Consider the following 57,671-nt stretch of genomic DNA (forward strand, 5'->3'; position numbering starts at 1 on the left):
GTTGCGGCCGAGACGGTAAGTGTCAACCGGACAGCAGTGGGACAGCCCCCGTTTTTCGTATCGTGGAAAACGGGGGCTGTCCCCGTTTCTCACCACCGCGGCAAGACGCGCGACCATGCCGGATCCACGTGCTTCCGCATCTCCGCTTCATCGTCGCGCTTGCGATACGCGCATCTGCGATAGCGCTCCTTACCGCGCGCCAGTTGATCCTGATCCAGCTCGATGCCGAGGCCGGGCTTGTCGCCCACCGCCACACATCCGTTGCGGATGGGAATGCGACCGCCCTGCACGACCTCGTCCGCTTCGTGCTGCCATGGGTAATGCGTGTCGCACGCATACGTCAGGCGCGGCGCGACGGCGGCGGCATGCGCCATGGCCATCAACGATACGCCGAGATGGCTGTTGGAGTGCATTGACAGGCCGAGACCAAACGTCTGGCACACCTGCGCCAGATGTTGGATCTGGCGGAGGCCGCCCCAGTAATGCGGATCGCAGAGCACGATTTGAACAGCGTCTCGCTCGATCGTGCCCGGCAGGTCGGCCAGCGATGTCACCGCGACATTGCTGGCGAGCGGGATCTGCACGCCGCGGGCGATGAGCCCACCGCGCACCGCCGCCATCCCGTCGAGGCCGCTCGTGGGATCCTCGAGATAGCCCTCGCCGCTCAGCTCGGCGGCGAGCGCGGCACCGATCTCGATAGAACGCCCCACCGACCAGGCGCAATTCGGGTCGATGCGCAGCGGCGCGGCGGAGCCGAGCGCACGGCGCAGCTCCCGTATGCTGTCGATCTCGGCCTCCGGCTCGAGGACGCCACCCTTGAGCTTCACAGATGTGAAGCCGTAACCGTGCATCATCTGTCGCGCCTGCCGGACGATGGCGTCGGGATCCAGGGCTTCCCCGTACTCATCCTCACGCACATCGTCGGCCTCGCCGCCGCCGCCGGCATGCTTGTAGAACAGATACGCCGAGAAGGGCACCTCACTCCGTACGCGCCCACCGAGCAGGTCACACACTGGACGGCCGATCGACTTGCCGATGAGATCGAGGCATGCGATTTCCACGGCCGAGTAGAGGCGAGTTGCCGCGTCCATGGGATTTTCGCCGGGGACGAGAAGGGTCTGCGAGCGATCTCCCTTGGCAGAAGAGGTGGGGTCGACGAGCGGCATCAGTGCGGCGGTCAGCCGGAACGGATCGGCACCCACGATGCGCGGCCGAAGGTCCGCGAACTGACGGGCGATGGTCTCGCCGCCGTGCGTCTCACTGATGCCGACGCCGCCTTCGTCACTCTCGATCTCGAGGATCGTCCGCAAGGCATACGGCGCATGCAAGCCGTACGAGCTGCGAAGCGGTGGATCGGCGATGGCAATCGAATGGATCCGGAAATCGACAATGCGCATATCACGAAAGAGCGGGAAAGAGCGCGGCCGCGATCATCGTCGCGATGAGCCCCGCGACGCCCATGACCGCCAGCTGACCGGAGAAGTTACGCAGTGTCTCGGTTGTCGTCATCCCGCTCATGCGAGAGACCACCCAGAACCCGCTGTCGTTCATCCACGAGAACGGCTTGGACCCAAAGCCAATGGCTGCCGCGAGATAGACGGGATGGAATCCGAGCGCCCCAGGCGAGGCCAGTGCCCCAACGATTCCCACAGCGGAAATCTGTGCAACCGTCGCCGAGCCCTGCGCCGTTCTGAGCAGCGCCGTGAGCAGGAACGCGAACGGCAGGATGCCGATCTCTGCCGTCGCTGTCAGCGAGCGGAGCGCCTCGCCGACGCCGGTCTGCTGCAAGATCCCGCCAAACGCACCGCCCGCCGACGTCACGAGGACGATCGAGCCGGCGCCCGCCAGGGCGGTCTGCAGCGTCCGCGCAGACTCTGCTCTGCCCTTGCCATGGCGCGCCAGCAGAATCAGGGCGATCACGGTGGCGAGCGCGAGCGCGACGTGCTTGTCTCCCACTTCGCGGAGAACGCGTTCGAGCAGGCCGCCGAGCGGCCCGCCGGTCTCGCCATCCACCAGGGTGGTGCCGCCGATGAGGACGATCGGCAGCGCGATAGGCAGAAGCGACGCCCAAAGGGAGGGCAGCTCGGCAATGTCGCGATTGGCTAACGTCTTCAGACTGTCCAGCGGCATCTCTGAGCTGTCCCGCAACGGTACCGGCCAGTGCCGATCCACCAGGTAGGCGTAGCTCCCGCCGGCCACGGTGGCCACCAGGCCCAACGCCATGCCGACGACCATCATCTGTCCCACGTCGACATCGAGCGCGCTGGCCACGAACAGGGGGCCCGGCGTCGGGGGAACGAGGGAGTGCGCAATGGTCGCGCCGCCCGCGATCGTCATGACGTAGAGCCCGTATCGCTCGCGAGTCCGTAAGGCCAGCGCCTTGCCGATCGGAATCATCAGGTAGAACACCGTATCGAAGAAGACCGGAATCGCAAGGAGAAATCCGGACGCCGAGAACGCCAGCGGGGCCCGTGCGTGGCCGACGAGCGCCATCAGCGAGCGCACGATGCGGTCGGCGCCGCCGCTGTCGAGCAATGCGCGGCCGATGACGGCGGCCAGGCCGATGAGGATGCCCGTACTGGCCGCCGTCGATCCGAACGCGCGGGCGACGCGCTCACCTGCCGGTTGCCGCGCCAGACTCGACGCCTCGTCTGCGGGCACGTTACGCGCCAGCGCCGCGCGCTCGATGGCTTCGGGTGGCGTCAGCAGGCCGACACATAGCGCAGCGGCGATGAGAGCGAGGAACGCTTCGAGCCGCAGCCACAGAATCGCGGTGACGACGATGAGCACGCCGACCAGCGCGAGCAGGAGCGGGTCGATCGTCACGCCGAGGCTCCCGGCTTCGCTTCCACCCACTTCACGCTGTGATCACCGACCACCGCGACAGTCGAGGGTGGTGAGTCGATCCGGAAGATCGACCATGGCCCCGGAATGAACGGATAGCGGTCGACGACCGTCTCGTCGACGTCGATGCCGAGCCCCGGCCGGTCCGGCACGCGCAAATAGCCAGCCTCTATGGCGAGCGGCTCCGAGAGGATCTCGTCAGCGGCGGGGAAGGGATACATGCCGGCTCGCAGGGCGCTCGTATAGCACGGATGCTCGAGCCACTCGACGACCTGCTCGGGCCAGCAGACGCCGAGATGCGCCGCCACCAGGACTTCGAGCATCGTTCCCCAACTGTGGAACGCGACGCGCCGTCCATGCGCGTTCGCTGCGCGCGACACCGCCTGGAAGGCGGGAAGGCCGCCCTGACAGCACACGTCCATCTGAATGATATCGGCGGCGCCGGTCTCGATGACGTCGAGCAGGCCTTCCGTGGCTTGCTCGTGCTCACCGGTGGCGATTGGAAGACCCGTGTGGTGCCTGAGCCATCGATAGGTGTCATGATCGTCCGGCGGCAATGGCTCTTCGAGCCAGGCGGGTCCGTGCGGCTCCATCTCGCGTGCGAGGCTGGCGACCATGTCGCGCGTGTAGCTGCGATCACCCATCCGCCACCATGAATGCGCGTCAATCATGAGGCCGAAGCTCGGACCAGTCGCCGCCCGCATTCGAGCCAGGGCTTCCAGGTCGCCATCGGGACCGAGTGCGGGGCGCATCTTGTAGGCGAGGAAACCTTGCGCCTGAATGGCGACTGCCTCCTCGGCGTACGCTTCTGGCGGCATGTACATCCCGGCGCTGCCATACAGCTTGATGGCGTGACGCTGGCGGCCGCCCGCGATCTCGGACAACGGGCATCCCTCGAAGCGGGCCGCGAGATCGAGGAGCGCAATCTCGACGGCGTGATACGTCTTTTGGATCTCTGGGCTGGCGGTGAACCGGAGCTCGCGCCATCTCCGCGGGTCGCGGCCGTCGAGAAACGGCGCGATGTGCTCACGGATGTGCGTGGCGGCTTCTTCGTGCGCTGGTCCGGGTGCGTATCCGTGAAGGCCGACCTCCGTGGCGATGCGGATGAGCATCGCGTCACGTTTTAGAATCGTCCGCTCACCGCCATGGAAGGGGAGCCGGAGGGGCTCCGGCAGCGGGCAGGACATGAGGAGCGCGTCAACCCGGGTGATTTTCATCGCGACGTCCGCAAAGGGTCACTGGTTCCTCTTCTCTGTCCTCGGCAGAAAGGGATCGGCCTAGAACGAAGAGAAGGGGACCGGGTAACTTTTACGGACGCCACGATACAGGGATAGCGTCTTCCTGACAATGCCTGGCAGGCTTAGCGGGAGAATGTCAAAGACATCTCCACGCGCCTCTCAGACCAGTCACCTTCCGCCGCCTCGGCGTTGGCGCCGGGGCACGGTATCATCAACCAAAGACAGCGGTTGGCCAGTCTTCCGTCCTTGCTGCCCCCAGTTTTTCTCCACCCTCCGTGAAGCGTCGAGTTCCGCCCATGCGGAGTAAAACAGAGGCGGCGCCGAAATGAAAGCACACGCGTACGACGGCGCTCGCCAGCCAGCGTCGCGCGTGCGCCGGTGCCGCCGGCAAGCGTGATCGCGGGGGCCGTGCCGCCCCGGTCGGCCGCGTGGAAACACCACGTGCGGCGCTCACGTGTGGGCGACCCGCCGAGCTCCGTGAGCTCGGCGGCCGCCTGGCCCCGCCCGTGGTGTTACCCCCTTCGCGGATCACGCGGCCTCCAACGGGGCGGCACGGCCCCCGCGATCACGCCTGCCGGCGCTGCCCCCCAGCGCGGCGCACGTGTCTTGCCGCCCCTCCAATTTGTCTCCATCCCTCCGGAAACACTGAGCGCCACTGCGCGGTGAGGTCGCCGAAGACCACCCGGAGGCGCCCGGTGTGATGTGGACACGTGAGGTGAGATTGCTCGGCGTGCGAGCGACGTGATGGGGCAGGCCACGCGTTGGTCGCGAAAGCGGCGTCGGATGTGGCGGTTGCAGTCGCGTCCCTTCGACGCGGCGGCGACCAAGCCTTCGACGATCGTGGGGGAAACGCGGAAATATCGGTACCTCGCGCCGCTGCGGAACGCGAGGTCGCGCGTGGTGTCGTTCGCATACTGCCGTGATGCGACCAGCCGGGTTTCCCGCATTGGGTGAAGCGCTCGATCAGCGACGCGCGCAGGACCGGCCCCAGTCTCGCGAGTTGCGCAAGGAGCTTCCGTCAACGACCGGCGAGTCGTCGAGGCGTGGGATGTGGCATGTCGCACCACGTCCACAACTGCGACGACATGTCACGCGCACGATGCGTGCGATGGTGCATCGAGGCAGCGGCGGCGGGGCGTGCTGCCGCGTGCCCGCGCCGCCCCGTTGGAGGCCGCGTGATCCGCATGAGGGGGTAAAACTACGCGCGGCGCCAGACCGCCGCCGAGCTCACGGAGCTCGGCAGGTCGTGACACAGGAGCGCCGCGCGTGGTTTTTCCACGCGGCCGACCGGGGCGCGCGGCACCCGTCAGCACGACACGCCGGCGGCTCCGCCCACCCGCGCGTAGCCGGTCCTGTTCACCGACTCCACACAGGCCCGCACTCAAATGTTTGGGAGGGCCGACAAAAACTGGGGGACGGCAAGCTGGCAGGCTCAGAGGCGACGGATGCGCGTCGCTCCGTGAACCAGTTGAGCCATCCGTCGCTCGATCTCGGCCTGGGAAAGGATCTTGCCCACTGCTTCGGCATCCAGGCCCCTTTGAACCTTCTGACGGACGTAGATGTGGTACTGAATATCTTCCAGTGACGCACTCTCGGGAAGGTGCTCGAGCAGGCTTCCTACTTCTTCCTTAGCGGTCTTCATGGAACGCTCCAGCGCTTCAATTCTATCTCATCTCGACTCCCCCTCTTCGCCAGGGAAAACGCCCATGTCTACCGACTCACGGCCTCGTTTCCGGGTGACGTCGAGTCGGTCCGGACCGTCGGATACGTAATCCCCAGCTGCTCGAGATACGTCTTGTACTTGGTGGGATCGAAGTAATGCTTGCGCATCTCCGGGCGATAGCGGTCCATGATCGCCTTGTTGAGGTGGACGGCCGGCTGATCTTCGGCACGAATCAGCGGCTCGTACTTTCGTGTCTTCGTCTGTACGTCCTCGAAGTACTCCCACGCCTGCTCCACCAGCTCGGGACGCAGCAACAGATCCAGCACAGTCATGGCTTGGACCTGCGCTCCCGTATTGACGCCCTTGTGGGCGATCGGCGTCGCCATCGCGATGGCATTCGCCCAGTTGTGGCCCGGGCCGGCCTTGAAGTTTGCGGGGAAGCGGAGCGACACGGTCGGCAACGTCCAGGAGATATCGCCGATATCATCGGATCCGCCGCCGCGCTTGTCGTCGTCTGGAATCTCTTCCTCGCCCTCGAGCTCCGACAGCTCGGTCTCGAGCCCATCCTCCGGCACACCGAGCTCACGCTGGCTCGCCTTGGCCAGCGTGACGTCCGCGTCGCTCCATTTCGGTAAGCCGACTGCCTTGATGTTGGCATACGTGGCCTCGGCCACAGGGCGGTTCATGTGCCGTGGCCACGCCGAGCCCAGAACCCGCGACGACCACGTCGTCCCGGTCATGAGCGCCGCACCTTCCGCCATCTTGTCGCCGACCTCCCACAGGTTCTTGATGCCGTCGAAACTCGTCTCGCGGAAGAAGTACCAGACCGAGGCCGTGCGCGGGACGACGTTGGGCTGGTCGCCGCCGTCGGTGATGACGTAGTGCGACCGCTGTTGCAGCCGGAGGTGCTCGCGGCGATAGTTCCATCCCGTGTTCATCAGCTCTACGGCGTCGAGCGCCGATCGGCCTCGCCACGGCGCGCCGGCACCGTGCGCCGTCTCCCCTTCGAAGGCGTACTCCACGGAGACGAGACCGTTGCCGCTGCTGTCGCCCCAATCCGTGGTCAAGTTGGTGCCCACGTGGTTGTAGAGCACGACGTCGACATCCTTGAACAGGCCAGCGCGGACGTAATACGCCTTCGTGCCGAGCTGCTCCTCGGCGATGCCGGGCCAGATCATCAGCGTGCCCGGGATGTTCTCGCGCTCCATGATCCGCTTCACGGCAATCGCGGCCACGATGTTGACCGGCGTGCCGGAATTGTGCCCTTCGCCATGGCCGGGCGCGCCGTCGATGAGGGGATCGCGATAGGCGACACCAGGCTTCTGTGACGCTTGCGGGATGCCGTCGACATCCGATCCCATGGCAAGCACGGGCTTTCCAGAGCCCCAACGTGCCACCCACGCCGAAGGAATCCCGGCAACCCCGGTCTCGATGGTAAAGCCATGCTCTTCGAGGATGCCCGTGAGGTACTTCTGGGTCTCGAACTCCTGGAAGCCGAGCTCCCCGAAGCTGAAGACCATGTCGACCATCTGTTGCCCGAGGTCGTACATGGCCTGCGAGCGGATATCGTCTGCCACAGCCTCCTTGAGCGTGGCCACGCGTGGATCGACGCTTGTCTTTGCTGAAGTCTCAGAGGGCGCCTGCTGTCCTGCCTGTGGGACGGCGCCTCCCACGCTCAGCGTGATTAGCCCAGCAAGCCACACGGTCCGGTGGCTCATCCTTACTCGACGCATCGAAGGTCCTCCCTCGTGACGTTTGCCGACATTCTTCTCGTACGGCGCGACATACATTGATGTATACCTTGGGCGCGCCGTTACCAGTCGAACTTGACCCCGAACCGTACGATACGCGGTCCGACGATGTTCGACGGGAACAAGTAACGCGTGCCGGAATTCCAGTTGATGTTCTGCTCCGTGTTGGTGTTGGTGATGTTGTACAAATCGATCAGTGCCGTCAAGCGTGCGCCCACCAGCGTGATTGCCTTTTCGACTCGCAGGTCGATCAAGTTGATCGAGTCCTGACGCTGGGTGTCGATGGGCTCGGCCAGAATGCGCTGGTTTCCGTAGTTCAGCGCCACCTCAAACGTACGACCGAAGGGCTGGCCGGATTGATAGCGGTAGCTGGGCGAAAAGCGCAGATCCCAGGGACCATCGTACGTGCCATTGAGCTTGAAGGCCCACGTCTGGAAATTGAACCGCCCCTCGTCCGTGTTGATCAAGTCGGTCGGCGTCGTCGGCAGGGTCTCCGACCGCAGTGTGTTCCCGAAGTAGCCATCGTCGAAGTCGTAGTTCCAGCGGTACGAGAAGGCGGCAATCATCGACCAACGGCCCGAGAGGCGGCGCGTCGCGCTCAGCTCCCACGTCCAGAACTCACTGATGCCGTCGACGTTCTCCGTGCGATCCACGGTTGGCAGCTCCAGGGCCGCCGCGCTGAGATCGAACGCCTGGAACGTACCCTCGTCGTCCGGCGTGCGGCTATCACCGTCGGGACCAGGGTCCTGAACGGTGACCGGCACATTGTAGGCCGAGAGCGGTCTGTTCACGTTGTTCTGCTGATATTGATTGCCAATGCGGCGGTACACCACACCGGTGCGCAGGCCGAAGTTGGCGGCAATCTCGCGCTCGAGCCAGGCGGCGACCTCACGTGTGTAGGTGTCGTCGAGATTCGGATCGAGGCTGGTCGATGCCTCACCGCCCGAGGACTGCAGAAGCGTGCCCTCTTCGCCTGGTTCCCAGAGGCCGCTGCCGTTCGGGTCGGCCCAGGCGTATCGACGGAACCAGTCGGGCGAGTTCGTGTTGACATCGCTCGCTAAACCAGTGCCCGGGTTCCACCAATACTGCCCGTAGTTCACCTTGACGAGCGTTTTCCCATCGCCGAAGAGGTCGAAATTGACGCCGACGCGCGGTGACCACAGGTTCCACGTGAGGACATCCTCGACGGCGGAGAAGTCCAGCGTCTCGGTGAAGAAGCGTCCCGGGAGCCGCTGCTGGGCAGGCAGGAAGCTGCGATAGCGTTCGTATCGCAGGCCGAGATTGAGCGTCATGCGATTGGTGGGCTGCCACGTGTCGTTCAGGTACGACGCATACGTCCAGAGCCCGTTGATCGACTCCGTCGGCGCGCCGAACAAATACACTTCCGTCGGCTCACCGTTGTTCAGCCGCTGCAGGACATCGCCGGGGAAGCCAGATGGGTCGGAGGCGCCTGGCTGGCCGCGGATGGCCTCCGAGGTCTCTCGGAATACTTCACCGCCCATCTTGAAGTTGTGCGACCCGACCCAGCCGTTCTTGAACAGGCTGAGCGCCCCGTGCACTTGGGGGCGCCGTCGGTTCAGCGCCCATTCTCGGTTGGCGCCATATATCAGGTTGTTGCCGGTGTCCTGGATCGAAGGGGCGTCGCTGTTCCGGTGGTTCGGCCAGTCGTAGGCGAACTGCCCGGCACGCAGCTCGAGGAAGCCGAGATCGTTCAGCACGGAGTTCCAGTCGACCTTCCACACGCCTCCCCAATACTTCTGATTCCACGTGGAGTCAGCGGTCGTATGGATCGCGGCGCTGGAGCCAATGAGATAGGTGTCGAGCCGGTTCGGTTGCTGTTTGCGGCCCCACTGCGTGTAGGCGACGATCTTATTGTTCGGGCTCAGCGTGTAGGTGGCCTTGCCCGTGACGTTGTGGAGCTTGGTGGTGAAGATGTCTGCGGGAAAGTTCGGGTACCGCACGTCGATCTGCTGATTGCGCACCGACGAGTACCACCACAGCTTGTCTTTCTGGATGTACCCACCTACGTCGGCATTCACATCGTAGTACCGATTCAAGCGGTTCGTGTCTTGGGCGTCGAGGCCGCCGCCGCCCTGGATACCCCGGGCAATCTGGCTGTCGTCGATGTTGGTGGCCTGCACACCCTCGGTCTGGTAGTCGACATAGACGCGTCCGTGATACGCGTTGCCGCCCGACTTCGAGACGAAGGCGCTGGCGACGCCGGGCCATCCCATCTCCGCGCTGTGCGAGCCGGTTCCTACCGAGACCTCCTCGAAGGAGCCGTAGTCGTAGTAGAAGCCGGCTGCACCGGTTCCTTCCGTCATGACCATGCCTTCGACCATGGGCCGATGCTGATCAGTCTTGGTGTCGTACGCCGCGTACGGTGTTTGCGTGCCTGCGGCGCTGCCGCCGACATCGACGCGCTGGAGCTGGACGGCAGGTGAGGCTCCCAGGATTGACCACAGGTCACGCGCGTTCGGCAGGGAGCTGAGCTTCTCGGCGTCGAAGTTGGTCACGATTCGCGACGCCCGCTGGTCGACGACCGGCGCCTCGCCGGTCACGGTCAGCGTCTCCTCGAGCGTCGAGATCTGCATCTGCACATCAATGGTGGCGTTGAACCCGACGCCCAGGCGCTGCCGCTCACGCACAAGCGTCGCGAAGCCTTGCAGCTGGTAGGTCAACGTATAGTCACCAGGCGGCAATTGAGGCAGTCGATACGCGCCGCCCTCGTTCGTCACCACGGTTCGCTCACCCTGCAGAACCGGGCTGGTAGCCGTGACCAGGGCACCGGGTAGCGCAGCGCTGCTTTCGTCGGTCACCCTTCCATCGATTGCCGCCGTGGTGGCGCCGGCCGACTGCGCCTCCACCTTTTCCGCCAGCACCGTGCACAGAACAACGAGACACACCCCTACTCGGACGTGAGTCAAGCAGATCATCCCTCCTCCTCAATCGGCGACGCCTTGCTGGGCGCGCCGCCGGCAAATTACGTGTGGAGGAGCAAGATCGGCTCCAGGTGTCACTCGACGGTGTGCACGAGAACTAAGGCTGTGACGCGATGCGAGTTACGCGCGAGAGAGACCATGAAGGGCTAACGTTGCGAGGATACATTTCTGTCTGAGCGGGATCCAGACGCGTGAATAACGTCGGTCCCGAGGCACGACATGACCGGGCAGTTGCGTCGATGCGCGTCAACTCGTTCCGGAACGGGCGGCTCATGACGGGCAGGGTCCAACTGTCTCAGCTTTGGCCAGGAAGTCAGCGTCTATCTCTACTCCCAACCCCGGACCGGTTGGGACCTTGACCGTCCCGTTGTGGATCTCGAAATGCGGTGAGTACCAGGACTCGGGTTTCCGTGGCGCTCGCCAGGGAAACTCCATGTAGGCGCCGATATTGGGAATCGCCGAGGCGAACTGGAGAATGTTGACGGCGGTTGCGCCCGTCTGCGTGTTGTGCGGCACGATCCGCATCTCGAACCGACGGGCCATCCGCGCCACGCGCGCCGCCCGAATGAAGCCGCCGTTGTAATTGAGATCGGGCTGGACAATGTCCATCACGCCATTTTCCATCATCCACTGAAACCGCCACAGGCTGGCATCCTGCTCGCCGGCGGCCACCTGCATTGTCAGAGCGTCGGCCACCTGCTTCGTCTCGCTCAGCTCTTCCCACGGGCACGGCTCTTCGAAGAATCCGACGCCGAGATCCTCCAGCATGTGACCGATCTCGATCGCCTTGGCGGCGTTGTACGAGCCATTCGCGTCGGTGTAGATGTCGATGTCGTCGCCAAGGCGCTTTCGGGCGAGCGCCATCATTGTCTCGGTGCGGTCTGGATAGGCATCGAGGTTGCGGCTCATCCGCCCACCGATCTTGAACTTGACTGCCTTTGCGCCCGTGTGCTCGACACCGCGAACGTATACGTCCACCTCTTCCTCTGCCGTGGTGTCCCGCCCCGAGCCGGAGAGATACACGGGAATCTCCTTGCGGATGACTCCGCCCATCAGCTCGCCGATCGGCTTGCTGGCCGTCTTTCCAAGGAGGTCGAACAGGCTCTGCTCCACATACGCCACCGGGCACCACAAGGCTTGGCCGGCCAGCTTGTAGTTTTGGATATAGACGCCATCGATCAGCGTCTCGAGATCGCGTGCATCCTTGCCGAGGAAGAACGGTGCCACCAGATTGAGCAGGATCGGCACGTAGTCCGCGACCTGCTTGGTCTTGCACACTCCCACCGCGCCATCGGTTGAGCGCGTCCGGACGAAGTAGTGGCTCCCGTTCTTGAGGAGCTCGATGGACTCGATCTTGACCGGTGCATCGACACGCCGGCGAAGATCGAAGAGTGGCGTTTCGTAATCTGGAACGACTCGCTCCTCGGCCTGAGGCAGCAACCACGCCGAGGAGGAACGGACGCCGAGAGCCGTTGCGGACACGCCCGCCGAGAGACCCGCCAGGAGGCTGCGCCGATTGATTCTCATCGGCACAGTTTACCGCCACAGACCGTCCCCGAGGATGTCGCAAGTTGTCTCAGCGTCGGCGCACCAGATCGATCCGCACGGATTTCGTGTCACGGCGAGCATAGTGCCGTGATAGCATGCACGCCGTTTCCCTACTTGGTCCAAAGGATTGCATGCCGCAGGCGTGGTGCGTCTCGGCCGAGCGTGTGAGATTGGTGCTGCGCAAGCGTTGGGGCTCTGGCGTCGCAGCGTCACTGGTCCTTCTGTCTTGGGCGGTCGGTAGTGGGTGTAGCGGCGCGGCGAAGGAAGGTCCTGAGCGGCGCACCATCCGCTTGACGACCGGCTGGCCCGGCGGGTTCTTCAATCCACTCGGCGCTGCGCTGGTGACCACGTACTCGAAGGCGATACCGGATCTGTCGTTCGCGGTGGTGCCGAGCGGCGGCGCGGACGTTCATGGCAAGCACCTCCCATTCCTCGACGCGGCCCACCAGGTGAGCCGGGGCGCGGTGGATGCCGCATTCGTCAGCGCGGCTTACCCGGTCGAGTCGGTGCGCCTGGCGACCCACGCCGGCGCCGACCTGTTGGAGGTCAGCGGTCCCGTGGTCGAGCGGCTCCGGGCGACCTACCCGTTCTTGCGCGCCGTTCTCATCCCGTCGGAGACATACCCCAGTCTTCGCCGCGCCGTGCACACCGTCGGCATCCATACGGTCCTGGCCTGCAACGTCGAGCTCGACGAAACGCTCGTCTATCGACTGACCAAGACCTTCTTCGCCGCCCTGCCAGAGCTCGCGACCCGTGTCCGGGCGTTGCGGCGGTTGGATCTCGCACGGGCGCCCGCCACGCCGATTCCTCTGCACGACGGCGCTGCACGCTACTACCGAGAGCGCGAGCTGTTCCGATGAAGCGCGACTGGCTGACCGCGTGGCGACAGCGGCTCATGGTGGGTGTGGCGATCGCCGTCGCGATCGCGCTCGTCACACTGGCCGTCGTCGGCTATCGCGCCACGCGCGAGTGGCAGCGTAGCTCAGCACGATTGGTCGAGCGGCGCGCGGAGGAGAGTGCCGAGCTGCTGGTCACCGCGCTGACGCGCGACATGCGGGGCGCACAGGCGCTCGTGCTCGCGAGCCGTGACTGGAACCCGCTGTCTGTCACTTCCCTGACTGACATCAGCGACCATGTCGCGGCTGCCTTTGCGCGGTACCCGTACCCGGAATCGTTCTTCGAATGGCACGAGGGGTCGGACCAGTCGATGGTCTTCTTCAATCGAGCCGATCGTCCTCCAGCGTGGATGCCCAAGGAGCTTCGCGCGGACCGGTACCCCGTGGTCCTCGTGACCGAGCCTGCCGTGGCGACGACGCTCGCCGACCGCATCCGGCAGGATGCAAAGGTCGGCCGCCGGTACTCTGTCTTCGACGTCACCCTCGCGCGGGAACGGTACCAGGTCGTCGCTCGACTGCAGTACGACGAGCCGTTTCGGGAGCGGCTCGAGAGCATCTTCGGCTATACGGTCAACCTTCGTTGGGTGCGGCGCTCGTATTTCTCCGAGATTACCGCCGAGGTCGCCCGCATCGGCAATCGTGGGGTCGACCTCGACCTGGCGGTGCTCGACGAGCACGGCAGCCTCATCGCCGGCTCGGCGAACGCCGTGCCCGCCACACGACGCTCTTTCCCCCTGCTGTTCTTCGATCCGACGACCTCGGCCGTGGATCCGCCTGCCGACCTCGCGGTGCGTACGTGGCAGGTGCGCGTGAGTTCCGCAAACGACCCCACGCTGGTATGGGCCACACGCAGCGCCAACTGGACGCTCGGGGTGATGACGGCTGCGGCGACGGGCCTCGGTGTCAGTCTAATCTTTGGATTCTACGCCGCGCGCGCGAGCGTGATGCTGGCTGAGGTCCGCTCCGATTTCGTCTCCAGTGTCACCCACGAGCTGAAGACACCGCTGGCGACGATTCGGGCCGTTGGCCACACGCTCATCCGTGGACGGGTCACGGGGCCGGACGCCCTCCGCGAGTACGCGCAGCTCCTCGTCCAGGAGGCAAAGCGTCTGACGCGTCTGGTGGACAACATCTTGGCGTACGCGAGGGTCACCGACGTGACCGACGTGTACTCGTTCGAGCATCAGGCGCCGGCCGAGCTGGTCGACGATGTGTTGCAGGAGTTTCGCCACCAACTGGTCGACGGCGACTTCGAGCTCGACGTCGACGTGCCGACCGACCTCCCATTGGTGCATGCGGATCGGACGGCCATGCGCTTGGTTCTGGACAACCTTGTCGACAACGCCATCCGCTACTCGAGCGAGCAGCGCTGGATTCGCCTGGCCGTCTGGTGCGATGGCTCGCACGTGATCATCGAGGTACGCGACCGTGGCATCGGCATCCCTCGCGACGAGCTGTCGAGCGTCCATCGAAAATTCGTCAGAGGCCAATTGTCCCGCTCTGGCGGCAGTGGGCTCGGCCTCGCCATCGTCAATCGCGTGGTTGCCGACCATGGTGGGCGGTTCGTCCTCGAGAGCGAAGCCGGCACCGGGACGGCGGCTCGCTTCAGTCTTCCTGCTGTTCGGGGGTGAAGACAGGACACGGGGCATGCAGAAACGCATTCTCATCGTGGAAGACGACCGAGCGCTGGCGAGGGTGATGAAAGACAACCTCGCCTTCGAGGGGTTCCAGGTGGAGGCTGTGGCCGACGGTCATGCGGCCGTTGGCAGCGTGCGATCGTTTGCTCCGGATCTCGTCTTGCTGGATCTCATGTTGCCAGGCTGCAGCGGCTTCGACCTGTGCGGCGTGCTGCGAGAAGGGGGGAGGGTCCCGATTATCATCGTGACGGCGCGCGGGCAACGCGTCGACAAGCTGAAGGGGCTCAATCTCGGCGCCGATGACTACGTGACGAAGCCCTTCGACGTGGACGAGCTACTGGCGCGGATCCGCGCGGTCTTGCGCCGGACGCGCACCGTCGTTGGTCGGCTGGCATTGGGGGACGTTCACGTCGATTTCAAAGCGCTCAGAGCCACCAATGCAGGCGCCGAAATCCACCTCACGCACCGAGAGTTCGAGGTGCTCCGCTACCTCGCTGAGCGCGAAGAGCGCGTGGTGTACCGGGACGAGCTGCTCCGTGAAATCTGGGGCTACCTCGACCCGCCCACGACGACACGCTCGGTCGATCATGCGATCGCCAGACTCCGCAAGAAGATCGAGATCGATCCAGCGCATCCCCGGTTCGTGAGGACGGTCCACGGCGGAGGCTACTGCCTGACGGTGACGGGCGAGGCGTCTGGTCCAAGCTTGATGGGCTGAACCAGCGCCCCGTTGGTGGCAACGTCCCAGGCCGCGAACCGCACCCACTTCTTCCCGGACGCGTCGAAGGGGACCTCGAAGCGGTGCTTGCCGAACGGCGGTAGATGCGTCGTGGAGATGATCTGCCGATCGACGGTCTGCCCGTCCCCCCAGACCACTTCGACGAAATCGAGCGGGAACGTCCACTCGACCTCCGCCGTAATAGTGCGCCGGTCACCGCTTCCCTCGACGGCGTAGAACGGGATCAGCACTTCACCCGACGTCACGAAATACTCGCGGCGCTTCAAGGCGTCGATGATCGGACTCATGTCGTCGACCGTTGGTAGCTGATCGAGCTTCACGTAGTTGACCGGCGACATGCCATACGTATCGTCGTAGGGAGGTTTGCCACGCTCACCGATATCGGAGCGCGCCTCGGAAATGGCCAGCTGATACTTCGGCGGCGTGGGTAGATCGGCCACCCAGTTGTTCAGCTCGTCCCACAGACCCAAGCAGCGATACTCGCACAGCCGCTTCTCGGAGGCATCGACGCCCATACCCCAGCGATAACCCATGCCGCGGTAGTTCTCATGCGTGAAATGGGCATCCCGCTTGATGGCGTCTGGAAAGCCGGTCGACCCTTTCGAGCGCGGATGAGGCATGAAGATCAGCGCGTTCTCGCGCTCGGTCATCTCCATCATGTCCGCGGCATTCCCGAGGTTGTACACCTGGCCGTAGACGGGATGCTCTTCGACCAACGGCTGGTCTGCGGCTCGCTTCGGGAGCCAGAACACCGGCTTGGACAACAGCAGGTCGTGATGTCCACGCAGGTCGACGCCGGTATTCTCGCGGTGCGGCATGATCAGGAAGTTCTTGTCGGAGTGTCGCCGGGCGGCATCGTAGTAGGCGGCCAGGCCCTTCAGGGACTCCTCGCCTCGCCCACCGGGGCCGTCGATGATCCCATAGATGTCGATGCCGGCGGCCTTGGCGGCCTCGATGTCGTTGAGCCGGTTGTCCAGACCGCCCAACTCTCGCAACCGCCGCACCATCCCAACGTGATAATGCGTGCCCATCACCTTGTAGCCGGGGAGCGGCTTGAAGCGGTCCCCGTGCGTGAAGGCCAGCGCCGACTCCGTCGCCGCTGGAGCTGCCTCAGGGCTGACGTAGAAGAACACGGGCATCTGCTGCCACGTGCCCGGGCGTGCGCTGTACAGCGCGAAGTTGTGGTAGAACTCCGGGTCCTCTTCCTTCTCCGCCTGTCTCATCCCAAAGGAGAAGCTCGAATCGCTGTCTTTCCGGTACCAGCTATAGCCCAGGTTCTGCTCCGATTCGCGTGCCCAGTAGAAGCTGTGCGGCGGTGGGAACGCGGCAATGGAACCGCCCTCGAGCTCCGCGGCGATTAGACGATTGCTGCTCCACACCGTCGCCGGCGCCTCGTTGACGGTGCCGCCAAACCGATAATCCTGCTCTCGATTGGTGAGATCGCGCCACACCACGCGCGACGTCGGTTGAATCGGAAGACCCTTGAGCCCGCCGTCGTACTTGAACGCGGCGGAAGGATGATCGGTCTTGGCGATTACCACTTGGCGAATCAGGTTCGACCCCTTGAACACGTCATACTGCAACCGGCCGGCAAAGATCCCGAGCTCGACGCCAGGAAAGCTGATCTCGAGCCGCGCGCCGTTGGTCTTGACCTCGCAGCCATCCGCTCGATAGGCGGCCGCGGCGCGGGTGACCTCGTCGGGCTGGCGTGGCAGCCCGGGCTGGCCGTGAAGGCCTTCGTACGGGGGAACCGACGTCGAGTGGCCCGGGGGCCGTTCTCCACTTCCCTCGACGTAGAGTGGTGCGTCCCAGAAAGCCTCCCACTTGACACCATCGATCATCTCTTTGGTGAGCCCGCCACCGCGCGCGGCCAGGTTGACCCACTCGGTCCCCCGCTTGTCTTGATCGTCCCAGGCGTCGAGGATCTCCGGTGTGACCTCGACACCGAGCGCATCGAGCGAGTCCGGTCGCAGCTGTTGCGCTGTCACGCGCCGCACACCGGAGACCACGCGAAACTCCGGCGTCACATCGCGCGCCAAAGTCCTCCACTGGCCCCCTTCGGGACGAATCGCCAATTCGCGTATCGTCGGTGTGCCGCGCTCGATCGCGAAGCGTAGCCTCAGCTCGGCACCATTGTCCCCGTCCCACGTGACCACGAGCGCGTCTGCGGTGGCGCTCGCCGTGAGGCCAGGCGCGGCCGTGTACTCCGTCAGGCCGCACATCGAGGGCTCCGCGGATGCGGTCGACGCGGCGACCGCGAGCGCGACCGTGACGAGTTGAGTGCGTATCGGCATGTTCTCTCCAGCCACTGAGTGTCACTTCAAGTGAGCTTTGGGCTCAGAAGCTATAGCTCCCACCGATCCGTACGATGCGTGGCGCTATCATACCGGACACGTTCGATCCGCTGACGAAGCCAAAAGTGGGGCCGGACGCCCATGTCAGATCGACGGCAGCGCTCGAATTGAACACGTTGAACAGGTCGACGTTCAGGGTCAATCGCTGCCCGCGCGGAAGGCGGAGCTCCTTACTCCCGCGCAGATTGGTCAACGCAATCGTCGCACCGTTGCTCGATCCCCACGGCTCCAGTTGGACCGTCACGGTACTGAGCTGACTGAGACTGGGGCCGCCATCGGGATCCTCCTCGCGGAACTGGTAGGTGCGCGCCCCTCTCGTGCCATTCCTGGCCTGCATGAAGCCAGCAATCTGAATGCCGGCTGGCAACTGATAAGCGCCACTGAGATTCATCCCCCACTCCCACGTCTCATCCCGCGGGAAGTGGTCATCGTTGGGCGTTTGAAAGTGGCGCTCGATCCACCGGTGGTTCTTGAGGCCCCAGCCCGCCGCTTGGACCATCCATCCGCTCGACAGGCGTTTCGTGATCGACGCCTCGATGGTGTGGAACCGGTCGACCTCGCCGCTGTTGACCTGCATGTTTCGGACGAACTCCGCGCCCTGGAACGCGGGATCATAGTCGTAGATCGTCACCAGCCCACCATCATCTGCCGTCTCCACGATGCCGTCCGGCCCTGGATCACGACGGGTGAGCGAAATGTTGTAGGCCTCCCGCGGGCGCAGCATGTTGATGCCGCCGAAGTCGTACAGATTGACACGACGCCGGAAGACATAGCCGACGCGCACACCCAGATCACGTGCCACCTCCTTCTCGAGGCTCGCCGTTGCTTCTGTGGTGGTCGGTTGCTCGAGGTCGGGGTTGAGGATCCGATTGCTCGCACCCGCGATGGAGAGGAAATCCGGACCGTTCGGATCGAGGTTCACCTCACCCGGCGTGTAGTTGTCGTTGCCGTCCAGATCCCGCCACCGGTACCGCATTTGAACCAACGCATTCTGGTTGAAGTTCCCCACATCCGAGTCCCGGTACAAGTCGTTGTAGAGGCCGTACGTGCCCTTGACCACCGTGTTGTCCGCGATCTCCCACGACAATCCCACCCGCGGCAGCGCCCGCTGCCAGGTCACCACGTCGACCGTCGGGAAATCTCCCGCGGGGAAGAGCTCTGGAAACTGCGGGCTGGCCGGCTTCGACTGCGCCGGCACGAATGCGCTCTGTCGCTCGAAACGGAAGCCCAGGTTCGCGGTCAGCCGATCGGAGACACGCCACGTGTCCGTCAGATACCACGCGTACACGTTGACCCGGTTGCGCGGCTCGATCGGGTAGTTCCGAAACTCGATCTCAACGGGTCGATCGGGCACGTTCCAGACACGGTCATAAATGAGGTAGTAGTTGCCATGCGGGTGATTCAGGGATCCACTGCCGTGGGTATACCGGTACATTGTCCCGCCGGTCTTCAGCTCATGGCGCCCGCCAAAGGATCCCTCCGGGAAGAAGCTAAAGCTCCCATCGAGCTGCCAGTTGTCGCGCGGGCGCTGGTCAGAGGACTCGTGGCCGCCAGTGCGCACGCCGGTCTCGCGATCCAGGCGGCTCGGAAACTCGGCACCCCGGTAGATCGAGGGGCGCATTGCCGAGTAGTCCACGAAGTAGCCGCCGTAGCCGCCAACGACGTTCACCAGCATCTTGCGATTGAGCGTACTCTGGAGCTCGAGCTTCCTTACCGATAGCGAGTGGCTTTGGTCACGCGTGGCTTCGAGCGGCCGGAGGCGGCTTCCGTCCCTTTGGGGCTGCGCCTTCAGGCCCCGCTGGTACACGCCGATGAGACGGTTGTTCTGCGAGAGCTGCCAGGATACTTTGGCATTACCCTGCGTCAGCAGGTTGTTGTAGTCGGCGAGTGGCTCGTCGCCCGTGAGATAGGTGCCGTCCGGCCCCGGATCCGACACGAAGCCCGCGAGGCCGCTCTTCCGATGCTGCCGGCTGAACCCGCCATAGAACCACAGCTTGTCTCGGATGATGCGGCCACCCAGATCGCCGGCGACGTCGTAGTGGAACCTGAGCGGCTCCGTATCGCTCAGGCCCTGCGCCTGCAGCTCCGGGGTGAGGTTCTTGCTTTGCAGCCGCGGCCCTTGATACGACCCTTCGTATCGACCGTGGAACTCGTTGCCGCCGGACCGGAGCACCGCGACCATGTGAAGCCCCGGCGTGCCAACCTCTGCGCTCGTGCCGGATGTCGTGACCTGCACGTCTTCCAGGCCAAAGTAGTTGAGGTAGACTGCCGTGTTCGGGTCGGCGCCGGTGGTGATATTGATGCCCTCGACCTGAATCTTAGGCGTGGCAGCGACGCCCTAGGTGGACATATCCGGGCGCTCGGCCATTTGACTGCCGCCGACGTCGGGGGACTCCGCTCGAGACACGCCGGGCGCCATCTCGACCACTGCTTGCAGATCGCGGCCGCGCGGGATCGTTTCGAGCGCCTCCTCCGTGAAGTTCGCGCTCGACCCGGTGGACGACAGGTCCACGACCGGGCTCTGGCCGCTGACCATCACAGACTCCTGCAGCTGGCCCACGCCCATCGTGGCGTCGACGCGCGCCGTGAAGCCAATGGTGATGCGCAGCTCATCGCGGATGATGGTGTTGAAGCCCGTGAGCTCGAACGTGAGCCGGTAGATGCCGGCCGGGAGGTCCCCGAAGCGATAGCTACCGCTCTCGTCTGTGACCCCCACCGTCTGGCCCACCTGCAGCGCCGGGCTCGACAACGTCACCGTAACGCCGGGAAGGGTGGCGTCCGTGTCATCCTTGACGATGCCGTGGATCGTGCTTGATGCAACGCTCTGCGCAGACGAGGCCCGTGCGCCCCCGACGAGGCTCGCGACGAGCACCATGGTCAGCACGACCTTCCGAGTCGACCTGTCGCGCCTTCGACGCTGTGCACCCATGCGTGTTCTCCTGGCTGGCACGTCCTACCCGCCGTCGCTCGCGGGAATCGAGAACGACGTCGGTAGCCCGTGAACGGTCCGTTCGACTGGACAGTGGTGGACACAGTTATAGCGTCCGTCGTCGCTTCGGTTTGTCGCAATTTGTCTCGGGCGTGGAAGTGCCGACACAACATACTGCGACAAATGAATGGTGACGAGTCGTATATACATGCGTCGCGAGAGCACATCGACCGAGACGACATCATGCAAAAGGCAACCAAGCCGCTCGACGACGTGGCCCCGCCCACGCGTATCGACGAGGCCATCGGCACACTGTCACCCGGCGAGGCACGTTTCGAGTGGTGGCGGCAGTCAGTCGGGCTGTTTTGCGGGCCGATCGCCTTCCTGATCGTCTGGTTCCTGCCGCTCCATGCGCTGTCGGAGCCCGCGCATCGCCTCGCCGCAATCGTGGCGCTGGTCGTGGTCTGGTGGGTCACCGAGGCCATCCCGATTCCCGCGACGGCCCTCATCGGCGCCGCGCTGACCGTCGTGTTTGGGGTAACGACCGCGCGGGAAGCGTTCGCGCCCTTCGCCGATCCGATCATCTTCCTCTTCATTGGGAGCTTCATGATCGGCCGGGCGATCGCCGACCACGGCCTCGACCGGCGCCTGGCGTACTCGCTGCTGTCGATCAAAGCGGCGCAGGGCAGCCTCGCGCGGATCGCCGTGGCGGTGAGTGGTCTCGCGCTGCTGATGTCCGCCTGGATGAGCAACACGGCCACGACGGCGATGATGCTCCCGGTGGCGATGGGAGTCTTGCACGCCACCGGCCGTGCGCGGGGCCCCTCCGCGAAGAAGTCCTCCTACAGCTTTCTTCTCGCGATTGCCTATGCTGCGTCGGTCGGCGGCATCATGACGCCCGTCGGCACGCCACCGAACCTGATGACCATCGGGATGCTCGATCGGCTCGGTGGTGTCACCATCACGTTCTTCGGGTGGATGGTCCTCGCGGTGCCGATAGGCCTCGGCGTGGCGGGTGCGCTCTTCTTGATTACTGGGTACCGTCTCGCTGGCGGAGGGGAATTGAGGCCCGCCGCCACCTCCTTTCTCGACGAGCAGCGGCCGGCGGGCCCCTGGACGACAGGACAACGCAACGCCGCCATTGCCTTCGGCGTCGCCGTGATTCTGTGGGTGACGCCGGGGCTCATTGCCCTGGTGGGATCGCCGGACTCACCAACGTATGTGCTGCTTGGGGCCCGCCTCCAGGAATCGGTGGTGGCAATCGGCGCGGCAAGCCTTCTCTTCCTCTTGCCGACCGACTGGCGGAAGCGCCAGTTCACCCTGTCGTGGGAGTCTGCCTCGCGCATCGACTGGGGAACGATTCTCCTGTTCGGCGGAGGGCTGTCGCTCGGCCACCTGATGTTCACGACAGGCCTCGCGAAGCACATCGGAGCGTCGCTCGTTCAGGCGAGCGGAGCCGAGTCGCTCTGGGCGGTCACGGCGATGGCCATCGTGCTCGGCATGGTGATGACCGAAGTGGCCTCGAACACGGCCGCCACCAACATGGTGGTGCCGGTCGTCATCTCCATCTGTCAGGCGAGTGGGTTGAGCCCCGTACCGCCCGCCGTTGGGGCCTGCCTCGCGGCCAGCATGGCCTTCATGCTCCCGATCTCCACGCCGCCCAATGCCATCATGTACGGCTCCGGTCTGGTGCCCATTACCGCGATGATTCGCAATGGAATCCTCTTGGATGTCGTGGCAGCGATCGTCATCTTCATTGGCTTGCGTGTGCTCTGCCCCTTGCTCGGATTTGCGTGAAGGCGAGCTCGCCCAGTTCGCGCATGGGTCAGAGCGACCGGCAACGCATACAACGTGCAGATGTCAGGGACCGAACGACTGCCGTGTCACGTCGCGCCCACTATCACGTAAAGGGTTTATGGAGGGCGCGGCGCCCTATCCCCCAAAAGGGGGAACGCTGCTCCACCAGATCAGGGATGCGCATCGATGAGCACGGGCCTAGACTTCTTCCATGAGACCCGGACGGCGGCCTGAAGCAATCGATACGCGCTTCGTCCTTCGCATGTACGCCTGGATAACCATAGTGGGCGGACTGCTGGTCTACTCGTGGCCGGCAGCCCTGCTCCCATACGCCCAGTTTCCAGACGCGACGCCGGCCGCCCCGTGGGCGTTCACGCGGGTGGCGGCAGCGCTTGTCGTGGCAGCTGGGTCATGCGCAGTCGGGTTGGCTGGACTCGCCGAGCCCCTCGGACGCCACCGATGGCTGTACGCGTTCGCGCTCGCGCATCTGGTGTTTGGGGGGCTATTCATCGTGCAGTGGGTCGCGATCTTCGACGTCATTCTGCCACCACTTGTGGGATGGGCCGCCTTACTGGTTGGCGCCGTCCTACTGTACGTGGCAATCACTGGCCCCTCGACGGCTCCGATACGTCGATCGTTTGCCTTGATCGGCCACGGCGATGCGGATGCGCCCAGAAGCATGATGGTGGACGTCAAATCCGGGGCAATGGATGCGCTCCGCTCGCAGTATGAGGAGCACATTCAGCAGGCTGCGCGCCAGGAGGAACGGACGCGACTTGCACGCGATCTCCACGACGCAGTGAAGCAGCAACTGTTTGTCATCCAGACAGCTGCCGCCACAATCGAGGCCCGCTTTGATACCGACGCGTCTGGTGCAAAAGGGGCGCTGGGGCAGGTGCGCAGGGCGGCACGCGAAGCTCTGACCGAAATGGACGCGATGATCGAGCAACTCCAAGCAGCACCTGTGGAGACCACTGGGCTCGTTGAAGCGTTGAAGCGGCAATGTGAAGCGCTCAAGTTTCGAACCGGAGCCGACGTGAACCTCGTGATTGGCGAGTTGCCGCCCAACAACGTGCTGCCTCCAGGCACCCAGCAGAGCCTGTTCCGCGGCACGCAGGAAGCACTGGCGAATGTCGGTCGCCACGCGCGCGCCAAACACGTTACCGTATCGCTCGGGACGAAACATCGTCACCTCGAGCTCACAATCAACGATGATGGCGTCGGCTTCGATCCGATGAGGGCACCAAAGGGCATGGGGTTGGACAACATGACCGCCCGCGCGGGAGTGCTGAATGGTTCGCTCATGCTGAACAGCGCTCCGGGCCGAGGAACCAATGTACGGTTCTCGATACCGTTCCTCTTGGGCTCCCCGCGGGAATACGGCATGAAGGCGTTCGCCTGGGCTGCTGTCGTGTCTGTCGGAATCTGGTACTTCACCCCGCGGGGCTTGAGCGAACAACCGTGGGCGCTCGGTGTCGTCGTGATTGCGATTATCGCCACGGCGCGATATCTCATCGCGTACGCCAGGGCGCGCAGGAGCGCCGGGGCAATTGCGTCATGGTGACGACGATCGCCCTCGTCGACGATCATCGTGTCGTGACGCGAAGCCTGAAAGCGTACCTGGAGTCCTTTCCCGACCTGCGGGTCGTCGGCATCGCTTCGAGCGGCGAGGAATTACTTGAGAACCTGGAACGCTGGAGCCCTCAGATTGTGTTGCAGGACTTGCTGATGCCGGGCGGTCTTGATGGTATAGAAACCACGCGGCGAATCGTGCAGCGCGCGCCCGGCGTTCGGATCATTGCACTGACGGCGTCGTTCGACGAAGCACGAATGATGGGCGTGCTGCGCGCCGGCGCCGCGGGATACATACGAAAGGATGCCGAGCCGGAAATGCTGCTCGCTGCGGTACGCACAGTAGCGCAGGGAAGGACGTTCATAGATCCGTCGGCCGGACGTCGCCTCGCAAGAGTCGACGCTGCGGATGATTTGACAGCGCGCGAGAGCGAGGTCCTGCGGCAGATCGCGCTCGGCCACTCGAACAAGGACATCGCCGCAGTCCTCGGGATTAGCGAAGAGACCGTCAAGACACATGTAGGTCACGTGCTTTCAAAGCTTCAAGTTGAGAACCGGGGACAGGCCACCGTCCAGGCACTCAAGCGCGGGCTGGTTGCCCTGGAGGACCTTACGTAGCCTCCGACGACTGGACAACTCACAGGCCGAACAACGCCCGCTCACACATCGTCGCGACCCGCCGTCGCGCTTGACCAAGCTCGGTCGTCTCCAACCCGACCGCAACGCAACCCAACTCTTCTGTCCGCAAAATCCGGATCACGGCCCAGATGATCGCTGCTACGAATATGGCGACCTCGCGTAGCCCCGCCATTTCGTGTCTCGAGGTATAGATCGCCGCCGAATCCAGTACCGCTGGGCGACGGCCCCGTGACACATCGTCGCAAAGCGCCGCTCCCTGCGATCGAACTACACTTGGCGACTTGAACGAATGATCGAGGGCGATGGTCAGACAATCAACGCTTGGCCGTGAAGTAGTAGTGGTTATCGCCCTCGTCCACGTCGTTGCCGACCAATCCGAGACCGTGTGCCACGATCTCCCGTTCGTACGCTTCGTGTCCAAGTGAATAGGACGGAAGACCGGTCATGCCGTCGGCCCATGTACCGGCTTCCCTCGGCGCGGTGAAGAGAAAGCGCCCATGGGGATTCAGCGCACGGGCCACCTTACCGATCAGGCTACGTTGAGTATCAACAGGTAGCAGAAACATCAGCCCCCAGGCGACTGCCGCGTCGAAGCTGCGGCTGAAGAAGAGTGAGTCCTCTACAGGGCTGCATTCCAGGGGAAACGCGCGGAAATCGCTCGCGGAACTTCGCGATCAGCGTTGCCGACGCGTCGACTCCGTAAATCGTAAATCCTTCCTGGAGCAGCGCCTCCGAAATAGGAACCCCACTCCCACATCCGAGGTCGAGGATGGAGGCACCGGCCCGCAGCGCTTTGGCCCATTTCCGCACAACCGTCGGCCCGATAGAGTGCCTCCGGGCCCGGATATAGGCTTCGGCAATGCTCTCGTAGCCGTTCGACCCGTCCGTCATCGTTCTCCTCCGAGGAACTCGCTCGCCGGTCTCTTGTGAGTTCAACAGCGCGTCGTTGCTTCCCACGACGACCTGCACGGGTATCGACAAACCCGCTAGTCTAGCGGCCCGTGGCGAAAGCGTTGCCTGTGAACTTTCAATTGGGCCGCATCACGAGCCGGGCGATGTACTCCACGACGCTCGAGACGAGCAGCCCGCTGCCCACGAGACCAACGATCCAGAGCATCGTCTCGCGGGCACCAGCCTGCAATCGCTCTCTGAGGTCGGCGTACCGCGCATCCAGCTGCCTCCCGAAAACGATGTGGCCCACGAGGAGCAGTACGGGCGGGAGGACGAAGATTGCGTTGTAGAGGACCAGCAGCGGCAGCCACCGCGCGATCGGCAGGTCGGCAGTCGTGAGAAGCGCGATCGCGCCGAAATACGGCACCGCCGTAGGCAGCTCCATTGTCGTCACCGTAACGCCGAGGAGGGCCAACGCGGGATATGTACTCGCGCTCGGCTCGACTCGCGGCGCTGACTTGGCTGTCGTTGGCGCCCGGATCGCGTAGAGCAGCATGGCGAGCCCGATGAGGCCCTGCACGATGAGCCCGAGTCTGCCGCCGCCCGTGCTCAATGACGGCAGCAGAGCGTCGATTCCCGACATCATCATCGCGCCCAGCGTCAGATAGGTCAGGAAGATCGCGGCGAGGTACACGACGACCTGCGCCGGCACGCGCTCGCGAGACAACAAGTAGAGGGTAACGACGATGGCAGACGGATTGATGCTGTCCACCAGGGCCAACGCGAGGAGGCTGAGCAGCACGTGCTGGACAGTTTAGCAGGCGATCCAGCTTCTGCTGGATCGCCTTGACCCGCCGCTTCTGCTCCGCGGTTCGGTCCTTCGCCTCGGCGCGCCGCTGCTCCCAGACGTAGAGAAGCCGGTCCTTGACGAGGCGCATGTACCCGGGCGTCGGCTGCAGGAGCGCGAGTTCGTCGGCGAACGCGCCTTCGAGCACGGCCCTGCTGACGTTCACGGCGCGGCACGGCGCTGGCAGTGGTAGTACGCGTAGTGCCCGTTCCGGCCCTTCGACCAGCTGCCGGTGAGCGGTCGGCCGCACGCCTCGCAGCGGACGAAGCCACGTAGCGGAAAGTCCGGGTGATTCCGCTGGCGCGGACCGACCACCACGACACGGCCGTCGAGCACCGCCTGCGCGCGGTAGAGCGCGGCCTCATCGACGAGTGGCTCGAAGTTGCCCTGCGTCGACACGCCGTAGTCCGGGCGCTCGACCTTCCCAAGGTAGATCGGGTTCCGCACCATTTGGCCGAAGCTCTGCGGCGAGAGCGCGAGCCCCTTCCGGGTGGATTGAAGGGCCGATCAAGACACCCAGCGGCAGGACCGTCCGGTTCTGTTCGGTCTGGCAAGTGGACACTGGCACCGACGTGCCGCGATTCATTACCATGTATCCGAGGTAGGACATGCCCTTCGATATGTACGCCGACGTGATCCTGACCCGCGACGTCTCCGAGCGGGGGCTCCGTGCTGGCGATGTCGGCACCGTCGTGGAGCGCCACGTCGTCCCCGGTGTGCCTGAGGAAGGCTACTCGGTTGAGTTCTTCGACATGACCGGCAACACAGTGGCAGTGGTCACCCTGCCGGCGAGCGCCTTTCGCCTGCCTACTCCAGCCGATCGTCCGGCCGTCAGGGCGCTTAGCGCTTGAGCTGTCGGAGTCCTCAGACGGTACGTCCGCGGCCAGACAGCCGTTTCGTTCCAAGTCCCTGAGTACTCAATCGCGGCCGTCGAGGGCCTGCGCGGGAGCGGTTGATCTGTCGGGACGATTTGTTTTAGCATGTAGAACAAATGCCACGTGGAGATCTCCTTGGCTCGCTGGAGCACATCGTGCTCCTCGCGCTGGTGCGGCTCGAGGCAAACGCATATGGAATGACCATTCGCCGCGAAATCGAGGCGCGCACGGGCCGAAACCCCTCCATTGGAGCGGTGTACGCGACTCTCGACCGCCTCGAATCCAAGGGTTATGTCAGTTCGTCTCTTGGCCAGCCGACTGCTGAGCGTGGCGGACGAGCTAAGCGACTCTTCCGGATCGAAGCCGAGGGCAACCGGGCGCTCCGTGCCTCGCAGGACGCGATTCGGAAGATGACGCTCGGCCTCCCGAAAGGTTGGCGCACGGTATGAACCGTCGGACGCCGCCACCGATTGCGATTCGGCTGCTCGAGTCCGTCCTGCCGGAGAAAGACCGAGACGCCGTCGTCGGCGATCTCATCGAAGAGTCCGCGCTTCGCGCTGGCGCGTCGAATCGTGCAACCGCCATCTGGTGGTGTTGGTGGCAGGTCGCCCGTTCCATTCCACCGATGCTTTGGTCCGAGCTTCGACGCCGACGCAGCCTGGGTACTCTCGGCGTGGCAATGGCGGCATACGTCCTGGTCAGCGTGATCGAATTCCTGAGCACAGCCGCGATCTCGAACCTGTTTCATCCGGACGCTGGGCTGGCTCACGCCCTCGGCGCCATCGTGGGTCTGGCGACGATGGTGCTTGGCGGATACGTTGCCGCTGCGATTCGCCAAGGAGCTGCACTGACGCTGGCCGGAATCATCCTCATCGTTGTCATAGTGCTGTTCGTGACGATGCCGAACAGCGCTCCATTGTGGTACGGCGTCACATTCCTGATCGCCGGACCGGTGGCGGCGCTGGCGGGCGGCTGGTTGAACGTCACTCGGCGAAGCGGGCGGACTCATCGCGCCGCATAGACAAAGAAACACAGGAGGAGCGTATGACCAGACAGCAATTGCTGGACAAACGGGACTTCTTCAACCTGGTACACGGAATCACACTTCGCGCCATCGAGACGTTTGCCGACAACGAGCTCGACTTCCGTCCCAAGCCCGGGATGCGAACGCCACGAGAACTGATTTTTCACGTCTATGGTCAGGAGCAGGCCCTGGCGGAGGGTGCGCGAGACGGCTCGTTCACAATGGAGCTGGCAAACCGATCGAATCCGGAGGACCCATCCAGGACCGCTGCCGTCGTCGCACTAGCGACGGTGGCTGACGCTGTCGGATACGCTCGCACGTGTCACGACACCGCCGAACGTATCTTCAGAGCGATGTCAGAGGACGATGTCGTGCGCCCCGTGAACTCGCCGTTCGGAACCTATCCGGCTTGGCAATATCTGGTGTTCGCGTACGACGAGCATTGGCATCATCGAGGGCAGTTGTACACGTATTTGCGATTGCTCGACAAAGAGCCACCGATGCTCTACGACTACCAGGTCTCCGTCGGATAAGACCGTCCGCAAGTGGTCTCACGTGTAGGCGCAGCCGAAGCCGCCAACTTTGTAGACCAATTCCAGCGGAGATCGGATACCGAGCCCATGACGGCAGCCCTCATCACAATTGATGTTCGAACACGGCAACAATGGCGTGCCTGGTTGGTGAAGAACCACGCGTCGAGTCCGGGCATCTGGCTCGTCCGGCACAAGCAACACACCAGCGTCAGATCGATGCCCTATGAAGACCTCGTGCGCGAGGCGCTCTGCTTCGGGTGGATCGACAGTCTAGTCAAACGCCTGGACGACGATCGCTACGCGATCAAAGTCACGCCGCGCAAGCCGACGAGCAAGTGGTCAGACATCAACCGGAGACGCTGGAACGAACTGAAGGCCGCTGGCCTGCTTGCAGCCGCCGGGCACGTAGCGGCGCCCACGGAAAACAGCTATGCGCCAAAGCCGTCGATCCCGGAACTGCCCGCGTACGTTGCCAAAGCATTCAAGACGAACCTCAGGGCTTGGCAATACTTTCAGGCGCTTGCCCCGACGCACCGGCGTAATTTCGTCGTGTGGATTCACCTTGCGAAGCGCCCCGAGACTCGGGAGAGGCGTATTCGCGAGTCGATTGAACTGCTCTCGGCCGGCAAGAAGCTCGGTTTGAAGTAAACGGTGCTTTCGTGTGGGCCCAGTCAGCTCACGCCGCCAGCCTGATGCCGTCCACACGCCTCAGCCATGCATGAATCTGGTTCCACTGGTGAAGAGGGGTCGGACGTTGCCTGGCCAAGACCCGGGGTAGCCGATGCATCTTGGCTCACGATGTGAATAAGATGAGGATCCCATGAAACGATTTCTTCTCGCGGTGGCTGGGATCTCCCTGATGGGTGCGGCGCACGTCAATGGCGCCGAACCGCCGGTTCAGAGTGCGCAGGAGGCTCCTCAGCTAACTGCAACGAATCCGGAGTTGGAGTCACGCGACCAGCCCGTTGCAGAAGAGGATTTGCGGATTCTCGTGAAAGCAGCAGAGCTCCTCAGAAACGAGTCGGTCTGGAACCGGAACGACGACCGTGTCTGCGACGACGACGAGGCAACCGGAAAGCGAATGCCGATCGTTAAGATCAGGCCGGCGATGCCCGGCAGCGTCAGCGCCGCGCCGAAGTAGGCCAGGGCGCCGATCAGGATCGCCAGGTTGGCGACAACGACGATGACGGCGTTGATGCCTGCGCGGCGGTAGTAGACGAGCATGAACGCTGCGACGAGCATGAGTCCGCCCACCGAGGCGATGAGGCCAGCCTTGGCGGCGCTGGCGCCAAGCGTTGGACCGACATACTCCCCGCCGAGGGGCGTCATCGACACGGGCAGCGCGCCGGCCTGCAGCAGCAAGGCGAGGTCGGTGGCCTCCTGCATCGAGAATCCGCCACGGATGATGCCCTCGCCGCCGGAGATCGCGCTTTCGATGAAGGGCGCGGACTGCACCAGATCGTCGAGGACGATGGCGAGCTGACGTCCGATGTTCTCGGACGTCAGCTCGGCGAAGCGGCGTCCGCCGTCGGGCGTGAGCGAGAAGCCCACCGCGGGACGGCCGAAGTCGTCGCGCGTCACCCACGCGCGCCGGATGTCGCGGCCGCTGACCGCCGCCGCCGTCGACGGATCGTCGTCGACCAGTTTCCATTCGAGCTTCGCGGTCGCGCCCAGGATCGATCGGGCGCGCTCAACGTCGGTGAAGCCCGGCAACTGGATGAGGATCTCGTCCCGGAGGTCGCCCTGCACGGCGATCACCGGCTCGACGACGCCGAGGGCGTTGACGCGGCGGTCGATGGCCTCTTTCGCCTGCGCGACGACCTCGTCGCGCGTGAGGGTCGGGTCAACCGCGAGTGCCTCGCCGGCGTTGACCCGGAGCACGAACTGCACGCCGCCCTTCAGATCGAGTCCGAGCAGCAGCCGCTTCTGAGTGAGGAACCGTGGGCCAGACCACCCGAGCTCGTCCGCCAACGGCGGGAACCATGCGAAGGCGGACATCCCGATGACGACGGCGAGAATGACGATGAGCTTCCAGCGCAAACTGCGAGGCATGAACCCCTCCTGTGCTGACACGAAGACACACGACGACTGGCAACGGCGTGCGCAAAGGAGGGATCAGATGAGGAGGGGGAAGGAGCGGGGCTTCGTGGTGACGTCCGGGAGGACGGGTGCCGGGACAGTAAGCGTGAAGACAGCCTGGGCAGGGCGCACGTGGCGGCTCAGCCCGGAGTGAGGCAGCGTCTGCACTGTGCTCGACGCGGTCGCCGCCGCGCTCCCGATCGCAGGTAACGCCGGGTCGGGGGCGGGTTGACCGGCGAGCTGGCCGGACGAACCGGCGCTTCCGTGCGGCTCGGTCGAACGGCTAACTTCAGGGCGGAGCCCGGCGAGGGCCAGGATCGCCAGAGCGGCCACGATCAGGGTGAGACGTATCCGCACAGGAACATCTTGATCGTAGTGTGGAGGCTGAGCGTGGTCAAGCAAGCACCTCAGGCGGTCATCGACGCTCATCTGCCCGAATCCCGAGCGATGGGCGCTGCGAGCCCTGCTGAATGCCCTTAGGGTCCGGTAAGAAATAAGGTTGACATTCTGGCCGCCGATGCATCCCGACTGGCTGCGTTGCTCGTCGGTCACATACGGCCTGTAGGCTCCCTCCTCGCGCCTTGCCAGCCGGGCGCCTCGACGCCCAGAATGTCAACCTTATTTCTTACCGGACCCTTAGAGCTTGTAATAAAACCCTGACCGGCACGAACCGCGAAAGTTCGTCACCCGACGAGTGCGACTCGCACTTGTCCTCGGCGCAACCCTAAACATTGGGCGACTCTGCGCGATGTGTCGTTCTTTACATGTCGCCCCGGAAATCATAGAAGACACGAATGAGGTTGCCGTCAAGATCGGCGGCCATAAACTCGCGCAGCTTCCACGGTTTGTCCTCGGGCTCGGAAGCGATGTTCGCACGTGCGGGGTCAACGTCGGAGGTCATAGGACCTTCCGACCTACCACGCTCGCCGAACAACTGAAGCACCTCGATGCCGTCAACATCGGCGCGGCGGGCACCTTCGTGATCCGGCGGCCAGTCACCCGGCCGCAACTCCGCGCCGAATTGGCACGCAGGCTTCCCTTTGATGCCGAGATCATGATCTGCCCGGGACGCGAGATTGTCAGGCTGATGTCTCAGAATCATTTCGCGGACCAGCCCGTGCGACCCGACATCGTCCGCTTCGTGAGCGTCCTGTCCAAACGCCCCCGCTAGAAAACCACGCAATTGTTCAACACACCGCTCTCGGAAGTCCTCTCTTGGTGACGGTTGGCTTGCAATGATTCAGACTGGGCCGTTATTGGCTGCGATGCGGTACCTGCGGTCTATTTCAACAGAGGCGGGACAGGGTTTTGAGTCGTCACTCCCTGACACACCGTACGGAAACTGCCATCTGCTTCTCGCCACCGCTTTGACGATGGAGAGCTTGCCCGCCTCGACCAAAGTTGTAGAACCATCCACTGGCCGGATCACTCTCTGATGCCGTCCAGTAGAATCCGTGGGCTTCCAATCGTGCATACTGGCCATCATCGGAGCGGCCACCGCCGAGCAAGGCATTGAATCCCGAGCTGCCTCCGGCCAAGAGCGCCTTGTACGCCGCTTTACCCCTGTCATCCGAGTCCTCGCTGACGCCACCGTAGTGCTTCGCGATCTCCCGCCATTCGTCGTCAGTCGGCAATCGCCATCCATCTCCCAATGATTGACATCCTCGCCGCGCCGACTCCCACGTGTACAAACGGCCATACCGACGGCAATTCAGTTCCGCATCTTCGTAGCAATAGGACGGCATAGTGTTGACGTCCAGATTATCTGTCGTCCACTGTTTGCCGTCCGCCGTCCGCTTGGAGGAATACGTCGTGCCAGACGCTTTCTGGTCTTGCGCTGAACGGCGCTCCAAGGAGACGCTCACAGACCCGAACGCAGTGCTCAGTGCGATTGACACGACACAAACGTGAATCGGCCTGGTCTTGTCCTGAACGCTAGTCATGAACGACCTTTCACCGCGTGCTGAGCCATTCTACATGCGACGCCTGCGCTTCTCACCAACCTGCGGGCCAGCAAACGGATCGGGCACCGAGAAGGTCCCGCCTAACGCCGTAGGCTCTACGTTTGCGCTTGGCGAACCGCGGAACTCGCAGGCTCGAGCGCGCTTTTGGAACCCCTCGAGCCTTCTCAGCCAGGTGGCTTCTTCTGTCCTTCTCGATGCCGATGGGCAGCTTGTCGGGAAAGCAGCGAACGTCCGCTGCCGGCCGGCCCCGAAGGCGAGGTTCGGGTAGTCCTCCGGCTGCAGGTAGTTGTCGCGGATCAGGCAGAAGAACCGCCACTTGTCATCGGCCGGGCTCAACCACCAGTAGCGCCGGTCGCCCAGGATCGCGTCGAGGATCATCACGCGCTCGACCATGCGACCGATGATGCGAAGCCGCCGGTTCCGGTTGTCCGCCTGGCCGATCGCTTCGTAGAGCGGCTTGTGGTGGACGTGGTACAGCCTTCCGCGCCGAACCGGTCCTGGCTCGATGGCCCGGACGAGTCCCTGGCCCACGAGACGGGCCATGAGCTCGCGGCTGTTCTGGCCACGCACGGTCCCGGTGAAGGCGCAGTACTGCCGCTCCAGAAAGCAGCCAGAGTGGACCATCACGGTCACGAGGAACTCGCGCTGCCGCTGCGTGAACCCGAAGCCGGCCAGCGCGTTGACGCGAGTCTCGGTGACGCTGTCGTCGATATCGTGGGGTGGGTATTCGTGCGTCACAGGAACTCCTCCATCCCCCGCGGGCGCGGGCCAGACCGTCCACCACCACCTCCGCGCGAGCCGACGGCGTAGATGCGAAAGCCCGTCTGGGCGTGGCTGGCGGCATGGGCGCCGCGGTAGTGTTCCGTGAACAACTCGACGTCCTGGTGGTGCTCGCGCCCGTCGACCTCGTATTCGATGCGGTAGTCCGGGAAGTGGACCTGCCCGTCGAAGTACGGCAGGTCGTGTTCGCGCGCCCACGCGCGAATCTCGTGCTCGTCGCGGTCCGGACGGCCGTCGCTGTCGGCGCGTCCGCGGTTGTGCGCTTGAAGGAACTCCTGGTATTCGCGCTTCAGGTCCTGTTCGAGGACGACGCGCCGAATCTCGGGCCCGTCGTGTTCGTCGCGGAGACGGGCCTCCTCCTGGCGATACGTCGCGTAGAGGTTCGAGTCGTGCTCGACTTCGCGCTCACGGCTCACCCCGGCATAGAACGTCTGTGAGGGCTCGTCGTCGCGGTCCATCGAATGCGAATCGAGCAGGTCGCGCCCCTCGCGCGTGAGCGTCAGACCGCGCTCGTCGTCGCCCAGATCCACCGTCTCGACAAGGCCCTCGTCACGCAGGTGTTCGAGCGTCCCGTGGTCGATGTCGAGATCGTGCTCGGGCACGACCCGGAAGGCGCCGACGGCGGCCAGCGTGCGGCTGTCCTCGCCGTCCAGCTCGTAGACGTGCTCGCGAACCACGACCAGCTCGCGCTCGTCGCCGCGCGGCAGGTCGAGGTCACGCATCAGGCCCTCGCGCGGGTCATCGTCGCGGTCCCGTTCGTCGTAAACGCGCGCGCGGCCGTCCTCCCACCCGTCAAGGTCGCGCGCGGCATCTCGCGGATCGAACATGGCTGCCTCCCGACATAGCGGTTCCGTTGGGTTGTCCGTGAAGGCGCCTAGGCAGTGGCTGCGAGGGGCGATTCAGGAAGGCGCTGAACGTTCGGGGCGGTGCGCCGCGCGGCGTTCAGGGCGTGGTCTGTGGGAACCCGGGCTCGGGGCCGCCGGGGCAACCGAGCGATGGGTTCGGCCCGCGTGCGTCAGATCAGCACGGAAACGGGACGGCAGCCGACCGTCGCTGCTTGGAACGTTTATACTGCGCGGGCTCCGGCAGCGCAAGCCGCCATCCAAGAGCCTGAAAAGCCGTGCATAATGTTCAGGTTACGTGGTCCGAAGAGGGCATCGCCCTTGACGCGCCAAGTCCCCCTGTGCGATGCTCTTGACAATGCCGGTGGAGCAATCTACGCGGCACGCTCGATGAAGGCCGTAAATTCAGGCCTTCAACGGGACTGACTCCTCGCCAATGAGCCTTCTCCGGCCACAGGGTTGCCGTGAGAAGGACGACGGGGAATCGGCTTGAAGCACCCAACAGGATCGGGAAGGTGATTTCGGATATGAAACCGAAACCCTTTCCCGAAACATTAGGGAGTGCGACATGTCGATTCCAGCCGACGAGCGGGTGCAGACCGCCCGCCAAGTCCTCGTAGACATCCTCAAAGAGAACGGGCCACAGCTCGGTGCGAAGCTGAAGGTTAGGCTGACGAGCGCGTTGGGCCAGCGCTTGGGCCTCCCGGCGGACGCTTGGCACGGCCTAGTGCCGAAGCTTTCGCACTTTCTCGCCGCCAACTCAGATCTCGTCGACGTGCTTCGACCGGCAGGCCCAGGCGATATTCGCGTCTCTCTCCGCGACGCAGCGGCGGGCCGACCGCATATCGAGGTGGAGTCCACCAAGGTGTGGTACCGCCCCGACGCTTGGACGGCATTCGTCAACCCCGACCCGAACCGACGCCGGTTCTTTCACCGGCAGCGGCACGAGATCGTACACTTCTCGACCCAATCGACGGCGCCCCAGAATCCGCAATTGGCCGACCGCGTCGCAAGGGACCCGCAGTTCGTCGAGATCCAGTTCGCTGGCGCAGAGGAGCAGCAAGCCTGGCTCCGCGAGTTCCTCGACACGACGCCTCTCATCTCGGAAGCCCACAAGCGAGTCGCACGACACTTCGTCGACGTGCCCTTCGATAGCTCGATCAACGCTGCGTTCGCCGCATCTCTGGGCCCACACGGCGACGCTTGGAGGCGGTTCCGGGCGAAGAAGGTGGACGACTTCGTGATCGCGTGGGCAGAGCGCAACGCGGTCGACCTAGACACGCTGAAGCGATTTCCCGAACCCGGCCCGTTGGCCGCACACCCAACGGTGGACACAATGCTGGCGAGTCCGTCCGAGCCTCAGGCCGCCCATGCGACGGCCGGCGGTGATCCGCGTTCAGCGCTCCTGAAATTCATCGCGTCCCTGGAGGACTCCGAACTGCGACAGGTCCTGATACCGCTTTCGGCCGTCGAGCGGATTCTTCGGCCGCGTTCCTAGCCTTGCCGGCGACCACGCATGCCGTCCGCGGTGATCGTCGTCGGTGCCGTCGAGGGAGTTCGGCGCGACCTTGAGAGACATCTTGGCGACAGAGCTTACTTGCTCGTTCTCCGTCTCGCCCGACAAGGTGGGTTCCGCCTCGAAGCGCACCCGCAGGCAGCAGTGCAAATGCTTGAAGCCGCAGCGGACCGCGCCGACGGCCTCGCAGACGTCTTGATTGTAGTGCTGCCGTACGCCGCATGCCCGACGGAGCTCAACGATACGATCGTGGCGCTTGAGGAACTCGGCGCGAGCGTGATGCGCCCGCAGCCAGGCGCAGGGCGCTGGCCATCGAGGCCGCGCGCACTTGATGCCCGATTCCAAGCGGCGCTGCGGGATGCGCTACGGGCCGCAATTGACAGCTGGCTCCCCGGCGAACCGCCGCCGGAGACCGTGACGGAGGCCGTGGCACGCGCCCGCGTGGACTTTGCTGAGACGCTTCACATTCCTGAGAACGTCACGATCGAGACAAGGCTCGACGGCGCGTTCTGGTACGGTGTGCTCAGCGCCTTACACGACCTGTGCGAGATCGAGCGACGCGGCGAAGCCACCAGTAAGCGGGATGTCTTGCGGAGCTGCCTGGGCGTTCGCATCGGCATTCCAAAGCGAACCTACAAGATCGCGGACACTGGCGTCTTCGCGGTCCATCCTGGAACCGGGGAACGGATTGAACTGCGAGAGCGGGTTCACCTCGTAGAAGGGCGTCCTGCGGAGACGGAGAGCCTGTACTGGATAACGTTCGGTGAAGCTCAGGCTTCGTTCCGATACCTCATCGGCCGCATCGGCCGACACGCGTGATATCTGAACTTCGACAGCCCCGCTGCCACCAATCGCAGTGCCGAGCGGGAGGGGACGTCACTTCGGAATCGTGACCTTCAGTCCTGGCAAGAACAGGTCGATGGGGTTGTCGTCCTGCTTGTCGGTTCCCTTTGTGATCGCGGCAACATGTTCACGCAACTCGCTCCGACCGGCCTCGAAGCGGTCCATGATGGTGTACGGGTCTGATGTGTCCACGATGATCGTCCGCCCTTGGGAAACGTCGAATGGTATCTTGTCGCCCTTGCGGATCACCTGAATTGTTGGCAGCTTGAATGCATGCCTGACACCGAGTTCGTAGAAGGCGTTCGGGTTGTTGAAGGACAGGTCGGCGATGCACAGTTTCGAGAAGGCGATGTACTCGATCACCTGCTTGGTGATGATTCCCGGCTTCGTGATCTTGTCGGCGCGAACGGCACGCAGACCGGCCTGCTCCAACACGGGAGCCAGCAAGTGCTTCAAGACTGCGTCAGAGTGCTTGCGTTCCACCGAATCGTCATTGCCGATCGGCGTGATCACAAAGCACACGGTGTCCCAGTCCTCTTGGTCACCCACCGACGAAGTGGAGACGCCTGTGGTGTCATCAACCTCTGACGCCACCGATAAGGGTGCCTTAGGTGAGCTTGAAGGCAATGGGAACGCGGCATCCGAGAAAGCAAGACTCTCCTTGCCGTCCTTCGTGACGAGTGCTCCTGCGTACTTGGCGTTCTCCCTCAGGATGCCGATGGCTTCCTTCGTCCTTTCCCGCGGCACTTCGTAGCGAGTCTCAAGGACATTCTGGAAGAGTTCATCGCTCGGGATCGTTGAACCGTTGTAGTCGGTGTAAAATCGGCTCAGGACCGACGGCGTGAAGAGCGCCTTCTTGACGCCCTCTTCGCGTTCGCCGTCGTACGTTGGTGCCAGGATCTTGCGACCTGTTTCGCCCAACGAGTACGTGTTGCCCTCGTGCTTCAGGACAAGCCCGTAGGCAACCGCAGACCACAACGGGTACCGATTCATCGGGTTCTTCTCGGACACACCCAGCGCACTCGCGATTTCGGGCCAAGAAGTCGGCTTGCCAGCGTACGTGTCCCGAATGACCGTGGCCACGCGCAGAGCGTCTTCGAGCGTCCTTCGGGGGAGGGCTTCCGACGAGACGACCGTGTGAGCCTTCTCTCCAGCGCGCGTTCCGCCGGTTTGCCTTGGTCGCTTGGGCGCGACGGCCTTCTTGGCCATTTGAGATCCTCCGGCTTCTGAGAACGGCTGAGATGATAGCTCAGCGCGACGGACTCCGTGCCGAAAAAGGACCCGGTGAGGGCTCGACACTGGGCGGTGTGGATATCGGGACACAAGCCGGGATCGACGTGCCGGTGGCCTTGGATTACGCCACCCGCCGCAACCCCTCAACCTGCCGCAACCACTCGTCGAGCTGGTTCCAACTCGCGAAGATGCGGCTCACTAGATAGGTCCTGACGCCGAAGTGACGATCGATTGGCGGGCACCTACATCGCTCGACCCTGGGCGACTCTGTGGGAGCCAAGCCAAGTGTCGGCAACCAGGAATCTACGGCAGTGGCCCACAATGGCATGTTGAGCACCATGATCCGCCAGATCGCACCCCAGTTCTTCACCACGGACATCCAGGCGACGCTCGACTACTACAGGGAGAAGCTCGGCTTCCAGTGTCTTGGCACTTGGCACAATCCGCCGGTCTACGCCATTGTCGCGCGCGACCAGCACGCCATTCACGTTCGCCACGCCCAGCCGCCTACGCCGAATCCTGACAAATACGCGGACGAGCTCCTCGACGCTTACCTATTCATTGAGGACGCGGACGCGCTCTACGCCGAGTATGCCGCCCGCGGCGTCGAATTCACGCGAGGCCTTGCGAACATGCCCTGGCACTCCCGCGAATTCGTCGTGAAAGACTGTGACGGCCGCCTACTCGCCTTCGGTGCGAATCCTGAGTAGCGATCTGACGAAGGAATCAAGAGCGTCATGATTCGACTCGTGAGCCCAGGAGGTGCGGGCAAAACCACCGTAGGACTCCCATTGGCCAACCGACTGGGCATCCCGTTCATCGACCTCGACGAGCACCCTTGGCGACTTGTTAGCGGGGGTTAACCCGCCGCTACCTCGCTCCGGACTTGTCCGAGATGCCGACTTCTCGCCCACTGACGGAAGCATCCATAAAACACTCCCACGTCAGCGAGGACCTATCTGTGAGCAGGCAGCATCTCGAGATCGGCCGCTCTAGAGACAACTGCCGTCCACGGCTACAGGTCAACGCTGAGCGATAACGAACAGCGTTCGGTTATCGGGGCGGTCGAGTGTCTGCATGTGGTTGAGCGATTGTCTGCAGCGTTTGTGCCGTGAGACTCGACTAGTCTGTGAGGAGCAGATGGACTCGAAGAACGATGTAGAACTCGTCCACTTGGCAAGGGCAGGAAATCGGGATGCATATGGCGAACTGATCCGGCGTTATCAACACTCGATCTGGGGTTAGGCGTGCCTTCTGGTCAATGATCGGTTCGAGGCCGAGGATATGGCACAGGAAGCTTTCCTCCGCGCGTGGCTGAATCTCGACCTTCTGAGTGACCCCGCGAAGTTCGCGGCGTGGCTTCGCCGCATTGTTTTCGGCGTTTCCATTGACTGGCTGCGCGTGTTTCGGCCGGACCTTTACCGGTTAACGGATGTCAAAACCGAATTGGAGCTTTCCGGACAATCGGATCACACCGAATCCGCCATCGAGCGGCTCGAGGCAATCGAGCTGCGGCAGCGGATTTGGGACGCAGTCGGGTGCCTGCCTCCGCGATACCGGCTGCCGCTGACGCTGTTTCACCTCGACGGTCTCAGCCACAGCAAGGTGGCCGAAGCGCTCGGTGTATCCGTGAGCACGGCCCGGTCGCTGATGACGCGCGCCCGGCAGAAACTGCAACCGATGCTTGCTTCCTATGCTGCAGAAGTCCTTCCGGCGTTGGAAGACGTATTCAGGGAACAGACGATTGTGGAATCCGCCATGCTGCATGTCACTGATGGTGAGTCCGTAGCAGGGACGCTGAGGGAATCTGCGATACCTGGCGACGTTTCCGTATATGGCGACTTGATGTACGAAGGACCGGCGCCTGCTGGTCTTGACGATGAAGCGTGGTTCGACATCCGCGCCCACTTCATCGTCGAGGCCGGTTACACCACTCTCGAGGAGGCTCGGCAATACCTGAAAGCTTATGAGAATACACTCGCTGCTTTCTCCCAAAACGACGAAGTCGTCATGTGGCTCGACAATAAGCTGTCGAACCAGTTGATCCTCATCAAGGTGCTCGACTGGTTCAGTCGCCGGCATTTAGGCGGCGTAAAGCTGAGCCTCATTTGCATCGGGCGCTACCCCGGCCTGGATCATTTCGTCGGGCTTGGAGCACTGACTGCGGACCAACTGGCGTCGCTGGCCGACACGCGCCTACCGGTCGGTGAAGCGCAGTATGGAACCGCGCAGGCGGCGTGGAATGCATTCACATCGCCGGATCCCAGGGAGATCGAGCGTTTCATCGCGATCGACACGTCCGCCTTACCGTTTATTGCCGCGGCGCTGCGCCGTCATCTGGAACAGTTTCCCTCTGTCGACAACGGATTGTCCCGCACGGAGCGGCAGGCTCTTTCGGTCCTTCGTGAGCGTGGTCCGCTCTCCGGAGGACAGCTCTTCGTCGCGGTGCAGCGTCAGGAGGAGCAGGTCTTCATGGGGGACGACTCGTTTTATCGAATGATGTCCGATCTGTCTGAAGCTCGGCATCCGCTCCTTCAGATATCGGACACGCCGCAACACGGCCTGGGTAACGTCACGATCACAGAAGCAGGACGAAACGTCATTGAAGGTCGAGCAGACCAGGTCGGCTTAAACGGCATCGATCGATGGCTCGGCGGTGTCCATCTGAAGGGCAACAAGGCCGCTTGGCGGTGGGATCGCGCGTCCGAACGGCTTGTCAGCCATCGATAGCTCAAGCACCTTGCCGTATTCACTGGACGATTGTCGCCATCTGGCGACTTTCCCAGGCATGATCTGGGAACTGACGTTTACGAGGACAGACCTACCCTTGTCGCCCAGACTTTGCTGATTCGACGCACGCGTGAACGCCAATGGTCGTATTACCGGCAAACCGTAGATGTGCCGGTCCGCGGTATTACCCGCGACAAAGCCGCAGTGTTTACTAATCCGGGCCTGGTTTCGCCGGTGAACGGTCGAGAAACTTGCGAAACTCACGCGAGGGATGCGGCGCGTGACAATGGCCAATCACCGTGCCCCTCTACACATCGAGGGCGGCGAACAACGATGTTGTGCGTGTCTGACGTAATCGTGGGTGCGCCGTTCACACGGATTCGAATGCTACGACATATCAAGCACACATGCGTGCGATGGTGAATTCGGGCAGCGGCGGCGGGGCGTGACCACGGGTGCCAACGCCGTCCCGTTGGAGGCCGCGTGATCGGTGCCAGGGAGTAAAACCACGGGCGGCGCCCGACCGCCGCCGAGCTCACGGAGCTCGGCGGGTCGCCGCGCGTGAGCGCCGCTCGTGGTTTTTCCACGCGGCCGACCGGGACGCGTGGCACCCGTGGTCATGCCCCGTCGGCGGCACCGCCGCGCGTGCGAGCATCCTCCATGTCTCCTCTTCAGGGTGCCGACAGTCAGCGTCTCAGCGAGAGCCGAGAAGAACTGGGGCGGCACGGCTGTTGGAGCGATTGACAACAGCACGCCGCGTTGGTATAAACTCCAACATGAAGGCCGAGTTGCTGCTCCATGAACGTCATCAACTCGACATCGACGCCTTCGCGGAGCTGAGGTCCAAATGAAGACCGTGACTCTCTCTGTCGCCTCGCGCGAGGACGTAACGCGCCGCGCGCTGACGGCCTTCAAGGGCAAACGACAGGGGGCGCATATCTCTTTCGCGTCGGTCGAGTTGCTTTGGCAGACCCTGACCAGGAAGCGTTGGGAGTTACTGAAGGCAATGACTGCGCAGGGGCCATGACCATCCGTGAGGCTGCTCGCCGCGTCGACCGTGATGTGAAGGCGGTGCATGGCGATGTGCGTATCCTGCTCAACGCGGGTGTGCTCAATCGGACCGACGACGGCCGCGTCGTGTTCCCCTACGATGCTGTGCACGTCGATTTCATGTTGACCAAATCTGCCTGAGTTCAGACGTCAACGCGCTGGCATCGCCTCGGCGAGCCCTTGCCTGGCGATCTCGGATGCTGGATCGACGGTCAAGGCCTCGGCGAAATATCGGGCGGCGCCTGGGCGATCGCCTGCCTCCAATTCCAGTGTGCCGAGGTTGGCGTACGTCGCCGGGTCGCGCGGATTGGCCGCGAGCGATGCCTGAAACGCCGCCTGTGCCTCGTCATGTCGTCCGAGCTGTGCCAGGCTGGCCCCAAGGAGATTCTGAGCCTTGGCGTGGCTCGCATTCTGGGCGACGACTGCCTGCGCTTCCTGCACCGCGAGGTCCAGCCGGCCCTGCATGAACAGTAGCGTGCCCGCATAGTAGCGTGCGGCTTCGCTCTGTGGGGCTTCGGCCTGCAGCTGCGCAACCACCGGCGCAAGCCGGTTCACGTCTCCGAGATCGGCGAGGACCGACGCCAGTTGCTCCTGCGCCTCGACGTTCCGCGGGTCCGCCTGGAGGACGGAGAGCGGAAGACGCATGGCCTCGTCGTATTCCCCCCTGCCAGCGAGCAGCCGTGAAAGTGCGAGCTTGGCGGGCACCCGCTTCGGCTCGGTCGCCAGCTCGCGCAAGCGTGCTTCGACGCCAGCTCTGAGACGACCCTCTCCCGCTGCGCGTACCACGCCCTCGAGTGCTCGCGCGTCGTCCGGATCGACGTCGAGCGCGCGCATGAAGTCCTCTGTGGCGGACGCGTAGGCTTCCGCGTGGATGAGCATCCAGCCACGGTCCCGCCAGTCGGCGGCGGAGGCGGTCGCCAGCGCTCGTTCCACCACGTCGGGGCGATCTGTCGCCCGGGCCAGCGCCCGGAGCCGAGCGGCGTTGTCCGGCGCTCCCCCCGCGTAGATGGTCCGTGGCCCGGAGAACTCGAGCGCTGCTCGATCATCGGTCTGCACCGGCGCACCTGCCGTCCACGCCCTCAACGCCGATCCTTCGGCGATGAAGAGTGAGAGCAGACTGAAGGGGTGGAGCGCGCCGACACCCGCGAGGTCCTCCGCGACGCCCGGGCGGTGCCAGGCATTGCTGATCCGGCTCAGGTGAGCGGTCAGTGGTCCGCGGGATCCGACCAGCAGCACATCTCCCTCGCCCACCAACCACAGCGTGCCATCCGGAAAGACCGAGAGAAACGTGGCGACGATGGACTTCAGATCTGCCGTGCTGATGTCGTACGTGTGGGCCCACTGACACAGCACGCCACCCGGTGCGAGCCGCGCGCGCGCAGCCTCGAAGAACTCCCGTGTGAAGAGCGACGCGATGCCCGCCATCCACGGATTGGACGGCTCCGACACGATCACGTCGTAACGTGTCGTCCCGAGGAGCAGGTGCGTCCGGCCGTCTCCGAGGATCAACCGAGTACGCGGGTCGGAAAGCGCGCCATGATTCTGGCGCTCGAAGAACCGTGAGGCCTCGACGACACCCGGCGAGAGCTCGAGCATCGTGGCGCGATCGATCGGATGCCGCAGCGCCGATCCCAACGTGACGCCACTGCCGAGTCCGATGATGGCGACGTTCCTCGGAGTGGGATGGAGCAAGAGTGGCAGGTGCGCCAGCACTCGCTGGGTCAGCATGTCGCCGGCGTCGGAGGCGTCGACCTTGCCGTCGATCGCGAGGGACCTCGTTCCAGCAAGGTCGCGTACGGTGACGGTCGCAGCCGCGCCTTCGCGGTAGTAGCGCAGCTGGCCCGCAGTGAGCGTGCTCTCGAGGTTCGGCCCCCGAAAGAGCGGCGCATACTTGTACGCCCCGCTCGAAAGCAAGAGCGGATCGCCTGACGGCATCCACCATGCCCACACGAGCACCGCAACCGCCGCCATCGCGGTGACGGTTCGCCCGCGTCGTTTCACGCCTCCCGCCAGGGTGACCGCGACAGCCCCGCCTACCGAGACGAGCGCCACGAGACGAACGGTGCCGTGCAGGCCGAGCCAAGGGATCAGCATGAAGCCCGCGAGCAGCGATCCGGCGATGGCGCCGGACGTGTTGACCGCATAGATCATGCCGAGGTCGGTCACCAGTGATTCGTCGCGCGACGTCGCCGCGGCAACTGCGAACGGAAACGCAATGCCAAACGCAACCGTCATGGGCACCAGGATTGCCGCGACGATGAGCACCTGCCACACCAGCACGTTGCCAAAGGCAGCATCCGGGCGCGCGACGACGTCGGCGATCAGCAGGAGTCCACGGTTCAGCGTGCCTGCGGCGGCCATGGCGAGCGCAACCGACACGACGAGGCACACGGCGAGCCCGCTGAGCGGGTCGCGCGTCCGAGCGGCGAGGCGGGAGCCGATCGCCGCACCGAGCGCGATACCGGCGATGAAGCAGGTGACGATCACGCTGAACGCGTAGGTGGTCGGGCCAAGAACGAGCGCCAGCAGCCGCGTCCAGACCACCTGCAGCGTGAGCGACGAGAAGCCTGAGACGGCCAGCGCGAGCGCGGCCAGCCGCGGCCGAGCAGTCGTCACACGAGTCGCGCGGGGGGACACGCCGCGCCGACGCGGCCCGACGCCCGGCCGCCGCGGGGCTGCTGATCGCGCCGCGCCCGTCCACGTCGCGGCGCCGCGTCGTCCAATCGCCAGCGCACCTGCAGCCGCGCTTACGTTCAGCGCGACACCCACCCACGTCGTGCCGCTGAGGCCAAGGCTCGGCAACAGCAAGAAGCCGGCCAGCACCGCACCACTCGCGGCACCGACGGTGTTCGCGGTATAGAGCCAGCCCGCATCGGTCGCCGCGCTGGACGTCCCGCGGACCATCCATCGCGAGGCCAAAGGAAACGTCGCCCCCATGACCGCGGCCGGCGCCGACAGGACCACCAGGCTGGAGACGACGCGAAACAACCCAAAGATCGCGCCGTCGCCGTTCGCGTATGTGATGACGAGCAGCGGATGCAGCGCCGCCAGCTCGAAGGGCACGAGGAGCGCGAGACCGGCGATCGCCGCCTCGCAGCCGACGTAGGAGGTCAGCGCTTGCTTGGGGCTCAAGCGGTTGCCGAGGCGTCCGCCGAGCGCTGCACCCACCGCGAGGCCGCCCATGAATGCCGCGAGCACGGTGCTGGCCGCGGCGACCCCCTGTCCTAATTGGAGCGCGAGCAGTCGTGTCCAGGTGACTTCGTAGACGAGCGCAGCCGCCCCCGACGCGGCAAAGACGAGGAGGAACGAACCCCGAAGCATTCACAGCCAGCCTAGCAGAGAAGGAGGCATCTTGGCTGCTGCGACAGCTTGCGACATCGGTTGACCGAGGGCGGTCCTATGATGGGCGGACTTCGAAGTCCAATGGCACACTTATTCCTAGACGAGTCCTTAACTCGCCGATCGCGCCGTCGAGCGGGCATTGGTGTCGTGCGCGAGAGTCTTGCCGAGCGAGGACCCCACCGGCAGACAGCAGCGAAAAGCGGAGCCAATGTGCACGGGGCCGGCGATCTCGTCGGCACGCACACGACAGAACCTTGCAGGAGAACCATCGTGAACACCTCGAGAGTGATAGCCGTTACCGGGGCGCTGGTGTTGATGGCATCCCAACTGTTCGCTCAATCTGACGAGCCTCGGGACGCCTTCCATTTCATGACGCTCGCCAACAAGGCGCAGATCGTCATGCTGGCCGAACAGCAATTGATTCCGCGAGCCGAGGCGCAGCGCATTGCGATGGGCATCGGCGAGATTGCCCGAGCGGAGGCTCGCCCGGGAGCCGCTCGGCCATCGGACTACCTCAGGTTCGAGAAGCAGCTGATCGAGAAGGCCGGCCCGGAGGCGTCGAAGCTTCATATGGGCCGAAGCCGGAACGACCTCGGCGCGGCCATGAATCGCTTGTTGATGCGGGACAAGGCGCTCGAGGTTCTGGACTCGCTCTTCGATGCACGACAGGCGCTGCTGAGTCTGGCGGGCAAGCACGAGAACACGATCATTGCCGCCTACACTCACGCGGTCCAGGCCCAACCCATCTCACTCGCTCACTATCTGCTGGCCCTGTCGTCCGCGCTCGAGCGCGACTCGCAGCGTGCCCGAGAGGTCTACCACCGTCTCAACCACAGCCCGCTGGGGGCCGGTGCACTCGGCACCTCCGGATTTGCTCTCGATCGCGAGCGCCTGATGGAGCTCGTGGGGTTCGAAGCGATGCTCGAGAACTCGTACGACGCGATCAGCATTTCGCCCGCGGATAGCAAGGCCGAACTGGCTGCGGTGTACGCCATCTCCTCCCTCGCGCTGGGCAGATTCGCTCAGGACCTGGTCGTCGCCTACGCGGATCCCACGCCCGGCCTCTACCTCTCTGACGAGATGACGGGAAGAAGCAGCATCATGCCGCAGAAGCGGAATCCCGGGCCAATCGAATCGCTGCGGCGCACGGCCAGCAGCGTGCTGGCCCGGTCCCAGAAGATCTTCCTGATGGCCCACAACACCACCATGGGCGAGGTCAGCGATGTCCGTTATTACCTCAAGGACGAGATTCTGGAAGCCAGCGACGAGGCTACGGAGATGTATCGCATTCTCCAGCGCATTCTCGACGGTCTGGTCGTCAATCCGGAACGGACGCTCGAAACGGTGAATGCGGACTATTCCACGATGACCGAGCTAGCCGACGCGCTGCTCAGAGGCGCCGGCGTGCCTTTCCGGATTGGATACAACTTTGCGTCGGCGATCACGACCTACGGACGCTCGAATGGGAAGACGCCCAGTCAGATCTCGTATGCCGAGTACAGCCAGGTCTATCAGGAGCTGAACCAGGGAGCCCGCTTCCCCCTGAGCGAAGCACAGCTTCGAGAGGCCATCGATCCCAGGACGATGGTCGCCAACCGTCGGGGCCGCGGGGGGCCACAGTCTGCCGAGGTGCAGAGGATGCTCTCCGAGCACCAAAGCCGTCTGGCTTCTGACCGAGGCTGGGTAGCTGGCGAGCGGCAGAAGATGGCCCGTCACGAAGCGAACCTAGACGCCGTGTTCCTTCGACTGGTAGGGCCGTAGCTGCAAGGCCTCGCCAAACGTGCAGGAACGACGCCCGACGCCTGAGGGTGTCGACCCTGAAGCTGTCGTATCAGTTGAGCCAGAACAACAAGCTGATTGCCGTCTGGCAGCCCAGCGTCAAGCTGCAGCCGCAAAACGGCGCTGGCCGCTTCCGTCCGCTCGAGGCGACACGCCACTATTACAACCCGACATCTATCTACAAGGGCGAGATTCAGAGCATGGTCACGCCGCGCCTGCTGGTCAACGTGGTTGGCGGCTACGCCGGGTACGTCGCCGACTACTCCGCACCGCGTGCCGGCTTCATGAGCCCGGACAATCCGAGCCGGCTCGACCGCGAGACCGGCTTACGGACCGGCCCGCACGAGGCCTCAGAGCAGCGCCCGCGCGACCGCTGGCAGGCGGACGGCAGCGTCAGCTTCTTCCCGGAGCGGTTCCTCGGCGGACGACACGAGATGAAGGCCGGCACCTCGCTCTATTGGGAGCACGCCGGCAGCGGCCGGCTCAATCACAGCAACGGTAACTACATGCTCGTTTACGACCGCGTGGGCGAGCGGTCTAGACAGGCGAGCGAGATCGAGATCATCAACTCGCCGATCGAGCCCTCGAGCTGGGCGACGGTGTACGCGGCGTATCTCAAGGACACGTGGCGAATCAGCGAGCGACTCACAGCGAACCTTGGTCTCCGCTTCGAGCGGCAGCACTCGTACTTGCCCGCGCAGTCGAAGGAGGCCAGCCCGTTCTTCCCGGAGCTCTATCCGGCTGGGAGCTTTCCGAAGCTGGACGTCTTGACCTGGAACGCCGTGATGCCGCGCGCCGGTCTGGCCTGGAATCTCAACCCGAAGACGGTCGTGAAGGGGACGTTCGGAGTCTTCGTGGACGCGATTGGAGACGAGTTCGCGACCGATTACAACCGAAATGCGCTGTCCACCGCGGTGTTCCGATGGCGCGACACGGACGGCAACGACAACTACACGCCGGGTGAGGTGAGCCTCGACCTCAACGGGCCCGACTTCCTCAGCATCACGGCGGCGAGCAACAATATCCTCACGCCCAACCTGAAGCAGCCGACCACGACCGAGGCCACGGCGAGCTTCGAGCGGGAGCTGCTGGAGAACCTGGGCTTCCGCGCGCTCTACGTCTTCAAGCAGCGGCGTCGCCAGTACGACGAGGTGAACGTCTTGCGGCCGCACAGCGCCTACGACATTCCGCTCACACGCCGTGATCCCGGGCCGGACGGCGTGCTCGACACGGGCGATGACGGCGGAGCGGTCACGATCTACGACTATGACGCGGCGCTCCGCGGCGCCGAGTTCGTCGGCAGCCAGCGCGTCAACAGTGACGACCCGGATTCCTGGCAGTCGATCGAGCTCACGCTGACGAAGCGATCGACGGGCCGCTGGAGCGCGGTGGCATCCTTCTGGGCGATCAAGAACGACGTCTGGCTCGATCCGCTGCGCGAGACGCCCAACACCGAGTACTTCCCGAAGAATCAAACATGGGAGTGGGCGTCGACCGTCAGTGGCACGTACCGGTTACCGGGCGACGTGATGCTCAGCGGGTTTCTTCAGGCGAAGCAGGGCAGCGTGGGAGCGCGCACCAACATCTTCCGCGCGGTCGACCCTGATGGCGGACCGCCGCTCGCGCAGCTCAGCACGGTCACGCTGCGTCTCGAACCGTATGGCACGACACACGGGCCCGCCCTCAAGCTCGTGAATCTTCGGGCCAGCAAGCGGTTCCCCTTCGGCGGCAAGCGGATCGACGTCGACTTCGATGTCTTCAACGTCTTCAACTCCGGGACGCCTACGGCCCTCACGTATGCCTCCGGTCCAACGTTCGGCTATGCCACCAACGTCGTGCCGGCACGTGTCGCGCGGGTCGGTGCGCGCTTCTCCTTCTGAGGTTCCCATGCGACTGTTCTTAACCGCGATCACCTTGTTCGTTGCGGCCACCGCATTCGCGGATCCGCTCAAATGCGACCTCTCCGGCTACACTGCGCTCACCGGCCTGACGGCGGCGGTCGACCAGGACACGCTGGTCGTGACGTGGGCCGGCGACGAGGAGAGTGAGCTGCGCGCGCAGTACGGCATCCAGGGTGGGCAGCCCGTCATTCGAGAGCTGGCTATCCGCAAGCAAGGCGGCCAATGGGCGCCGCTTGGTCGAGATCTCGTGCCGGAGTACTACGTGGTCAGTGGCGTACGGCGTATGACCACACAACAGGCGCAACCCCTGCGGCAGCTCGGTGTCGAAATCACCCCAGAAGTGATCGAGCGCGAGAAGTGGTATGCGTTCTGGGATGCACCGCTCCTCGTACCGGGAACACCAGAGTCCCTGCCGCCCCGGCAGGGTCAGAAGCCAACCCGTGGTGGCCAGGCCTCGGGCCGGCAGGCGCAGGGCCGGGGGCAGGGTGGCACCAGCGCGGCGCTCGGTCTCCCCGAGGGCCGTGTCTTCGGACTGCCGCGGACGCCGGAGGAGGTTCGACGCGCCGACGCCTCGTTTGCGGTGACGTCGTGCACGGTGAAGACGGATGGCGCGCGGATCGAGGTGACCTTCCCCGGCTTGTCGATGGGGATCTTCGCGGGCGACTTACGCTTCACGGCCTACCGCGGCACGCGCATGTTCCGGATGGACGCCATCGTCAAGACCGACGAGCCCTCGGTGGCCTACAAGTACGAAGGCGGCCTGCGGGGCTTCTCGACGAGCGTGCTGCCGCGCGTGACGTGGCGCGATACTGGCGGCGACCCGCAGCAGTACGAGTTCGGCGGCATCGAGAACGACGCGCGGGTCAACGTCAAGGCCAAGAACCGTGTCCTGGTGGCGGAAGGGAAGGGTGGGTCGGTGGCGACCTTCCCCTCGCCACACCGTTTCTTCTTCACCCGCGAAGTGGACACCAACCTCGGGTACGTCTGGTACCGAAAGGACAGCGACAGCCAGTTCGGAATAGGCGTCAGGCAGGCTGAGGGTGAGGAAGTGGTGCGGTATCTCGAGAACTTCGCGTTGCACAACGCGCCGCCCGGAACCTGGCAGCACATGTCGGTGTACTTCCTCGCGAGTGCCGACGCGGCCGAGCCGACGCGAGATGCGGCGATGGCTTTCACGCGGGGCGACCGCTTCAAAGCAGTGCCCGGGTACAAGACGATGGTGAATCACTTCCACCTGCGGTTCACCGAGCGTTTACGGGCCGCCGGATCGCTCGAGCACACGTTTCAGGATCTGATGGCCATGCGCGCAATCGGCATCAACATTGTCGGCCTCAGCGACTTTCACGGTGATCTACGGGGCAACGACACGGGGCCGGGGAGGTTCGAAGACCAGCGGGACTATGCGCTGGCATCCCAGAAGGCCTCCGACACGGACTTCCTGGTCACACCGTGGGAAGAGCCGAGCGCCTACTTCGGCGGCCATTACAACGTGATGTTCCCGAAGAACGTGTATTGGACGAAGCGACGGGACGAAGGGCAGCCGTTCACTGAGAGCCTGCCAGGCTTCGACAAGGTCTACCACACGGGCTCGACCGACGACGTGCAGCGGATGCTCGACGCGGAGGGCGGTTACTGGTTCCACGCGCACCCGCGAACGAAGGGAACCACGGGCTACCCGGAGGCGATCTTCGACAAGCCTTGGGTCAAGAACGATCGGTATCTCGGCATTGCCTTCAAGCCGGGCATGGGCGAAGACCTGTCCCAGCAGCGCATCTGCGAGTATCGCTGCTTCGATGCGATCGACACGATGAACAATCTCTACGCCAACGCCGGCTTGCGACCCAAGTATCTGATCGGCGACGTGGACACCTATCAGAAGGGCCCCGAGGACGACCTCTATCCGGGCCATCCCGTCAACTACGTAAAGCTGGACCGGCTTCCGGGCCCCGCGGACGATTGGAGCCCGATCCTGAAGGCGGTACGGAGTGGCGATTTCTGGGTCACGACTGGCGAGATTCTCATCAAGAGCTACGCGGTCGAAGGGAGTGGAGCGCAGCGGACCATCAACGCGGAGCTGGAATGGACGTTTCCGCTCGAGTTCGTGGAGGTGGTCTGGGGAGATGGAAAGAAAGTCGACCGGCAGGTGATCCGCGCGACCGACTTGCCACCGTTCTCCACGAAGCGGTTCAACCTGCCGTTCGACGCGACTGGGAAGGCCTGGGTGCGATTTGCGGCGTGGGATTCGGCGGGGAACGGCGCATTCGTCCAGCCGGTCTGGTTGACCGCGCAGGGCCAACAGACGTCCTCGTCGCGCTGACGCAGGCGGAGCTCGTTCGCGCGCTGCAGTTCCGGGTAGCGACCTGAACGCCGGCTACACTAGGTAGGGCCGCCTCGCCGAGGCGGCCGTGACGGCGCGCTCTCCGAGCGCGCCCTACCTGTGTCGTGATATCGATCCGTTTGACACTGTGCGGTCAGGGGCGTAGACTCCTCCTTTCCTCCCCGGGTCCTCCCCGTTGTTTGACCACCGTCTCCGTTACATACAGGAGGTGGACATGCGTGAGCTCTCTGATATGGAGGTATCGCCCTTCACTCGACGGACGCTGTTCCGGAGCGCAGCGGGCACGCTAGCCGCTGCGGGCGCGGCCACCGCGCTCGCCTGGCCTCGTGCCGCCAGCGGCAACGGTAACCATCACCATCACGGCCCGGCCCCGCTGCCGTCACCGATCCCTGGTGGGCTCCCTGTCGGGCCAACAGGGATCATCCACGTCTTCCTGCCTGGTCCACCGACGATCACGCTACCCTTCACTGGACTCGCCCTTCAGGGGCTCGACGTCGAGCCGAGCACAATCACCAACTTCCGCGGTGCCACGGCGCTGGCGTTTCTCGCAGGCGCAGCGACCGGCAGCGACGGGAAGCAGTACAACCTCGAGGTTGACCTTCGCGCCTTCGAGGGCACCTACATTGCCGACGACGGTTCGACGAACCGAGCCGCCTTCGCGCTGATATGAATCGATCTCTTCGAGCCCGGTTCGGGCTCGCAGATTCACGACTTCAACGGCGGCGTTCCCCTCAACGAGCTCTTCTGGATAGTTGAGCTCCCAAAGCGTGCAGTGACCTTCAGTCGCAGGGGGAGGTTTGCCTTCCTCCATGCGCGGGACGTTCCAGTCATCGACAGCTTCCAGATCTTCGGCCCGAACGTCATTCCAGCCTTGGTGAGCTTCGACGTGCGGTGGGAAGCGATCGAGGCACCAATGGATCTCGGCCAAGGTACAGCGGTCTCGCCGACCGACCCAGCGGCCTTCCTTGGCAGCTTCGCCGCTGCGAGGGCCGTGGGCTCATTCTCGGGCTCCGAAATCGGGTTCAGCTTCGCATCGAACCCTGGCGTGAGCTCTGATCTCGGCTACGCAGAGCTCGGGACCGAGCGAAACGGCGCATTTCTCTGAGTGCACGCGCACCACGCGCACAGTACGTAGCACGGTACGTAGCGAGGGGTCTTTTAGACCCCTCGCGCCTTTTGTCTTAGACCTCGCTCCGTACCAGATCACGAGGCGTCTCCGTGGGCGGCCCGCAGAATCAAGCCAACGGCCTCGGTCAAGCGGTGCCAGCTCGCCGTCTCGCTCTCCAGGTGAGCGCGACCCTTGCGCGTGAGCCGGTAGAACTTCGCCTCGCGCCCCGTATCGGAGAGCTTCCAATCCGCAGCCAGGTATCCGCGGTTTTCGAGACGATGCAGGGCAGGGTAGAGTGAGCCTTGCTGCACCTGGACCACGTCACGGGAGATCTGCTGGAGCCGCTGCGCGATGGCATAGCCGTGAAGCGGCCCGAGGGCGACGACCTTGAGGATCAACAGGTCAAGCGTGCCCTGAGGAAGGTCTGCTTTCGATGGGCTCATGATGCCTCCGACTTCGACATATATCCCATAGGCGGAGAGGAAGTCAACTGCGATGTCGCCTGGATATAGTTCGCAGGAGGCCGAGTAAGTCCGGTAGGAGGTATCGCGCGTGGAAAGAGGAGCCAAAGGAAATCGTGTTGGTCAGCTAGCGGCGCCGTTCGAGCTTCCGGATGCCATCGGCCAGGTGCATCGGCTCGCGGACTATCAGGGGGCGTGGCTACTGCTCGTCTTTCATCGACACCTCGGTTGACTGCCCTGCCGCAGGCACTTGCTGCAGTTGCAGCAACACGAACAGACCTTCAACGACCTGGCGACGCGCATCGCCGTGGTGACGTTCGAGACCACACCGTTCGTCCGCGCGTATGCGGAGGATATGAGGATCGCGTGGCCAATCCTCATCGACAGAGAGCGGACGCTGTACCAGGCTTACGGCATGCATCACGCACGCCTGTGGGACCTATGGGGGCCAAGCACGTGGTGGGCCTACGCGAAGGAGCTGGCCCGCGGCAAGCTGCCCGGACGCCCGCATGCCGATACGGCTCAGCTCGGTGGTGACGTGCTCATCGACCCATCCGGCCTCGTCCGATTCCACTACGTCGGCGTCGGTCCCGCAGACCGTCCATCGATCACGACTATCCTCACTGCGCGTCGTGGAAGATGATGCCGAGCGTGTGCCGCCGGCCGCTCCGCACGCGGCTCACCCCATGGCGCAACGTGACGCGATACCAACCACGAGTGCCCTGCACGGGTCGATGGTGCACCGGGAAGATCACCCCATCTCCCTGCGCGAGCGGCACGACCTCGGCGCGCGACTGCATGCGGGGGCGCTGCTCGGCGAGCACGAACTCTCCCCCGGTGAAGTCACGCGCCGGCGCCGAGAGAAGAAAGGCCACCTGCAGCGGGAAGACATGCTCCCCGTAGAGATCCTGATGGAGGCAGTTGTAATCGCCCTCGCCGTACTGCAGGAGGAGCGGCGTTGGTCTGTTCTGGCCAGCCCGATGACACCGATCGATGAAGTCCGCGTGGTCGTCCGGATACCGAACCGCGATCCCCATCGCTTGGTTCCAGCGGTTGGCGATGACCGCCAATGGTGGATAGAGCGTGCGCCGTAGATCGGCCACCACCTCCGGCAACGGCGACGCGAAGTATTTGTACGCGCCCCGTCCGAACCCGTGGCGTGCCATCACGATTCGACTGCGGAACCGCGCCTCCTCAGCATAGAGATCGGCCAGTGCCGCGCATTCCTCGGCCGTGAGTAGCGAGCTCACCATCGCACAGCCGTGCGTGTCGAGCTCCGCGGTGAGGTGCGGCCATTCGAGTGCCGCGACTCGCTCGGACACAGTAAGGTGGGTGGCGTGCGCATGGAGACTTCCACGCGTCATGATGACGCCTCTCGCTCGATGAGCTGCTGCTTGCGCGCCAAGCCCCAGCGATAACCCGAGAGGGCTCCGTCGTTCCGGACGACGCGATGGCAGGGGATGGCAACAGCGATGGCGTTCGACGCGCACGCGTGCGCGACGGCGCGCGCCGCGTTCGGCGCGCCGATACGACGTGCGATGTCAGAGTAGCTCACCGTCTGTCCGGCAGGAATCTCGCGCAACGCCTGCCACACGCGGTGCTGGAAGGCGGTGCCGCGAATGTCCAGCGGAAGGTCGAGGCCGGTCGCCGGCGCTTCCACGAAGCCAATCACCGTCGCCACCAGCTGTTCGAACGCTGGGTCGTCACCGACGAGCGCGGCACTCAGGAATCGGTCCTGCAGATCCCGCACGAGAACGTCGGGATCGTCGCCCAGCATAATGGCGCAAATACCCTTGTCGGTGGCCGCCACCAGGATGGATCCGATTGAGCACTCCGCCACCGCGAAGCGGATTGCTGCGCCATCGCCGCCCGACCGGAACCGTGTGGGCGTCATGCCCAGCACGGCAGACGAGGCGCTGTAGAAGCGGCTACTCGAATTGAAGCCGGCGTTGTAGATGGCGTCGGTCACCGTCTGGCTTCGCGGGAGCTCCGTCCGGAGCCGCTCGGTCCGCCGAGCGGCGGCATACGCGCGCGGGGTCACCCCTGTCAGCGCCTTGAACACCCGGTGAAAGTAGAAGCGACTCATCCCTACCGCCGCGGCAAGTGCCTCGAGGCGAGGCATCTCCACGGCTGTCTCGATCAAGCTGCACGCTTTCGCGACGGCCGCTGCCTGTTGCTCGGCCAGCGAGGGCCCCTTCGGCCGGCATCTCAGGCACGGCCGGAAGCCCGCATGCTCTGCCTCGTCGACGGTGGCGTGAAAGCGCACGTGTTGGCGTCCAGGTCGTCGCGCCGCACAAGAGGGCCGGCAATAGATGCCGGTCGTTTCAACCGAGTAGAAGAAATGGTCGTCTGCCCGGCCGTCGCGGCGTACCACTGCCGCCCAGCGCTCCTCATCGCTCGAATACGCGGCTGGTGCCTCGTCTGTCGTCCTCGCCATGCCGGTCATGATCGTACTCCTTTCGGTCCCCGGCAGGTCGCTGACCTGCCCTTGACCGATACTGAAGGAACACACATCGGTAGGCACTCCGACTCTTGCTTTTGAATTTCGGGAGGCGAATGTCAGCCGCGCCTGCTCGATCAGTTCCCGGACAGCTGCTGGCGAGCCTTCTCCACGTCACGGTGGAAGACGAAGAGCGGATCGGCGTTCTCTGCCCGCGTCGTGAAGTTCCAGGTGCGCCCCCCCTCCTGCTCCACTCGTAAGGTCTTGTCGAGATAGTCCACACGAAAGGTGCCTAGTTGGCCCCAAGGCAGGGACAACGCATGGTCGCCCTTGGAGGGCTTATATCTCAAGCCCTCAAGGGAGGCGGCGAGACGTCCTTCACAGGAGCCGAAGGCATGTTTGTGCACGACGTCGACCGTCTCGTCCAGCGTGACCTCGTTGAGCTCGATATCGACGCTCGTCGTGTCTTCGCCAATCTCGATCGTACGCACGGCCGCGGTGTAGCCTTCCGCGACCAGGTTCAATTGATGGGTTCCCGGCGTGACGTTCCGTGTCACGAGCGGCGTCTTTCCGAGGAACTTACGGTCGATGAACACCATCGCGCCGGGGACGTCGCTATTCACGCGCAGCTCTGGCGCTGGCGGCTCGACAGCTGGTGGCGGAGACGTAGGCTTCGGCAACTCCTCACGCGCCGGAGGAGGCTTCTTCACAGGAGGCGGCGCAGCCTTGGGCGCTGCCTCGTCTCGAGCGGAAGCCGGTGGTGTCGCAGGCATCGTTGGCTCTGTGCCTCGGTCTTCAGCGGCGCGACTCAGATACCAGGCCAGCCCACCGCTGAGCACGGCCGCCACGAGCGCCACCGCCACGAGTGGACCTCGACTACGAGGAGTCTGCGATTGCTCGAGCATGCAAGTACCGTAACGTACTCGGTCATTCTGTCGCGAGCGACTGCCTCCTGCGCATCGCGCCGAGGGGAATGCGAAGGCTGGCTCGCGTATGCGGCACGCGACGGTATCGGGGGCTGTTACATTGACATTGCATGCGCGTGGTAGCGTCGCCGCGCATGCACAGACCGATCCTCTTGACAATCCTCCTCGCCGTATTCTCCGAGCCACTGTTTGCCCAGACAGCTCAAGTGAGCGGGCGTGTCACGGATACGTCGGACAGCGTCGTGCACGGAGTCACGGTCACCGTGGTGCAGCGCGACACGGGCAGCGCACGCCTAGGCGTCACCAACGAAGACGGCTACTACAGCGTGCCAGCGCTCCCGCCCGGTACGTATGTCTTGACGGCTGAGCTCGAGGGCTTTACGCCGGCCGTCCGCGATGGGCTCGTGCTCGTCAACGACCACGTCGCGCGAGCCGATTTCGTCCTGCGCCCAGGCGGCGTCGAGGAAGAGGTGCAAGTGACCGCAGACGCCTTGCTCGAGTCGCAGAAGGCCGACGTGGGCAGCGTGGTGACGGAGCGGAGCATCCACGAGCTCCCGCTCAACGTGCGAGATCCCATCAGCCTGGTGACGCTCACGCCGGGTGTGACGACCGGTGCGAACTTCGGCAGCGGCGGCGGTCGCAGTGCAGGCCGCAACTTCTTCAAGGCGAACTTTCGGGTCGCCGGCGGACGGCATCGTGGCCAGGACGTGCTGCTCGATGGTGCGGCGAATGTCACGGGTGACGCGTACGTCGGGTACATTCCGCCGGTCGATGCCACGCAGGAGTTCAAGGTCGAGACCAACGCCTTCTCGGCGGAGTACGGCCACACGACTGGCGGCATCCTGACTGTTGTGACCAAGTCTGGCACGAACGAGCTGAGGGGAACAGCCTACAACTTCTATCGCAACGACGCCCTCGACGCCACGGACTTCTTTACGAAGCAAGTAGGGCTCGAGCCGCCGGACTTCACGCGCAATCAGTTCGGTGGCGTGGTGGGGGGGCCGATCCACGCCGATCGGACGTTCTTCTTTGGCAGCTACGAGGGCCTGCGCCAGGAGTTTCCGCAAGCGTTGATCTCGACCGTACCCACGATGGCGCAGCGCGCGGGAGATTTCTCGGGGACGCGTGACGCGCAAGGGCGACCGATCGTCATCTACGATCCGTTGACGACACGCAGGCGTCCAAGCGGCGATGTCGTGCGCGACCCGTTCCCGGGCAATCGCATTCCGGAAGACCGCTGGGATCCCGTAGGCGAAAGTGTCCTCCAGTCCTATCCGGAGCCGAACCAGCCAGGCGATCCGGTGACCGGCGCCAACAACTACGCGTTTACGGGTGACCAGACCACGGATACGAACAACTACAACATTCGCGTGGACCATCAACTCTCCGAGGGCCATCGCCTGTTCGGACGCTACGCCTACCAGCGCTCCGACCAGGAGGCGGCGGCGCGCTGGCCTGGTGGCAGCTCACCGGACGAGAGCACGGTCGTCGACCGCTACACCAATGCCGTGCTGGGCGACACGATCGTCCTTTCGCCCACAACGACGGCGGAGCTCCGCGTGGGATTCACGAGGGCACACGCCAACATCGTCGCGCCGACGTTCGACCTGCTGCAATTGG

48 protein-coding genes and 3 pseudogenes (1 of these 51 running past the window's edge) are annotated in these 57,671 nt (G+C 64.1%); 25 read left to right on the forward strand and 26 right to left on the reverse strand.

Annotation, left to right across the window (positions count from 1 at the left end; all coding sequences use genetic code 11):
• Positions 1 to 89: 89 nt before the first annotated feature.
• The 8 genes from GEV06_05305 to GEV06_05340 form a co-directional block, all read right to left on the reverse strand.
• Entirely contained in the window at positions 90 to 1,397 is a 1,308-nt protein-coding gene (locus tag GEV06_05305) for a glucarate dehydratase (GenBank protein MPZ17315.1), read from the reverse strand.
• A 1-nt stretch (position 1,398) separates the two neighbouring features.
• On the reverse strand, positions 1,399 to 2,826 hold the full coding sequence (locus GEV06_05310; protein ID MPZ17316.1) for a GntP family permease: 1,428 nt from the start codon (positions 2,824 to 2,826) through the stop codon (positions 1,399 to 1,401).
• Entirely contained in the window at positions 2,823 to 4,061 is a 1,239-nt protein-coding gene (locus GEV06_05315; protein ID MPZ17317.1) for a mandelate racemase/muconate lactonizing enzyme family protein, read from the reverse strand. Before GEV06_05315 ends, GEV06_05310 begins: the two co-directional genes overlap by 4 nt.
• Before the next feature lie 533 nt (positions 4,062 to 4,594).
• Positions 4,595 to 5,029, reverse strand: coding sequence for a KTSC domain-containing protein (locus GEV06_05320; GenBank protein ID MPZ17318.1), 435 nt, complete (start codon positions 5,027 to 5,029; stop codon positions 4,595 to 4,597).
• A 485-nt stretch (positions 5,030 to 5,514) separates the two neighbouring features.
• Positions 5,515 to 5,724, reverse strand: coding sequence for a hypothetical protein (locus GEV06_05325; protein ID MPZ17319.1), 210 nt, complete (start codon positions 5,722 to 5,724; stop codon positions 5,515 to 5,517).
• 68 nt (positions 5,725 to 5,792) lie between these two features.
• Entirely contained in the window at positions 5,793 to 7,463 is a 1,671-nt protein-coding gene (locus tag GEV06_05330; protein ID MPZ17320.1) for a peptidase dimerization domain-containing protein, read from the reverse strand.
• 95 nt (positions 7,464 to 7,558) lie between these two features.
• On the reverse strand, positions 7,559 to 10,432 hold the full coding sequence (locus GEV06_05335) for a hypothetical protein (protein ID MPZ17321.1): 2,874 nt from the start codon (positions 10,430 to 10,432) through the stop codon (positions 7,559 to 7,561).
• A gap of 276 nt (positions 10,433 to 10,708) precedes the next feature.
• Positions 10,709 to 11,965, reverse strand: a complete 1,257-nt coding sequence (locus GEV06_05340) for a mandelate racemase/muconate lactonizing enzyme family protein (GenBank protein ID MPZ17322.1) — start codon at positions 11,963 to 11,965, stop codon at positions 10,709 to 10,711.
• A 116-nt stretch (positions 11,966 to 12,081) separates the two neighbouring features.
• Between GEV06_05340 and GEV06_05345 the strand changes: the two genes are divergently transcribed.
• From GEV06_05345 to GEV06_05355, 3 genes are read left to right on the forward strand one after another with little or no spacing between them, the layout of a single operon-like run.
• Positions 12,082 to 12,846 carry a TAXI family TRAP transporter solute-binding subunit gene (locus GEV06_05345; GenBank protein ID MPZ17323.1) on the forward strand — a complete coding sequence of 255 codons (765 nt, stop codon included), beginning with the start codon at positions 12,082 to 12,084 and terminating at the stop codon, positions 12,844 to 12,846.
• Entirely contained in the window at positions 12,843 to 14,513 is a 1,671-nt protein-coding gene (locus tag GEV06_05350; protein ID MPZ17324.1) for a GHKL domain-containing protein, read from the forward strand. The genes GEV06_05345 and GEV06_05350 overlap by 4 nt, the downstream gene beginning before the upstream one ends.
• Positions 14,434 to 15,237: a response regulator gene (locus tag GEV06_05355; GenBank protein ID MPZ17325.1), complete on the forward strand. Its 804-nt coding sequence runs from the start codon at positions 14,434 to 14,436 to the stop codon at positions 15,235 to 15,237. The genes GEV06_05350 and GEV06_05355 overlap by 80 nt, the downstream gene beginning before the upstream one ends.
• On the opposite strand, the gene GEV06_05360 is transcribed toward GEV06_05355, so the two are convergent.
• The 3 genes from GEV06_05360 to GEV06_05370 all read right to left on the reverse strand — a co-directional run bounded on the left by GEV06_05360 (position 15,186) and on the right by GEV06_05370 (position 20,541).
• Positions 15,186 to 17,552 (reverse strand): hypothetical protein, encoded by a 2,367-nt coding sequence (locus GEV06_05360; protein MPZ17326.1) that lies wholly within the window; start codon positions 17,550 to 17,552, stop codon positions 15,186 to 15,188. The genes GEV06_05355 and GEV06_05360 overlap by 52 nt on opposite strands.
• A 43-nt stretch (positions 17,553 to 17,595) precedes the next feature.
• Entirely contained in the window at positions 17,596 to 19,848 is a 2,253-nt protein-coding gene (locus GEV06_05365) for a hypothetical protein (GenBank protein MPZ17327.1), read from the reverse strand.
• Between the two features lie 102 nt (positions 19,849 to 19,950).
• Positions 19,951 to 20,541 (reverse strand): hypothetical protein, encoded by a 591-nt coding sequence (locus GEV06_05370; protein MPZ17328.1) that lies wholly within the window; start codon positions 20,539 to 20,541, stop codon positions 19,951 to 19,953.
• A gap of 183 nt (positions 20,542 to 20,724) precedes the next feature.
• On the opposite strand from GEV06_05370, the gene GEV06_05375 reads away from it, so the two are divergent.
• The 3 genes from GEV06_05375 to GEV06_05385 all read left to right on the forward strand — a co-directional run bounded on the left by GEV06_05375 (position 20,725) and on the right by GEV06_05385 (position 24,528).
• Positions 20,725 to 22,338, forward strand: coding sequence for a DASS family sodium-coupled anion symporter (locus GEV06_05375; protein ID MPZ17329.1), 1,614 nt, complete (start codon positions 20,725 to 20,727; stop codon positions 22,336 to 22,338).
• 211 nt (positions 22,339 to 22,549) lie between these two features.
• Positions 22,550 to 23,902, forward strand: coding sequence for a hypothetical protein (locus GEV06_05380; protein MPZ17330.1), 1,353 nt, complete (start codon positions 22,550 to 22,552; stop codon positions 23,900 to 23,902).
• A complete protein-coding gene (locus GEV06_05385; GenBank protein ID MPZ17331.1) occupies positions 23,896 to 24,528 on the forward strand; it encodes a response regulator in 633 nt (210 codons plus the stop codon). The genes GEV06_05380 and GEV06_05385 overlap by 7 nt, the downstream gene beginning before the upstream one ends.
• A gap of 335 nt (positions 24,529 to 24,863) precedes the next feature.
• Here GEV06_05385 and GEV06_05390 read toward each other — a convergent pair.
• The 3 genes and pseudogenes from GEV06_05390 to GEV06_05400 form a co-directional block, all read right to left on the reverse strand.
• Positions 24,864 to 25,440, reverse strand: a pseudogene (locus GEV06_05390) (methyltransferase domain-containing protein).
• A gap of 136 nt (positions 25,441 to 25,576) precedes the next feature.
• The gene (locus tag GEV06_05395) at positions 25,577 to 26,242 is read right to left on the reverse strand and encodes a hypothetical protein (protein ID MPZ17332.1); all 666 of its coding nucleotides are present in this window, start codon (positions 26,240 to 26,242) and stop codon (positions 25,577 to 25,579) included.
• Positions 26,243 to 26,449: 207 nt separating this feature from the next.
• Positions 26,450 to 26,737, reverse strand: coding sequence for a hypothetical protein (locus tag GEV06_05400; protein ID MPZ17333.1), 288 nt, complete (start codon positions 26,735 to 26,737; stop codon positions 26,450 to 26,452).
• A gap of 158 nt (positions 26,738 to 26,895) precedes the next feature.
• On the opposite strand from GEV06_05400, the gene GEV06_05405 reads away from it, so the two are divergent.
• The 5 genes from GEV06_05405 (at position 26,896) to GEV06_05425 (ending at position 29,367) form a co-directional block, all read left to right on the forward strand.
• Positions 26,896 to 27,138: a DUF4926 domain-containing protein gene (locus tag GEV06_05405; GenBank protein ID MPZ17334.1), complete on the forward strand. Its 243-nt coding sequence runs from the start codon at positions 26,896 to 26,898 to the stop codon at positions 27,136 to 27,138.
• Between the two features lie 140 nt (positions 27,139 to 27,278).
• Entirely contained in the window at positions 27,279 to 27,611 is a 333-nt protein-coding gene (locus GEV06_05410; GenBank protein ID MPZ17335.1) for a PadR family transcriptional regulator, read from the forward strand.
• Positions 27,608 to 28,183, forward strand: a complete 576-nt coding sequence (locus tag GEV06_05415; protein MPZ17336.1) for a hypothetical protein — start codon at positions 27,608 to 27,610, stop codon at positions 28,181 to 28,183. The genes GEV06_05410 and GEV06_05415 overlap by 4 nt, the downstream gene beginning before the upstream one ends.
• 23 nt (positions 28,184 to 28,206) lie before the next feature.
• Positions 28,207 to 28,719, forward strand: coding sequence for a DUF664 domain-containing protein (locus GEV06_05420; protein MPZ17337.1), 513 nt, complete (start codon positions 28,207 to 28,209; stop codon positions 28,717 to 28,719).
• An 87-nt stretch (positions 28,720 to 28,806) separates the two neighbouring features.
• On the forward strand, positions 28,807 to 29,367 hold the full coding sequence (locus tag GEV06_05425; protein MPZ17338.1) for a hypothetical protein: 561 nt from the start codon (positions 28,807 to 28,809) through the stop codon (positions 29,365 to 29,367).
• 270 nt (positions 29,368 to 29,637) lie between these two features.
• On the opposite strand, the gene GEV06_05430 is transcribed toward GEV06_05425, so the two are convergent.
• The 6 genes and pseudogenes from GEV06_05430 to GEV06_05455 form a co-directional block, all read right to left on the reverse strand.
• Positions 29,638 to 30,771 carry a hypothetical protein gene (locus GEV06_05430; GenBank protein ID MPZ17339.1) on the reverse strand — a complete coding sequence of 378 codons (1,134 nt, stop codon included), beginning with the start codon at positions 30,769 to 30,771 and terminating at the stop codon, positions 29,638 to 29,640.
• Between the two features lie 63 nt (positions 30,772 to 30,834).
• Positions 30,835 to 31,155, reverse strand: a complete 321-nt coding sequence (locus GEV06_05435; GenBank protein ID MPZ17340.1) for a hypothetical protein — start codon at positions 31,153 to 31,155, stop codon at positions 30,835 to 30,837.
• A gap of 403 nt (positions 31,156 to 31,558) precedes the next feature.
• Positions 31,559 to 31,678: pseudogene (locus tag GEV06_05440) on the reverse strand (bleomycin resistance family protein).
• 436 nt (positions 31,679 to 32,114) lie between these two features.
• A complete protein-coding gene (locus GEV06_05445) occupies positions 32,115 to 32,741 on the reverse strand; it encodes a DUF1566 domain-containing protein (GenBank protein ID MPZ17341.1) in 627 nt (208 codons plus the stop codon).
• Positions 32,742 to 32,771: 30 nt separating this feature from the next.
• Complete coding sequence (locus GEV06_05450) at positions 32,772 to 33,500, reverse strand: hypothetical protein (GenBank protein ID MPZ17342.1); 729 nt, start codon at positions 33,498 to 33,500, stop codon at positions 32,772 to 32,774.
• On the reverse strand, positions 33,497 to 34,369 hold the full coding sequence (locus GEV06_05455) for a hypothetical protein (GenBank protein MPZ17343.1): 873 nt from the start codon (positions 34,367 to 34,369) through the stop codon (positions 33,497 to 33,499). The genes GEV06_05450 and GEV06_05455 overlap by 4 nt, the downstream gene beginning before the upstream one ends.
• A gap of 583 nt (positions 34,370 to 34,952) precedes the next feature.
• Between GEV06_05455 and GEV06_05460 the strand changes: the two genes are divergently transcribed.
• Both GEV06_05460 and GEV06_05465 read left to right on the forward strand, forming a co-directional pair.
• Positions 34,953 to 35,882 carry a hypothetical protein gene (locus GEV06_05460; GenBank protein MPZ17344.1) on the forward strand — a complete coding sequence of 310 codons (930 nt, stop codon included), beginning with the start codon at positions 34,953 to 34,955 and terminating at the stop codon, positions 35,880 to 35,882.
• Positions 35,883 to 35,900: 18 nt separating this feature from the next.
• Positions 35,901 to 36,719, forward strand: coding sequence for a hypothetical protein (locus tag GEV06_05465; GenBank protein MPZ17345.1), 819 nt, complete (start codon positions 35,901 to 35,903; stop codon positions 36,717 to 36,719).
• Positions 36,720 to 36,776: 57 nt separating this feature from the next.
• Here GEV06_05465 and GEV06_05470 read toward each other — a convergent pair whose 3' ends face one another.
• On the reverse strand, positions 36,777 to 37,952 hold the full coding sequence (locus tag GEV06_05470; protein ID MPZ17346.1) for a hypothetical protein: 1,176 nt from the start codon (positions 37,950 to 37,952) through the stop codon (positions 36,777 to 36,779).
• Positions 37,953 to 38,314: 362 nt separating this feature from the next.
• Here GEV06_05470 and GEV06_05475 point away from each other — a divergent pair, with 362 nt between their 5' ends.
• The 4 genes and pseudogenes from GEV06_05475 to GEV06_05490 all read left to right on the forward strand — a co-directional run bounded on the left by GEV06_05475 (position 38,315) and on the right by GEV06_05490 (position 41,897).
• The gene (locus tag GEV06_05475) at positions 38,315 to 38,686 is read left to right on the forward strand and encodes a bleomycin resistance protein (protein ID MPZ17347.1); all 372 of its coding nucleotides are present in this window, start codon (positions 38,315 to 38,317) and stop codon (positions 38,684 to 38,686) included.
• A gap of 27 nt (positions 38,687 to 38,713) precedes the next feature.
• Positions 38,714 to 38,839, forward strand: coding sequence for a hypothetical protein (locus tag GEV06_05480; protein ID MPZ17348.1), 126 nt, complete (start codon positions 38,714 to 38,716; stop codon positions 38,837 to 38,839).
• Positions 38,840 to 39,260: 421 nt separating this feature from the next.
• Positions 39,261 to 40,706: a sigma-70 family RNA polymerase sigma factor gene (locus GEV06_05485; GenBank protein MPZ17349.1), complete on the forward strand. Its 1,446-nt coding sequence runs from the start codon at positions 39,261 to 39,263 to the stop codon at positions 40,704 to 40,706.
• A gap of 847 nt (positions 40,707 to 41,553) precedes the next feature.
• Positions 41,554 to 41,897, forward strand: a pseudogene (locus tag GEV06_05490) (transcriptional regulator).
• Positions 41,898 to 41,906: 9 nt separating this feature from the next.
• On the opposite strand, the gene GEV06_05495 reads toward GEV06_05490, so the two are convergent.
• Complete coding sequence (locus GEV06_05495; protein ID MPZ17350.1) at positions 41,907 to 45,077, reverse strand: tetratricopeptide repeat protein; 3,171 nt, start codon at positions 45,075 to 45,077, stop codon at positions 41,907 to 41,909.
• Between the two features lie 78 nt (positions 45,078 to 45,155).
• Here GEV06_05495 and GEV06_05500 point away from each other — a divergent pair, with 78 nt between their 5' ends.
• The 5 genes from GEV06_05500 to GEV06_05520 all read left to right on the forward strand — a co-directional run bounded on the left by GEV06_05500 (position 45,156) and on the right by GEV06_05520 (position 52,221).
• A complete protein-coding gene (locus tag GEV06_05500; protein MPZ17351.1) occupies positions 45,156 to 46,859 on the forward strand; it encodes an argininosuccinate lyase in 1,704 nt (567 codons plus the stop codon).
• Between the two features lie 47 nt (positions 46,860 to 46,906).
• Complete coding sequence (locus GEV06_05505) at positions 46,907 to 48,757, forward strand: hypothetical protein (protein MPZ17352.1); 1,851 nt, start codon at positions 46,907 to 46,909, stop codon at positions 48,755 to 48,757.
• Positions 48,758 to 48,764: 7 nt separating this feature from the next.
• A complete protein-coding gene (locus tag GEV06_05510; protein ID MPZ17353.1) occupies positions 48,765 to 51,095 on the forward strand; it encodes a hypothetical protein in 2,331 nt (776 codons plus the stop codon).
• Between the two features lie 235 nt (positions 51,096 to 51,330).
• A complete protein-coding gene (locus tag GEV06_05515) occupies positions 51,331 to 51,786 on the forward strand; it encodes a hypothetical protein (protein ID MPZ17354.1) in 456 nt (151 codons plus the stop codon).
• A gap of 102 nt (positions 51,787 to 51,888) precedes the next feature.
• Positions 51,889 to 52,221 (forward strand): hypothetical protein, encoded by a 333-nt coding sequence (locus GEV06_05520; protein ID MPZ17355.1) that lies wholly within the window; start codon positions 51,889 to 51,891, stop codon positions 52,219 to 52,221.
• A gap of 98 nt (positions 52,222 to 52,319) precedes the next feature.
• On the opposite strand, the gene GEV06_05525 is transcribed toward GEV06_05520, so the two are convergent.
• Positions 52,320 to 52,667 (reverse strand): PadR family transcriptional regulator, encoded by a 348-nt coding sequence (locus tag GEV06_05525; protein ID MPZ17356.1) that lies wholly within the window; start codon positions 52,665 to 52,667, stop codon positions 52,320 to 52,322.
• Positions 52,668 to 52,776: 109 nt separating this feature from the next.
• Between GEV06_05525 and GEV06_05530 the strand changes: the two genes are divergently transcribed.
• Complete coding sequence (locus GEV06_05530) at positions 52,777 to 52,917, forward strand: redoxin domain-containing protein (protein ID MPZ17357.1); 141 nt, start codon at positions 52,777 to 52,779, stop codon at positions 52,915 to 52,917.
• A complete protein-coding gene (locus tag GEV06_05535; protein ID MPZ17358.1) occupies positions 52,918 to 53,328 on the forward strand; it encodes a redoxin domain-containing protein in 411 nt (136 codons plus the stop codon).
• On the opposite strand, the gene GEV06_05540 is transcribed toward GEV06_05535, so the two are convergent.
• The 3 genes from GEV06_05540 to GEV06_05550 form a co-directional block, all read right to left on the reverse strand.
• Positions 53,306 to 54,049, reverse strand: a complete 744-nt coding sequence (locus GEV06_05540; protein MPZ17359.1) for a proline hydroxylase — start codon at positions 54,047 to 54,049, stop codon at positions 53,306 to 53,308. The two genes, GEV06_05535 and GEV06_05540, sit on opposite strands and share 23 nt — an antisense overlap.
• Positions 54,046 to 55,131 carry a bifunctional DNA-binding transcriptional regulator/O6-methylguanine-DNA methyltransferase Ada gene (gene ada / locus GEV06_05545; GenBank protein MPZ17360.1) on the reverse strand — a complete coding sequence of 362 codons (1,086 nt, stop codon included), beginning with the start codon at positions 55,129 to 55,131 and terminating at the stop codon, positions 54,046 to 54,048. Before ada ends, GEV06_05540 begins: the two co-directional genes overlap by 4 nt.
• A gap of 131 nt (positions 55,132 to 55,262) precedes the next feature.
• Complete coding sequence (locus GEV06_05550) at positions 55,263 to 56,030, reverse strand: PEGA domain-containing protein (protein ID MPZ17361.1); 768 nt, start codon at positions 56,028 to 56,030, stop codon at positions 55,263 to 55,265.
• Positions 56,031 to 56,161: 131 nt separating this feature from the next.
• On the opposite strand from GEV06_05550, the gene GEV06_05555 reads away from it, so the two are divergent.
• Positions 56,162 to 57,671, forward strand: partial view of a hypothetical protein gene (locus GEV06_05555; GenBank protein MPZ17362.1) — the beginning only. The gene runs 1,856 nt beyond the window's last position; the window shows 1,510 of its 3,366 coding nt (coding positions 1-1,510); it begins with the start codon at positions 56,162 to 56,164; the stop codon falls past the right edge of the window.

The organism is Luteitalea sp. (assembly GCA_009377605.1).
GTDB lineage: Bacteria > Acidobacteriota > Vicinamibacteria > Vicinamibacterales > Vicinamibacteraceae > WHTT01.

Bases quoted from the DNA above. Each gene is read 5' to 3' on its own strand.
- GEV06_05305 (MPZ17315.1), bottom strand. From the start codon at position 1,397: ATGCGCATTGTCGATTTCCGGATCCATTCGATTGCCATCGCCGATCCA.
- GEV06_05315 (MPZ17317.1), bottom strand. From the start codon at position 4,061: ATGAAAATCACCCGGGTTGACGCGCTCCTCATGTCCTGCCCGCTGCCG.
- GEV06_05320 (MPZ17318.1), bottom strand. From the start codon at position 5,029: ATGCGGGAAACCCGGCTGGTCGCATCACGGCAGTATGCGAACGACACC.
- GEV06_05325 (MPZ17319.1), bottom strand. From the start codon at position 5,724: ATGAAGACCGCTAAGGAAGAAGTAGGAAGCCTGCTCGAGCACCTTCCC.
- GEV06_05330 (MPZ17320.1), bottom strand. From the start codon at position 7,463: ATGAGCCACCGGACCGTGTGGCTTGCTGGGCTAATCACGCTGAGCGTG.
- GEV06_05335 (MPZ17321.1), bottom strand. From the start codon at position 10,432: ATGATCTGCTTGACTCACGTCCGAGTAGGGGTGTGTCTCGTTGTTCTG.
- GEV06_05340 (MPZ17322.1), bottom strand. From the start codon at position 11,965: ATGAGAATCAATCGGCGCAGCCTCCTGGCGGGTCTCTCGGCGGGCGTG.
- GEV06_05345 (MPZ17323.1), top strand. From the start codon at position 12,082: ATGCACGCCGTTTCCCTACTTGGTCCAAAGGATTGCATGCCGCAGGCG.
- GEV06_05350 (MPZ17324.1), top strand. From the start codon at position 12,843: ATGAAGCGCGACTGGCTGACCGCGTGGCGACAGCGGCTCATGGTGGGT.
- GEV06_05355 (MPZ17325.1), top strand. From the start codon at position 14,434: ATGGTGGGCGGTTCGTCCTCGAGAGCGAAGCCGGCACCGGGACGGCGG.
- GEV06_05360 (MPZ17326.1), bottom strand. From the start codon at position 17,552: ATGCCGATACGCACTCAACTCGTCACGGTCGCGCTCGCGGTCGCCGCG.
- GEV06_05370 (MPZ17328.1), bottom strand. From the start codon at position 20,541: ATGGGTGCACAGCGTCGAAGGCGCGACAGGTCGACTCGGAAGGTCGTG.
- GEV06_05375 (MPZ17329.1), top strand. From the start codon at position 20,725: ATGAATGGTGACGAGTCGTATATACATGCGTCGCGAGAGCACATCGAC.
- GEV06_05380 (MPZ17330.1), top strand. From the start codon at position 22,550: ATGAGACCCGGACGGCGGCCTGAAGCAATCGATACGCGCTTCGTCCTT.
- GEV06_05385 (MPZ17331.1), top strand. From the start codon at position 23,896: ATGGTGACGACGATCGCCCTCGTCGACGATCATCGTGTCGTGACGCGA.
- GEV06_05400 (MPZ17333.1), bottom strand. From the start codon at position 26,737: ATGGTGCGGAACCCGATCTACCTTGGGAAGGTCGAGCGCCCGGACTAC.
- GEV06_05405 (MPZ17334.1), top strand. From the start codon at position 26,896: ATGCCCTTCGATATGTACGCCGACGTGATCCTGACCCGCGACGTCTCC.
- GEV06_05410 (MPZ17335.1), top strand. From the start codon at position 27,279: ATGCCACGTGGAGATCTCCTTGGCTCGCTGGAGCACATCGTGCTCCTC.
- GEV06_05415 (MPZ17336.1), top strand. From the start codon at position 27,608: ATGAACCGTCGGACGCCGCCACCGATTGCGATTCGGCTGCTCGAGTCC.
- GEV06_05420 (MPZ17337.1), top strand. From the start codon at position 28,207: ATGACCAGACAGCAATTGCTGGACAAACGGGACTTCTTCAACCTGGTA.
- GEV06_05425 (MPZ17338.1), top strand. From the start codon at position 28,807: ATGACGGCAGCCCTCATCACAATTGATGTTCGAACACGGCAACAATGG.
- GEV06_05430 (MPZ17339.1), bottom strand. From the start codon at position 30,771: ATGCCTCGCAGTTTGCGCTGGAAGCTCATCGTCATTCTCGCCGTCGTC.
- GEV06_05445 (MPZ17341.1), bottom strand. From the start codon at position 32,741: ATGACTAGCGTTCAGGACAAGACCAGGCCGATTCACGTTTGTGTCGTG.
- GEV06_05455 (MPZ17343.1), bottom strand. From the start codon at position 34,369: ATGTTCGATCCGCGAGATGCCGCGCGCGACCTTGACGGGTGGGAGGAC.
- GEV06_05460 (MPZ17344.1), top strand. From the start codon at position 34,953: ATGTCGATTCCAGCCGACGAGCGGGTGCAGACCGCCCGCCAAGTCCTC.
- GEV06_05465 (MPZ17345.1), top strand. From the start codon at position 35,901: ATGCCGTCCGCGGTGATCGTCGTCGGTGCCGTCGAGGGAGTTCGGCGC.
- GEV06_05470 (MPZ17346.1), bottom strand. From the start codon at position 37,952: ATGGCCAAGAAGGCCGTCGCGCCCAAGCGACCAAGGCAAACCGGCGGA.
- GEV06_05475 (MPZ17347.1), top strand. From the start codon at position 38,315: ATGATCCGCCAGATCGCACCCCAGTTCTTCACCACGGACATCCAGGCG.
- GEV06_05480 (MPZ17348.1), top strand. From the start codon at position 38,714: ATGATTCGACTCGTGAGCCCAGGAGGTGCGGGCAAAACCACCGTAGGA.
- GEV06_05485 (MPZ17349.1), top strand. From the start codon at position 39,261: ATGGCACAGGAAGCTTTCCTCCGCGCGTGGCTGAATCTCGACCTTCTG.
- GEV06_05495 (MPZ17350.1), bottom strand. From the start codon at position 45,077: ATGCTTCGGGGTTCGTTCCTCCTCGTCTTTGCCGCGTCGGGGGCGGCT.
- GEV06_05500 (MPZ17351.1), top strand. From the start codon at position 45,156: ATGATGGGCGGACTTCGAAGTCCAATGGCACACTTATTCCTAGACGAG.
- GEV06_05510 (MPZ17353.1), top strand. From the start codon at position 48,765: ATGCGACTGTTCTTAACCGCGATCACCTTGTTCGTTGCGGCCACCGCA.
- GEV06_05515 (MPZ17354.1), top strand. From the start codon at position 51,331: ATGCGTGAGCTCTCTGATATGGAGGTATCGCCCTTCACTCGACGGACG.
- GEV06_05525 (MPZ17356.1), bottom strand. From the start codon at position 52,667: ATGAGCCCATCGAAAGCAGACCTTCCTCAGGGCACGCTTGACCTGTTG.
- GEV06_05540 (MPZ17359.1), bottom strand. From the start codon at position 54,049: ATGACGCGTGGAAGTCTCCATGCGCACGCCACCCACCTTACTGTGTCC.
- ada (MPZ17360.1), bottom strand. From the start codon at position 55,131: ATGACCGGCATGGCGAGGACGACAGACGAGGCACCAGCCGCGTATTCG.
- GEV06_05550 (MPZ17361.1), bottom strand. From the start codon at position 56,030: ATGCTCGAGCAATCGCAGACTCCTCGTAGTCGAGGTCCACTCGTGGCG.